We start from the raw sequence: 56,568 nt of genomic DNA on the forward strand, positions 1-56,568 counted from the left end.
GGTGACCGCGACGGTGCTGCACTGCCGCTGCTGCAGGCGCAGAAGCTGGTGCTGGAAGATATCGAGTTCGACCTCGCCAGACAGACCTTTGCCACCCGCCAGCTCACGCTGGCACAGCCGCAGCTCGCGGCCACGCGCGACCATCGCGGCGAGCTGATCGAGATGGCGCGGCTGTGGGCGGTCGAATCCGCGCAGCAGGCGCGCGCCGCGCCGCGGCGCACGGCGCCGGCCAGCGCCAATGGCGCTGCCGCGGGCGGCGCCTGGAAGGCCAATATCGGCAAGGTCGTGGTGGAAGGCGGCAGCGCCCGCCTCGCGGACTACCAGCCGGCCGCCGCCAACCGTGGCCGCCCCGTCATTCACCAGTTCCGCAATATCGGCCTGACCACCGGTGCGGTGGCCTGGCCGCTGACGCCGGCAGCGGTGCCGCTCAAGCTGCACGCCGAGTCCGGCCGCAGTGGCGTGATCGGCGTCGATGGCACGGTGTTGCCGGCCTTGCCGGCCAGCCGGCTGCAGCTGGACCTGCGCCAGGTCGACGTGAGCCCGTTGCAGCCTTACCTGGCTGACCGCTTCAACGCCGCGCTGCGCAGCGGTACGCTCACGGTCAAAGGCAGGCTCGATGTCGATGCGCCCACCGGCAAGCCGCTGGCCGCGCATTTCAACGGCAATGTGCAGGCCGGCAATGTGCGCACGGTGGACCGCGTCAGCGGCGACGACTTCCTGCGTTGGCGCTCGCTGGTGGTGTCGGGCATCGACTTTGCGATGGACGACAGCAAGGGCCCGATGCGCGTGAGCCTGGGCAATATCGCGCTGTCCGACTTCTACGCCCGCGTGATCCTGAACGCCAATGGCCGCCTGAACCTGCAGGATGTGATGGCCGCCGGCGTGGGGAAGGGCGAGGCCGCACCATCGACCAGCCTGACCCAGGCCAACCCGGCCTCGGCGCCTGCCGCGCCGCCGGTGCAGGTCGGCGATACGCGCACGGCCCAGGTCGAGCAGAAGCCGGGTGGGCCCAAGCCGCAGATCCGCATTGGCGGGGTCTCGGTCGACAAGGGCAACATCAATTTCTCGGACTTCTTCGTCAAGCCCAACTACACCGCCAACCTGACCGGCATGAAGGGCTCGGTGTCCAGGGTGTCGTCGGGCGATCCCACGCCGGCCGACCTGGTGCTGGACGGCCGCATTGACGACGACGCGCCGGTCAATATCAGCGGCAAGCTCAATCCGCTGGGCGAGCAGCTGTTCCTCGATATTGCCGCCAAGGCCTCGGGCGTCGAGCTGACGCGGCTCACCCCCTATGCCGCCAAGTACGCCGGCTATCCCATCACCAAGGGCAAGCTGACCGTCGACGTAGCCTACAAGATCGAGAACGGCAAGCTCGATGCGCGCAACCACCTGTTCCTCGACCAGCTGACCTTCGGCGAGCGTGTCGACAGCCCCGACGCGACCAAGCTGCCGGTGCTGCTGGCGGTGTCGCTGCTCAAGGACCGCAATGGCGTGATCGACGTGAACCTGCCGGTGTCGGGCTCGCTGTCGGACCCGGAGTTCAGCATCGGCGGCGTGATCGTGCGTGTGATCGTCAACCTGCTGAGCAAGGCGATCACCTCGCCGTTCTCGCTGATTGCCTCGGCCTTCGGCGGCAGCGGCGAGGAACTGGGCTATGTCGAGTTCGCGCCCGGCACCGCCACGCTGACACCGGCGGCGAAGGACAAGATCGCCAAGCTGGGCCAGGCGCTCAATGACCGGCCCTCGCTGCGGCTGGAAATCAGCGGCCGTATCGATCCCGTCACCGATGAAGCCGGCGCGCGCCGCGCGTGGCTGGATGCGCGCGTGGCCGAGCAGAAGCGCCGCGACCAGCGCGACAACGCACAGGCGGGTGCCGACGCCAGCGAAGCCGAAGCCGGCGCGCAGGGCGCCGAGGTCAAGGTCAGCAAGGCCGAGTACCCCAAGTACCTGGAGCAGGTCTACCAGCGCACCTCGATGAAGAAGCCGCGCAACTTCGTCGGCTTTGCCAAGAGCTTGCCGCCCGAGGAGATGGAAAGACTGCTGATGGCCAACGCCACCGTTACTGAGTCCGACCTGAAGCGCCTTGCCGAACAGCGCGCGCTGGCGGTCAAGCAGTCGCTCGAGCGCGACGGCAAGGTGCCCGAAAGCCGGCTGTTCCTGACCGCGCCAAGGCTCAGCGCCGAGGGCATCAAGGACAAGGGCACGCCCAACCGCGTGGACTTTTCCATCCGCGGCTAGTCCGGGTGGCGGCGCCGCACCGCGCGGCGCCGCCGCAGGCCCTGCGCCGAAAACCGGTATGATGCGGCCCGGACAATCCGTTCCATCGCCGAATCAGGAGTGAGTTTTGCAGCAGGACCAAATCGAAGCGACCGTCGCCTTCAAGACCTGGGTATGCGTAATCTGCGGCTGGGTCTATGACGAAGAGCAGGGCTGGCCGGAAGACGGCATTGCCCCCGGCACGCGCTGGGAGGATATCCCCGATGACTGGCGTTGCCCGGAATGCGACGTCGGCAAGGGCGAATTCGCCATGATCGAGCTGTAACGCCGCAGGCACTTCCAGTTTTGGCCCCGGTCGCGGCCCGCCCAAAAGCGGGGCGCCAGCGTGGCCGCAGCTAGCCGGCAAGGCCGGCATCCATGCCGTTGAAAAAGGCGCGGGCATTGGCGGCAAGCGTGTCAAGGCGGCGTTCATTGAGCACTTCCGGTGCTGCGTGGCGCGCTATTCGCTGCCGGAGCGGTTGGAGGTGAACGCGCCGCTGGCGGCGCTGCGCGCGCCGGTGTGAAGCAGCGTGAAGCGGCGTAAAGCAGCGCCAGGGCACGGCTTCAGTGGTGGTGCCCGCCGTGCTTGGGCAGCGCGTGTCGGCCCAGCCCCGCGCGCTGGCGCTGTGCCGCGCAGCGCCGGTAGCGCATCCGGTAGGGATGGCTGCAACGCCATAATGCGCGCAACACGGTAAGGCACAGCAGCGCCGCCATGAGGGCGGCAAGCAGGCCGATCGACATGGCGGCCCCTCCTCTCACTGCGCGTGCAGCAGACTCCGGCGGAGTCAGATCAGCAGCGGTAATGCCTCCAGCACCAGCACCGCGACCAGTGCGCCGATCAGCGCGCCCATGGTGCGGCAACTGATGCGCAGGAACCTGGCGGTCACCGGGATCGAGCCCATGGCGATCACGCCTACCAGGGCCATCGGAATCAGGAATACAAGATCATGCGCGGTGAAGTGCATGGCGGTCTCCTGTCTCTCTTTTGTGGTTCCAGTATAGGCAGTGTGTGCCGGATGCACGGTACGCGCATCGGGATTGTCCCCGATGCGGCGCTTGCGGCTTGCCCGGCAGGTATCGCGGGCCGCACTTGCGAATTGACGATCGTTGCGCCACGTACGCATTCCGAGCCTTTTTCGGCGGCCCGCCTTCGAAGCGGGAAACACGTGTCCTATGCTGAGCAGAGACGCGGGGCGTGTTTCCCCTTTCGTGCGATGCCCCGCCGACGAGAGACGGAGGTGGGTTATGGAACTTCACATGCAATCGCACCACTACGTGCGGCGACTGCCGGACTGGACCGCGGCAGCGGTGTCGGGGCTGGCGGCGGGCGCGTTGCTGCTGGTGCTGGAACTGTTCTGGTCATCGATGGTGTCGGGCGTGAACCCCTGGGTGGCCACGCGCATGATCGCGGCGATCGTGATGGGGCCCGAGGTGCTGCAGACCTCGCTGTTCAGCGTCGGCACCGTGGCCGCGGCACTGGTGATCCACTTCGTGCTGGGTGCCGTGCTGGGCATGATCCTGGCCGCGATCCTGGCGCCGTTTACGCTCGATTCCAGCCTGGGCATGGCCATGCTGGCGGGCGCGGTGTTCGGGGTGGTGGTCTATGTCTTCAACTTCTATGTGATGACGCGGGCGTTCCCGTGGTTTGTCGAGGTGCGCGGCTGGCATACCTTCATTGGCCACCTGATCTTCGGCATCGCGGCGGCGGCATCCTACTGGAAGCTGGAAAGCAAGGACGTGTCGCACTGACCCGGCGCTGGCCCGCACACGGCCCGGCACATGGCTCTGCGGCGGCGGGAACCAGGGGTTCCCGCCGCCGCTTTTTTCCGTGCGCCGCGCACTTGTGCAGCGCGACACCGATGTGCCGGCGTGTCGCCTTGCAGTGACCTGACGGCATGCACTAGTCTTATCTCTACCTGCGTGACTTGCGCATCCCTCGCCGCGTGCGAGGAGGAGGGTGGATATGGCGATGGCCATCGCACTCGTCGTCATGGTTGCCGCTTCGGTGCTCTTCCATTTCCTGAGCCCGTGGTGGGCGACGCCGCTGGCGTCCAACTGGAAACAGATGGACGACACGCTGACCATTACCCTCGTCATCACCGGCATTTTCTTCATCGGCATCAACCTGTTCGTCGGCTACATCGTCTGGCGCTTCCGCCATGACGCACCGCATCCCGGCGGCGGCACCGGTCACCGCGCGTCCTATCATCCTGAGAACAGCAGGCTGGAACTGTGGCTGATCGGCGGCACCACGCTGGGCGTGATCCTGCTGCTGGCGCCGGGCCTGTTCGTCTACGCCGATTACGTGCGCCCGCCGCGCGAGGCGATGGTGATGGAAGTGGTCGGGCAGCAATGGTCATGGGCCTTCCGCTTTCCCGGCAAGAGCGGGCAGCTGGGCGCTTCCGACGCGCGCTTCGTCACCGGCGTGAATCCGCTCGGGCTGGACCCGGACGACCCGCGCGGGCTCGATAACATCGTCATCGTCGGCCCGGAAGTGCACCTGCCGCTGAACAAGCCGGTCAAGGTGCTGCTGCGCTCCAAGGACGTGCTGCATGACTTCTACGTGCCGCCGTTCCGCGCGCGCATGAACATGGTGCCGGGCATGGTGACGTCGTTCTGGTTCACGCCCACGCAGGCGGGACGCTTCGACATCCTGTGCGCGCAGCTGTGCGGCGTGGGGCACTACAACATGCGCGGCACGGTGGTGGTGGAAGAGCCGGCCGCCTACGAGGCGTGGCTGGCGAAGCAGCAGACCTTTGCCATGACGCTGGCGAAAGCCGCGGCGCCGCCCGCGGCCATGGCCGCCGCCGCGCCTGGCGCGGCCGGTGCTGCCGGCACCATCGAGAAAGGCCGCGCGCTGGCGCAGAGCAAGGGCTGCGTGGGCTGCCACAGCATCGACGGCAACCCCGGCGTGGGCCCGACCTGGAAGGGCCTGTACGGCAAGACCGAGACCTTTGCCGACGGCAGCAGCGCCAAGGTGGACGATGCCTTCCTGCACAAGGAGATCGCCGAGCCGCAGGCGCGGCTGGTGAAGGGCTTTGGCCCGGTGATGCCGAAGCTGCCGATGAGCGAGGACGAGATCGCCGCACTGACCGCCTATATCAAGTCCGCCGGCAGCGGCGCGGCGGAGGCGGGCACGGTGGCGCCGGTCGCCCCCGCGGACATGCCCGCGGGTCCCGCCGCCGCGACCAGCGCCGCCACCACGGCAGCGGCGGGCTCGGCCGCACCCGCGGCTACGCCGGGGGCCGCGTCCGGCACCTATACGACATCGACGGCCGTCGCCGTGCCGCCGTCGGCGGCGCCCGCGCCGCCGCGCAAGTGAGGAGACCTGCATGGCTTACGCCGACGATGCTGCCCATCACGCGCCGCAGAGCTTCTGGACCCGCTATGTCTGGAGCCAGGACCACAAGGTCATCGCCGTGCAATACACCATCGTGGCGATCGTGGTGGGCCTGGTGGGCGTGGCGCTGTCCAACCTGATGCGGATGCAGCTGGGCTTCCCGGGCCGGTTCGAGTTCATCGACGCCAACCGCTACTACCAGTTCGTCACCATGCACGGCATGATCATGGTGATCTACCTGCTGACCGCGCTGTTCCTGGGCGGCTTTGGCAACTACCTGATCCCGTTGATGGTCGGCGCGCGCGACATGGTGTTCCCGTTCCTCAACATGCTCAGCTTCTGGGTCTACCTGCTCTCGGTGATCGTGCTGCTGACCAGTTTCTTCGTGCCGGGCGGGCCCACCGGCGCGGGCTGGACGCTGTATCCGCCGCAGGCCATCCTGCCCGGCACCCCGGGCCATGACTGGGGCATCATCCTGATGCTGGTATCGCTGGCGATCTTTATCGTCGCCGCCACCATGGGCGGCCTCAACTACGTCACCACCGTGCTGCAGGCGCGCACCGAGGGCATGACGCTGCTGCGCATGCCGCTGTCGGTGTGGGGCATCTTCATGGCCACCATCCTGGCGCTGCTGGCGTTCCCGGCGCTGTTCGTGTCCGCGGTGATGATGCTGCTGGACAAGACGCTCGGCACCAGCTTCTTCATGCCGGCGATGGTATCGATGGGGCAGCAGTTGCAGTACAAGGGCGGCAGCCCGCTGCTGTTCCAGCACCTGTTCTGGTTCTTCGGCCACCCCGAGGTGTACATCGTCGCGCTGCCGGCCTTTGGCATCGTCTCTGACCTGGTCAGCGTGCATTCGCGCAAGAGCATCTTCGGCTACCGCACCATGGTCTGGGCGATCCTGGCGATCGGCGTGCTGTCGGTGGTGGTGTGGGCGCACCACATGTTCGTCAGCGGCATGAACCCGTACTTCGGCTTCTTCTTCGCCACCACTACGCTGATCATTGCGATCCCGACCGCGATCAAGGTCTACAACTGGGTCATCACGCTGTGGCGCGGCGATATCCATTTCACCGTGCCGATGCTGTTCGCCATCGCCTTCATCAGCACCTTCGTCATCGGCGGGCTGACCGGGCTGTTCCTGGGCAATGTCAGCGTCGACATCCCGCTGTCGAACACTTACTTCGTGGTGGCGCACTTCCACATGGTGATGGGCGTGTCGCCGATCCTGGTGGTGTTTGGCGGCCTCTACCACTGGTACCCGAAGGTCACGGGCAGGATGCTGGACGACACCATGGGGCGCATCCATTTCTGGGTCACCTTCGTCGGCACCTATGCGATCTTCTTCCCGATGCACTACCTGGGCGTGCTGGGCATGCCGCGGCGCTACTACGCCTACGAGAACTACGCCTTTATCCCGGAGTCGGCGCATGTGATGAACATGTATATCTCGGTGGCCGCCTTCATCGTCGCCACGGCGCAGTTGCTCTTTGTCTTCAACCTGGTCTGGAGCCTGCGGCACGGACGCAAGGCCGACGCCAATCCGTGGCGTGCGGCGTCGCTGGAATGGCAGACGCCGCAGACGCCGCCCGCGCACGGCAACTGGGGCCCGCACCTGCCGGTGGTGTACCGCTGGGCCTATGCCTACAGCGTGCCGGGCGCGCCCGAAGACTTCATCGCGCAGAACGCGCCACCCGAGGCCGGCGGGACGGACGGGTCCGAGCCTGAACCGCATGAAAGCCGAGGAGCCGTCGCATGAATGCCGAGGCGCTGTACAAGGTCAGCCGCGACGATTTCGGCGGCAATCCGTCCGGCGAGAACGCCGCCAACCACCGGCCGCGCGGGCGCGCGCCCGCCAGCCTGGGGCTGTGGGTGTTCATGGGCGTGGTGAGTTCGCTGTTCGCGCTGTTCCTGACGGCCTATGCGCTGCGCATGGACAGCCCGGACTGGCACCGCATCGCGCTGCCGTGGCAGGTGTGGTTGTCGACCGCGCTGCTGGCGGCAGGCAGCGTGTCGATGGCGGTGGCGTCGCACGCCGCGCGACGTGGCGAGATGGCCACGGCCCGGCGCGCGCTGCGCCTTGGCGGCCTGGGCGCGGCCGGCTTCGTCGCCTCGCAGCTGTGGGCCTGGCAGGCGCTGGGCGCGATGCAGGTGATGCCGGCCGGCAACCCGGCGGGCAGCTTCTTCTACCTGCTCACGGCGATGCATGGCCTGCACGTGCTGGGTGGGCTGGCCGGCTGGGGCGTTGCCATGTCGGCACGCGGCAGCGGCGCCACCGCGGTGCTGCGCATGCAGCTGTGCGCGCGCTACTGGCATTTCCTGCTGGCGGTATGGGTGGTGCTGCTGGCGGCGCTGGGGTGGCTCACGCCCGAGCTGGTGCGTTACATCTGCGGCACGGCCTAGCGGCGGCGGCAAGGAGGAGGACCGGCATGTCCACGCAACTGTCTTCACCATCGGCCAACCCCGCGGTGGCGCCCGCGCCCCCGGTGGGCGGCGTGCGCGGCCTGCTGGCCGACTGGTCGTCGGACCAGCAGGCCTTCAAGGTGTCGTGGGGCAAGGCGATGATGTGGATCTTCCTGCTATCCGACACCTTCGTCTTCAGCTGCTTCCTGACTGGCTACATGACCGTGCGCATGTCGACCACGGTGCCGTGGCCGAACCCGAGCGAGGTGTTCGCGCTGCATGTGGGCGGCGCCGACATTCCGCTGCTGCTGATCGCCATCATGACCTTCGTGCTGATCACCAGCAGCGGCACCATGGCGATGGCGGTCAACTTTGCCTACCGCCGCGCGCGCCGCGAATGCGCGACGCTGATGTTGGTTACCGCGCTGTTCGGGGTGCTGTTCGTCGGCATGCAGGCTTTTGAATGGACAAAGCTGATCGTCGACGAGGGCGTGCGTCCGTGGAGCAACCCGATGGGCGCGGCGCAGTTCGGCTCGACCTTCTTCATGATCACCGGCTTCCACGGCCTGCACGTGTCGTGCGGCGTGGTCTACCTGGTGATCGTGGCCACGCGCGTGCTGCGCGGGCGCTACGAGGCGACCGGCAACTACCAGATCGTCGAGATCGCCGGCCTGTACTGGCACTTCGTTGACCTGGTGTGGGTCTTCATCTTTGCGCTGTTCTATCTCTGGTGAGGGCGGCCATGGCATCGAATCCGGCATCTCCCGCAACCCCTGCCACGCCCGCGCACGGCACGCCCCAGGGCATGCCGCATGGCTCCGACGCCGGGCCCGCGGCGCACCACGGCCAGCAGCACCCCATCGGGCTGTACCTGAAGATCTGGGCGCTGCTGTTCGTGCTGTCGACGCTGTCGTACCTGGTCGACTATTTCCATTTCACCGGCTATCTGCGCTGGACCCTGATCCTGCTGTTCATGGCGATGAAGGCGGGACTGATCGTCGCGGTGTTCATGCACATGGCGTGGGAGCGCATGGCGCTGATCTGCGCCATCCTGATCCCGCCGATGTGCCTGCTGGTGCTGGTCTGGCTGATGGCGGAAGAAGCGAATCATACGTTCCTGACGCGCGGCATCTTCTTCCGCTGACGGGGAGGCGCCGCCGGTCCCGGGAGGGGGCCGGCGGCACGCCGCCTTGCCGTGCCCGCGCGCGGGGCGCTCAGGCCTGGGTGATGAACTTGGTCACCAGGTAGCCGTCGAAGGTCTCCTGGCCACCTTCGCTGCCGATGCCCGAGTCCTTGATGCCGCCGAACGGGGTCTCGGCCAGCGCCATGCCGAAGTGGTTGATGTTGACCATGCCGGCTTCGAGGCCGTTGGACACTTCGGTCGCGGTCTTCAGCGAGTTGGTGAACACATACGACGCCAGCCCGAAGGGCAGGCTGTTGGCGCGGCGCAGCACCTCGGCGGTGTCCTTGAAGCGCGTCACCGGGGCCACCGGGCCGAACGGCTCGTCGGTCATCAGGCGCGCGTCGTCGGGCAGGTCGGTGACCACCGTGGGCGCGAAGAAGTAGCCCTTGTCGCCCAGGCGCGAGCCGCCCGCCACCACCTTGCCGCCGCGCTGGCTGGCATCGTCGAGGAACTGCTCCATCGACAGCACGCGGCGCTCGTGTGCCAGCGGGCCCATCTGGGTGCCGTCATCCAGGCCGTTGCCGACCTTGATCGAGCCGATCACCTCGGTAAAGCGCGCCAGGAAGCGGTCATAGGCCTTCTCCTGGACGTAGAAGCGCGTCGGCGACACGCACACCTGGCCGGCATTGCGCAGCTTGAAGCGCGCCAGCATCTCGGCGGCAGGGTCGATGTCGGCATCGTCGAACACCAGCACCGGCGAATGGCCGCCCAGCTCCATGGTCACGCGCTTCATGTGCGCGCCGGCCAGCGCCGCCAGCTGCTTGCCCACCGGCACCGAGCCGGTGAACGAGATCTTGCGCACGATCGGCGATTCGATCAGGTAGGTCGAGACCTCGGCGGGCACGCCCCAGACGATATTGAGCACGCCCGGCGGCAGGCCGGCATCGTGGAACAGCTGCGCCAGCGCCACCACCGCGCTGGGCGAGTCCTCCGGTCCCTTCAGGATCAGCGTGCAGCCCGCGCCCACCGCGGCGACGATCTTGCGGATGGCCTGGTTGAAGGGGAAGTTCCACGGGGTGAAGGCGGCGCAGACGCCGATCGGCTCGCGGACTACCAGCTGGCGCACATTGGGCTGGCGCGGCGGGATCACGCGGCCGTAGATGCGGCGGCATTCCTCGGCGTGCCAGTCGGCGTGCTCGGCGCAGACCATGATCTCGCCGACCGCTTCGGCCAGCGGCTTGCCCTGGTCCAGCGTGATATTGCGGCCGATGTCCCGGGCGCGCTCGCGCGCCAGCTCGCCCACGCGGCGCAGGATCTTGCCGCGCTCCAGCGGCGAGGTCTTCTTCCAGGTTTCAAAGGCGCGCTGCGCGGCGGCCAGCGCGCGATCCAGGTCGGCGCGCGTGGCGTGCGGCAGCTGGCCCAGCACTTCCTGCGTGGCCGGGTTGATGACCTCCTGCTCGCGCCGGTCGCCTCCCTTGATGAATTCCCCGTCGATATAGAGGGCGAGATCCTGGTACATGCGTTTCTCCTGGTGGGCGGTGAAACCGCAAGCTTAACCCGCCCGCCGCGATCATGCACCGCACCGGGTGCGTGCCCCCCAAGAAAAGTGCGGGGTCGGGCGCGCCGGCCCGCCGGCCGCGCCGTACCGTTAGTCCGTTAGCCCCGTGTCAGGCGGGATCGCGCGTGCGTGCCATGGCGGCGGTTCCGGCCACGGCGCCGGTGCGCGTGGCTTCCACCACCAGGATCACCAGCAGCGTGATCAGGCTCAGCCCGAACACCGCATAGCCGATGCTGTCGCCCTCGATCGCGAACAGGCTGGGCGCGTAGGCCGGGCTGGTGCAGATCATGGTGCCGGCCGACATGCCGGTGTAGTGCATGCCGCAGACCGCCACCCCCATCACCACGGCGGCCGCCAGCTGCTTGCCGCCGGTCTTCACCGTGATGGCGAGCCACAGCGCCACCACCGACACCACCACGGCAATCACCACCGACAGCCCGATGATGGCGAGGTCCCAGTCGAAGCGGGTGTTGGAGCGGATCGCCGCCATGCCGGTGTAGTGCATCGCCACCACGCCCAGCCCGGTCAGCACGCCGCCCTGCACCACGTTGCCGGTGCGGCTGCCGCGCGGGCGCGACGCCAGCGCCAGTCCGGCCCCCGCCAGCACCATCACCACCAGCAGCGAGGCCAGCGTGGTGAACAGGCCGAACTCGCGGTGGGTCGGGGTCTGGTAGGCCACCATGCCGATGAAATGCATGGACCAGACCGCGCCGCCGCCCAGCGCCACGCTGGCGCACAGCAGCCGGTCGACGTCCAGGCGCCCATCGGGCTGGCGCACCCGGCGCGACCAGCGCAGGCCGACGTAGGCGCCGCATACCGAAATCAGGAACGACAGGCCTACCATCGGCCAGTCATAGGCAAACGGCACCAGGGCGCCGGCAACAGGCTCGAAACCGACAAACATGACCCCACCTCCTTGTTTTGACTGCGACGGAAGGCGCTCGCGCATGCCGGATCGATCCGGTAAGACCCGGGTAACCCCTCCGGCAGCCGGCCCGGGACGCGGTGGTCCCCTGCGGAGTATGGGGTCGCCCGCGATTGCCCGGAAATAACTCAATCAGGTAAAAAAGCGGGGCCCGGCGCAGTCCGGCGTGCTTGAAGGGCCCTGCGGGCAGGCATAGACTGGGCGGATTTCCGCCGCGCGACGCCCCATGAAGCCCGATGCCAGACTGACCACCGGCCCGATCGGCCGGACCTTGCTGCTGTTCTCGCTGCCGGTGCTCGGCAGCAACATCCTGCAGTCCCTGAACGCCTCGATCAATTCGGTCTGGGTCGGGCGCTTCCTGGGCGAGGCCGCGCTGACCGCCACCTCCAACGCCAACATCATCCTGTTCTTCCTGCTCGGGGTGGTGTTCGGCATCAGCATGGCCAACACCATCATGATCGGCCAAGCCGTCGGCGCGCGCGACATGGACGAGGCGCGCCGGGTGGTTGGCACCAGCACCACTTTCTTTGTCGCGCTGTCGGTGCTGGCCTCAGCGCTCGGCTACCTCTACACCCCCGACATCCTCGCAGCGATGCGGACCCCGCCGGATGCCGCACCGCTGGCGGTGGCCTACCTGCGCATCATCTTCCTGGCGCTGCCGTTCATGTACTTCTACAACTTCGTGATGATGACGCTGCGCGGCGCCGGCGATTCGCGCACGCCGTTCTGGTTCATGTTGTTGTCCGTGGTGCTGGACGTGGTGCTCAACCCGATCCTGATCTTCGGCGTGGGCCCGATTCCGGCCATGGGCATCGCGGGCTCGGCACTGGCCACGCTGATCGCCCAGCTGACGAGCCTGGTGGCGATGATGGCGCTGCTGTACCGGCGCCGGCATTTCCTGCTGCTGCATCGCGGCCAGCTGGCGCTGCTGGTGCCAGACCCGGCGATCCTGCGCGCGCTGGTGGTCAAGGGGCTGCCGATGGGCCTGCAGATGGTGGTGATCTCGTCGTCCGCCATTGTGATGATGGCGCTGGTCAACGCCTATGGCTCGCAGACCACCGCCGCCTATGGCGTGGCCTCGCAGCTGTGGACCTATGTGCAGATGCCCGCGCTGGCAGTCGGCGCGAGCGTGTCATCGATGGTGGCGCAGAACGTCGGTGCCGGGCTGTGGCAGCGCGTGTCGCGCATCACGCGCATGGGGCTGCTGTTCAACATGGCCATGACCGGCGCGCTGGTCGCGCTGATCTACCTGTTCAACCGCCATTCGCTAGGCCTGTTCCTGGGCACCGACGGCGTGGCCATCGGCATTGCCCAGCATATCAACGTGGTGGTGCTGTGGTCGTTCATCCTGTTCGGCTTCACCATCGTCATCTTCGGCACGGTGCGCGCCACCGGCGCGGTGATGGCGCCGCTGGTGATCCTGTTCCTGTCGATGTGGGTGATCCGGTTGCCGTTCGCGTGGGCGCTGGGTCCGCGCATCGGCGCCGACGCGATCTGGTGGAGCTTTCCGCTCGGCTCGGTGGTGTCGCTGGCCCTGGCGCTCGGCTACTACCGCTTCGGCAACTGGCGCCGCAGCCGGATCCTGCCGACCGCGCCGCACCCGGCCGAAGCCGTGGGGCAGGCGCCCGATACCAGCATGGGCACGCCCTGCGAAGACGCCGGCGAGGTGGTCGACACGGCCAGCACCGCACGCGCAACGGCCGAAGCCGCGCGTTGATGGCATGGCAAGTCCCGCATTGAAAGCCTTCCGAAAGATCGATGTGTCATCGTGTCACCGCTGGCACTCCCTCCCAGCGCACGCGTGGCCTGCCGGCACGGCAGGGGTGCGCGTTTTCGCGGCCGCGCCTTGCTTTGACGCAAGCGCGCGCGCCGTCTTGTTCGTCTGACCGTTCCTGTCGTCCTTCCCTTCTGTTCATTGCCGCTTAAATACATCATGTTGTGATGTATTCCGTCGCGCATCGCGGCTGGATTTGCCTTGTTTTAAGGGGTCATTGGTAAATACCCCTAAAACAGGACAACTGAAAGGCACCTGAAAGATCACGTCTCTAAGGTTCGGGTCAACCGTCGGGAGAGCATGCCATCTTGCATGCGTGGCGCGCCTGAGCCAGTGCGCCCCGGCACGGCATTTCGTGAACTTTGAGGAGAATCGTTTTGCGCATACGCAGCCAAAAGGACTTTGCCTCCGGCCTGATGTTCATTCTGGTCGGTCTGGGCTTTTCCTGGGTCGCTCGCGGCTATTCCATGGGAACAGCCGCCAAGATGGGACCCGGTTATTTCCCATTCCTGCTGGGCCTGGTGCTCGCCGTGCTGGGCGCGGTGGTGCTGCTGACCTCGATGTCGCCGAAAGGCGAGCAAGACCATCTGGCGCGCTGGGACCTGAAGACGTTGCTGTGGATCCTGGGCTCGGTGGTGCTGTTCGGCCTGCTGCTCAAGCCGCTGGGCATGGTGCTGTCGGTGTTCGTGCTGGTGCTGGTGTCGTCGATGGCCAGCCATGAGTTCAGCTGGAAGGGGGCGCTGCTCAACGCGGTGGTGCTGGTGCTGATCAGCCTGGGCGCGTTCGTGTACGGCATCAACCTGCAGATGCCGGTGTGGCCGGCCTTCATCACCGGTTAAGGAACCCCGACATGGAATTGTTTGATCACCTTGCGCTGGGCTTTTCCACGGCCCTGTCGCTGCAGAACCTGGCCTACGCTTTCCTCGGCTGCGTGCTGGGCACGCTGATCGGCGTGCTGCCGGGCCTGGGGCCGCTGGCCACCATCGCCATGCTGCTGCCGATCACCTACACGCTGCCGCCGGTGGCCGCGCTGATCATGCTGGCCGGCATCTACTACGGTGCGCAGTACGGCGGCTCGACCACCGCCATCCTGGTGAACCTGCCGGGCGAATCGTCGTCGGTGGTGACCACCATCGACGGCTACCAGATGGCGCGGCGCGGCCGGGCAGGGGTGGCGCTGGCCACCGCGGGCCTGGGCTCGTTCTTCGCCGGCTGCGTGGCCACGCTGATCCTGGCCGCATTTGCCACGCCGCTGTCCGAAATTGCCTTCAAGTTCGGCCCCGCCGAGTATTTCTCGCTGATGGTGCTGGGCCTGATCGGCGCGGTGGTGCTGGCCTCCGGCTCGCTGCCCAAGGCGATCGCGATGATCGTGCTGGGCCTGCTGCTGGGCCTGATCGGCACCGACGTGAACTCCGGCGCCGCGCGCTTCTCGTTCGACGTGCCTGAGCTGACCGACGGCATCGACTTCGTGGCGCTGGCGATGGGCATGTTCGGCTTTGCCGAGATCATTGCCAACCTGGAGCAGAAGGAAGCCCGCGAGACCTTCACCAACAAGGTCACCAACCTGTTCCCGACCCGGGAAGACTTCAAGCGCATGATCCCGGCCGTGCTGCGCGGCACCGCGCTGGGTTCGGCGCTGGGGATCCTGCCGGGCGGCGGCGCGGCCCTGGCGTCGTTCGCGGCGTACTCGCTCGAGAAGAAGACGTCGAAGTACGCGCATGAATTCGGCAAGGGCGCGATCGAAGGCGTGGCGGGTCCGGAATCGGCCAACAACGCCGCGGCGCAGACCTCGTTCATCCCGCTGCTGACGCTGGGCATTCCGCCCAATGCGGTGATGGCGCTGATGGTGGGGGCGATGACCATCCACAACATCCAGCCGGGCCCGCAGGTGATGACCAGCAACCCGTCGCTGTTCTGGGGCCTGATCGCCTCGATGTGGATTGGCAACCTGATGCTGATCATCCTGAACCTGCCCATGATCGGCATCTGGGTGAAGCTGCTGACCGTGCCGTACCGCTTCCTGTACCCGGCGATCCTGGTGTTCTGCGGCATCGGCGTGTACTCGGTCAACAACCAGACCTTCGACGTGTTCATGGCCGCCGGCTTTGGCGTGATCGGCTATCTGTTCCTGAAGCTGAAGTGCGAACCCGCGCCGCTGCTGCTTGGCTTCGTGCTCGGGCCGATGATGGAAGAGAACTTCCGCCGCACGCTGCTGCTGTCGCGCGGTGACTTCACCGTGTTCGTGACGCGCCCGCTGTCGGTCGGCCTGCTGATCGCGGCCGCCGCGCTGGTGGCCGTGGTGGCCCTGCCGTCAATCAAGGCCAAGCGCGAGGAAGCGTTCCAGGAAGAATAGCGCCCGCGCGCCCCGGAAAGGCGCCGGCGGTGTGCAACCGGCCGGCGCAGGCAATGCAAGCATTCGGGGTGCCTTCGTGCACCCCGTTTTCATTTGCGGGCTGAGCGCCGCGCGTTCGCTCGCAATACCACCAGAGAGTGCCCGACTGCGGCAGCAGTCATGGGCTGCGCATGATGATCAGGATTCCCGCACCATCGGGTGCGCCGACAGCGCCCATGAAACCGCCTACCCTTGACCGGTTTTTCTCACGCATCTATGTGCTCAAGCTGGTCCAGTCCAGCCCGTCAACCGTGCTCAGCCTGGTGGACCGGCTGCGCGAGCGCGGCATCGACAAGAACATCCGCACCCTGCGGCCGATCCTGCGCAGCCTGATGATGGCCCGGGCCATCACCGCGGAGCTGGTCGAAGGCAGCGGCCGCGTGTATTGCATCACCGCGCAGGGGCGGGCGGAACTGGAGGCGTATATCTCGCACCTGGCCGTGCTGAAGGCAGAGCTTGAACCTGCCGGCGAATCGCCGGCGCGGCCTGCCGCCGAGCCTTGAAACAAAAAGAGGCCGGTCCTTCCGGACCGGCCCCTCGCATGTTGCCCGCCTGCCGCAGGCAACCGCGACAGCGGTTATTGCGTCACCAGTTCCAGACCGGCTTGCGATTCGTCGTCGCCACGCGCCACCAGCACCTTGATCTTGTTCGGCGTCAGGCCGCCGATGCCATCCACCGGGATCGTGGTGATCAGCCAGTCGGCGTTGTTGGCCAGCGTCAGCGCGCCCGAATCAAAGATGACGGTCTTGGTGCCGGCCGTGGTGATGCGCAGGCGATAGGTGGTGTTGCCGTCCAGGTCGATCGAATCCTGGCCCGATGCCGGCGATGCCTGCTTGTAGCCCACCGCGGCAAAGGTCGGCGACACGGAGTTCAGGTCGACGGCCGGCAGGGTGAGGTAGACGTCGATGTTCTGCGCATTGAACGACGCGTTCAGCGAGCGCACGCGGGCCTTGTTCGACAGCAGGCCCTTGCCGTACGGATCATCGATGGTCACCGTTTCTGCCGCGGTCGCACCGGGCAGCGCCACCACGGTGTACTTGTGGCCGGTGGCGGCGACCAGGCTGGCGCGGCCCAGTTCTGTCTGCGTGCCCGCCACGTTGAACGAGATCAGCTGGTTACCGGTTTCAACGTTGAAGTAGGTCGAGACGAACTTGTAGGGCTTGTTCAGGAAGCTGGTGCGCGCGCCGTTCTGTAGCACGTCGACATTGGGGCCGCCGGTAATGGCGTGGATCGCGCGGATCGAGGGCTTGCTCAGGCCGATGCGGTCATCGATGCCGTCATCGCCGCCGCCGCACGCTGTCAGCACGGCGGTCGCGGCGAGCGCGAGGCCGAGGAGAAGGGTCTTGGATCGAAGCATGGGTCACCTCTTGCTGTTGGAGTCAGAGACGAGCTGGCCCATGCCGGCGCGGATCGCGGCGGCCGCGTGGCCAGTTGCTATCTGGTATGCAGGCGCGGGATCACGCTTGCCGTGATGCAACGATAGGTTTGAAGCGGTAGGCCAGACAGGCGCGACGCTCCGAATTCAGTGTCGGACGATTCCGACAGGAAGTGATGCATGCGCGCGGCGCCAGGCGGCGCGCCTTGGCAGCACAAGCGCGGCGGCGCGACGGGCCGCGGCCGCAGGCCGCCATGCCGCCTGCGCAGATGTGTAACTGCTTGTTGCCGCCATGGTCGTGCGATGGTTGCGGGCAGCCGCGCCGGCGTGCGGACGCGGCTCAGCCCGGCGACATCATGACCAGGTTGCGGCCATTGCGCTTGGCCTGGTAGAGGCCCGCATCGGCCGCTTCGACCAGCTGGCTGGGCTGCGCGCCGGGCTGGGGCACCAGCACCGCACCGCCGATGCTGACGGTCACGCAGTCCAGGGTAGGCGAGCCGCTGTGGGCAATGGCCAGGCCCTGCACCGCGCGCCGCACCTTTTCGGCCAGCAGCCGCACGCCGCCGGGCGAGGTGGCCGGCAGCACCATGGCGAACTCTTCACCGCCGAAGCGTGCGGGCAGGTCAGCGGCGCGCACGCAACTGTCGCGGATCACCGCGGCCACGCGGCGCAGCACCTCGTCGCCGGCGACGTGGCCGTAGGTGTCGTTGTAGGCCTTGAACGCGTCGACATCGATCATCAGCAGCGCCAGCTGGGTCTGCTCGCGCAGTGCGCGGCGCCATTCCGCGCCGAGGTATTCATCGAAATAACGCCGGTTGGACAAGCCGGTCAGGCCGTCCGAGTTGGTCAGGCGCTGCAGTTCCAGGTTGGTTTCCAGTAGTTGCTGCTGGCTTTGCCGCAGCGCGCGATAGGCTTCGTCGCGCTGCAGCTGGTTCACGTAGGAGCGCGAGTGATAGCGGATGCGCGCAATCAGCTCGATGCTGTCCGGCAGCTTGACCAGGTAGTCGTTGGCGCCGGCGGCAAACGCCGCGCCCTTGGTCGCGGCTTCCTCCTTGGTCGACAGCACGATGATCGGGATATCGCGCGTGGCGGGGTTGTCGCGATAGCGCTGCACCAGCGTCAGGCCGTCCACGCCCGGCATCACCAGGTCTTGCAGGATCACGGTGGGCTTGGTGCGCTGCGCCACGGCCACCGCTTCGTCCGGCTGCGCGCAGTAATGGAAGTCGATATCCGGCTCAGTGGCCAGCGCGCGGCGCACCGCTTCGCCGACCATGGCCTGGTCGTCCACCAGCAGCACCATGGCCAGGTATTCCTGCTTGTCGGCGGCGGGCGCCGCTGCGGGCTCGGCGGATGGGTTAGAGGATTCGGGTTGCATATTCAATTCCGGTTCTCGCGGTCCCGGCGCGGCCGGGGCCCGTTGCGTGCATTCAGGTGGTCGGCGCGGGCCACGGCAGTGCCGCGGGGCCGCATGCCTGCACCAGCCGCGGCGCGATGCGCGTCAGCGGCAGGATCTCGGCGGCGGCGCCGAGCGCGGCGGCGGCCTTGGGCATGCCGTACACGGCGCTGGTGGCGCGGTCCTGGGCGATGGTCAGGAAGCCGCGGTCGCGCATCGCCTTCAGGCCGAGCGCGCCGTCGCGGCCCATGCCGGTGAGCAGCACGCCGATCACGTCGCCGCGCCAGTGTTCCACCACGCTTTCGAAGAACACATCGATGGAGGGGCGATAAAGGTAGTCGCAGGGTTGTTCGGTGTAGGCCAGCCGGCTCGGGCCGGACAGGCGCAGATGGTCGTTGGTGCCGGCCAGCAGCACCGTGCCGGCCTGCGGCGCCTCGCCGGCGCGCGCAATGCGCACCGGCAGCGCGCACTGTCCGTCGAGCCAGTCGGCCATGCCGGCGGCAAAGGCCTCGTCGACATGCTGCACGGTGACCACCGCGGCGCTGAAGTCCGCCGGCAGCGCGCCCAGCAGCATGGCCAGCGCGGCCGGGCCGCCGGCCGAGGCGCCGATCGCCACCAGCCGCGGCGCGCTGCCGGCGCGCGGCGCCACCGCCAGCGCGTGCTGCGGCGCCACCCGCCCCGCCAGCAGGCGCGCGATATTGCGCAGCTTGCGCAGCAGCGGGCCGGCGGCAAGCTGCGCGTCGGCTTCGGCCAGGGTCGGGGTGTCGACCGCATCGATGGCGCCATGGCCCATGGCGTCGAACACCTGCGAGGCATTGCGGCCCAGGTCCATGGTCACCACCACGATGGCGCAAGGCGTGGCGGCCATGATCCGGCGCGTGGCCTCGACCCCGTCCATGACCGGCATCAGCAGGTCCATCAGGATCAGGTCGGGGGTCTGGCGCGCGGCCATCTGCACCGCCTGGGCGCCGTCGCCGGCAATCCATGCGATCTCGAACGCCCGATCCAGCGCCAGCGCGCGGCGCAGCGCGGCGACCGCGAGCGCTGAATCATTGACGATGCCGATTTTCATGGACGTGCCTCGCCGATCAGGTCCTGGACCGCGTCGAGCAACGCGGCGTCGTGGAAACTGCCCTTGGCCAGATAATAGTCCGCGCCGGCCTCCAGGCCGCGCTGGCGGTCCTGTTCGCGGTCCTTGTACGACACCACCATCACCGGCAGCTGGCGCAGCGCGGCGTCCTGGCGGATCCGGCGCACCAGCTCGATGCCGTCCATGCGCGGCATGTCGATGTCGGTGATGACCAGGTCGAAAGGCTCGGCGCGCAGCACGTTCCAGCCGTCCATGCCGTCGACCGCCACCGTCACGTCATAGCCGCGACCGGCCAGCAGCTTGCGCTGCAGCTCGCGCACGGTGAGCGAGTCATCCACCACCAGCACGCGCCGCGCGCGTTCCTGCAGGCTGGCCGCTTCGGCCTGGCGCACGCCTTCGATGCGGCCTTCGGAAACCAGCTTCTCGACCGAGCGAATCATGTCCTCGACATCGAAGATCAGCACCGGCGTGCCGTCGTCGGTCAGGCTGCCGGCGGCAATGTCGCGGACCTTGCCCAGTGCCGCGGGCAGCGGCTGCACCACTAGCAGGCGTTCGCCCAGCATGCGGTCGACCGCAATCGCATAAGTCCGCTCGCCCTCGCCGATGATCACCACCGGGACCTGCGCGCGCGCCGGCACGGCATCGGCGCCGGCCCGCTGCAGCACCTGCGCCGCGCTGACCAATCCGATGGCGCGGCCCTCGTGGCGGAAATGCTGGTGGCCTTCGGTCTGCTCGATTTCGCTGCGTGCCACCGAGGTCGCGCGCAGCACGCGGCCGAGCGGGAAGGCATAGGCTTCGCCGGCCACGTCCACCAGCAGCGTGCGCACCACCGACAGCGTCAGCGGCAGCTCGAGGCTGAAGTGCAGGCCCTGGCCCGGCTGCTGCGTCAGGCGCAGGGTGCCGCGCACTCGTCGCACCATCTCCTGCACCGCGTCCAGGCCGACGCCACGACCGGAGACTTCTGAGACGGTGTCGCGCATGCTGAAGCCGGGCAGCAGCAGGAAGTCGAGCAGTTCCGCCTGCGACAGTCGCGCCGCCGTGTCTTCGGAGGCGAGCCGCCGCCGCACGATGGCGCGCCGCAGCGCTTCCAGGTCGACCCCGGCGCCGTCGTCGGAAATCTCGATCTGCAGCCGGCCCGCGTTGTGGCGCGCGTGCAGCATCACGCGGCCCTGCGCCGGCTTGCCCTGGGCCTGGCGCACCGCCGGCGCCTCGATGCCATGGTCCACGGCATTGCGCAGCAGGTGCGCCAGGGGTGCGTCCAGCGCCTCGAGGATGTCGCGGTCCACCTGCGTGCCGGCGCCGGACAGCTCCAGGTGCACTGGCTTGCCCAGCGAGCGGCCCAGGTCGCGCACCATGCGCGCGTAGCCGGCCAGGCCGTCGGAGAGCGGGCGCATGCGCGAGGCCAGCGCGCTGTCATAGAGCCGGCGCGCCAGCCGCGTGGCGCGATGATCGTACTGCTCGAACTCGTCGAGCCGCGCCGCCAGTTGCTGGTGGCCATCGTCGAGCAGCTGGCGCAGTTCGGCCAGGGCCGCCTGCGCCGCCGCTGACGCATGCGCGCCGCCGCCATCCTGTGTCTCGCGCAGGGCCTGCTGCAGCGTGTCGGCCGCGGACAGCGCGCGCGCCTGCTGGCGCCGCGCCTTTTGCAGCGCTTTGCCGAAGGGCCGCAGCCAGTGCGATTCGACCATGGCCTCGCCCGACAGTGCCAGCATCTGGTCCAGCGCATCCGCATTGATGCGCAGCATGCGCTCGTGGCCGTCTGCGCTGTGCGCGGCCATCGGTGCCGGCGGCGCGGTGTCGGGCTCGAGCGTCGGCGCAGGGGCGGGGGTGCGGACCGGGGCCGCTGCGGGGGCGGGCGCGTCGGCAGCGGCGGGCTGCGCCGGCGCGCCGCCGCCGTCGAGCGAACCCAGCCGCTGCACCACCGCGTCGATCTCGGCGCGGCCAGCCTGCTCGGACCAGTCCGGGTCGCCTCCGGGCGGATGGCCGATGCGCAGCAGCAGGTCGGTGCCCTGCAGCAGCGCATCGATATGCGCGGCAGCCAGCGGCATGCCGCCCTGGGCGGCGACCAGGCAGTCTTCCATGGCATGCGCCAGCCGCACGCCGCCGTCGAGCCCGACGATGCGGGCCGCGCCCTTGAGCGAGTGCGCCGCGCGCATGCACGCCTCGAGCTGCTCGGGTGCGCCCGGGTTGCGCTCCAGCGCCAGCAGGCCGGCGTTGAGGATCTCGGCCTGGGCGTCCGCCTCGAGCGCAAACAGTTCCAGCAGCGAGGCGTCGCGCAATTGTTCCGGGTTCATGCCAGGCTCCGTGCCAGCGCCTGGCGGACTTGCGCGGCGTCGAGCAGGCCGACGCTGCGGCCCTGGTCGAGAAAGAGCGCCTGGGTATAGCGGGCCGAGCCGCGCGCCAGCGTGGCGGGCAGCGGCAGCAGCGCGGCGCGCCGCACCCGCACGATGCCGGCGATCTCGGCCACCGGCAGGGCGATCGCGGCGCGCCCTTGTCCAAGGATCAGGAAGCGGCTGCCGGCAGCGTTGAGCTCGGCGCGGGCTGCGCCGGTGTCGAACACGTGCGCCAGCGACAGGCAGGCCAGCAGGTTGCCGCGCACCGCGGCCAGCCCCAGTACGGCGGCATCGCGCCGGTGCGGCAGCGAATGGACCGGGCCCGGCGCGGTGACTTCGCCCAGCGCGGCGGTCGGCAGCGCCAGCCATTCATCGCCGATGCGGAACACCAGGCAAGCCAGCGCGGTGCCGCCGTCGTTGCGGTCGTCGCCGGCGTGGCCGTCATTGCCATCGCTGCCGCCGGCATCGGGCCAGTCCTGCAGATCCTGCTCCAGCTCCCGGGCGTCCAGGAGCCGGGCAGCGGCCTGCGCGTAGGTTGGGCAGTTGCGGCAGTGGGCGTGCTCGGCCAGCGCCGGGCAACTGCCGTCGCCGCGCACGCCGATGCGCCGCCAGCAGTCATCCACGCCGTCGGCGCGCACCACGGCGGCAAGGGAATGGGCGCGGGTCTCAGCCATGGTGCTTGCGGTTGTGGCGCTGCGCGCGCTGGCGCAAGCGCGTGGCGCCATCGTGGTCGCCTTCGGTGTCGAGCAACGCGGCCAGGTGATACAGGCTTTCCTGGTGCGATGGGTCCAGGTAGAGCGCCTTGCGGTAGGCCGCGTGCGCCTGGGCGACGCGGCCGGCGGCGTCGTGCAGCACGCCGAGCATGCCATAGGCATCGGCGATGGCGGCACCACCGGTATCCGGCGCGGGACGGTCAAGCAGCGCCAGGCACGCGGCCGTGGCGGCGTCCAGTTCGCCGCGGTCGGCCATCGCCGCGATCGCGGCCAGCTCCGATGCGCGCGCATCCGAAGCTGATGGTGCGGCCGGCGCGGAGGGCCGCGGCGCCGGCGGACGCATGGACGCGGGCGGCCGCGGCAGGCGCGGCGGCGCGGCCATGCGGGGTGGCTGGGTGGCGTGGACCGGCGGGTGGGAGGAGGGGCGCGCACGCGGCGCCGCGGCGGTGGGCTTGCGAAAGGCAAAGGTCAGCGGGATGCCGACCGGCTCCAGCCCCTGCGCGCTCAGCACGCTGGCCTCCGCCGGCCCGACGAAGAGCAGGCCGTCGGGCATGGTCAGGCGCACCAGGGTCTGCACCGCCTGTCGCTGCCCGGCGGCGTCGAAGTAGATCAGCAGGTTGCGGCAGAATACAAAGTCATAAGGCGCTTCGCCGGCGAGCAGGCCGGGCTCGATCAGGTTGCCCTGCAGCAGCCGCACCTGCGCGCGCACCCGCGCGTCCAGCGCGTAGCCGGTGGGCGTGGCGGTGAAATAGCGGTCGCGGAAGTCCAGCGGCGCGCTGCGGAAGGCATTGGCGCTGTATTGCCCCTGGCGCGCACGGGCCAGCGCACGCGCGCTGATGTCCACCGCGTCGATATAGAAGCGCCCCGGCGGCACGCCGGCATCGAGCAGTGCCATGGCGATCGAATACGGCTCTTCGCCAGTGGAGCAGGGCAGGCTCAGCAGCCGCAGCGTGCGCCTGCCGTCGGCAAAGGCGCGTTCGGCGGCAAAGCGGCCCAGCGCCAGCAAGGCTTCGCGGTGCCGGAAGAACCAGGTCTCGGGCACCACCACGGCCTCGATCAGCGCCTGGAATTCGTCGGCCGTGCCTTGCAGCAGTTGCCAGTACGCCTCGGTATCGGGCGCGTGCCGCGCCTGCTGGCGTTCGCGCACGGCGCGCGCCACCGCGCCGCTGCCGATGGCGCCGGCGTCCAGGCCGATGCGGGCCTTGAGCAAGGCTTCGATATGCGCGGCGGTGCTCACGAGACGGCCTCCCTGGCGGCATCGGCGAACAGCATGGCATGGACCTCGTCCGGCAGCAGGGCGCCGACCCTGACCCATTGCACCAGCCCGCGCGCGTCCTGCCGCACCGGGCCGAGATAGCGCGGGCTGGCGCCGGACACGCCGGCGTCGAGAAACGATTCCGCCGGGCAGCGCAGCGTCTGCGTGGCCGCTTCCAGGCGCAGGCCGAGCAGCCGCACGGGTTCGCCTTCAGCGCGGCGGTAATGGACCAGCACCGTGCGCGTGCTGGTGCGCAACGCGGCGGGCACGCCGGTGGCCAGCGCGGGCAGGTCGAGCACCGGCACCGGCTGGCCGCGCCGCTCCATCAGTCCCGCCACCCAGGCCGGCGCGCCGGGAATCTGCTTCAGCCGCGTCAGCGGCAGCACTTCCGCAATCTCGGCGGCATCGAGCGCGTAGTGGTCGGCACCCAGGCGGAACAGCAGGAAGAGTTTCATGGCGGCGGCGCGCGACGGCCCGGTGCGGGAACCGGCAGCCTAGACCTTGAAGCGCGACACGCCGCTGCGCAGGTCGTTGGCGACCAGCGTCAGTTCGTCGATCGCCTGGCTCGACTGGCGCAGCGATTCGACGGTCTGCTGCGCGGCCTCGGACAGCTGCATCAGCGCCTGGTTGATCTGCTCGGCGCCGCCGGCCTGGGCCTGCATGCCTTCATTGACCATCAGCACGCGCGGCGCGAGCGATTGCACCTGGGCGATGATCTGCGACAGCTGGTCGCCCACCTGCGTCACCTCGGACATGCCACGGCGCACTTCCTCGGAGAACTTGTCCATGCCCATCACGCCGGCCGACACCGCCGACTGGATCTCGCGCACCATCTGCTCGATGTCATAGGTGGCTACCGCGGTCTGGTCGGCCAGGCGGCGGATCTCGGTGGCCACCACGGCGAAGCCGCGGCCGTACTCGCCGGCCTTCTCGGCTTCGATCGCGGCGTTCAGCGACAGCAGGTTGGTCTGGTCGGCGACCTTGGCGATGGTGGTCACCACCTGGTTGATATTGCCGGCCTTTTCGTTGAGTGTGGCCAGCTTGGCGTTGACCGAACCGGCGGCATCCATCACATGCTGCATGGTGCCTTCCATGCGCGACAGGCCGCCCTGCCCGGTGCCGGCCAGCGCCGCGGCCTGCTCGGCGGCGCTGGAGACTTCGTGGATGGTGCGCACCAGGTCGCGCGCGGTGGCCGAGATCTCGCGCGATGTTGCGCCGATCTGCGTGGTGGTGGCGGCGGTTTCGGTGGCGGTGGCCTGCTGCTGGCGCGCCGTGGCGGCGATCTCGTTGACCGAGGTGGTGACCTGGATCGCGGTGCGCTGGGCCTGGCCCACCAGCGAAGTCAGCTCGCCGGTCATCTGGTTGAAGCCTTCTTCCACTTCCTGGAACTCGTCCTTGCGGCGCAGCGCCATGCGCAGGCGCAGGTCGCCGCCGCGGATGCCGGCCAGCAGGCCGACGATCGACTGCATCGGCACCGTGATCGCGCGCAGCAGCAGGTAGCCGCATACCAGCGCCACCACCAGCGCCACGATCAGCGCCGCTTCGATGCCAAGCTTGGCGGCATTGACGGCATCGTCGATGCCCTGCGCGGCGCGGGAGTTGACCGCGCTGTTGTCGTCCACCAGGTGCTGGGTCGCCTTGCGTGCCTCGATCCAGCGGTCATGCGCCTCGCCGCGCAGCGCTGCCGAGGCGGCGGCGGTGCTCCAGTCGCCCTGGCGTGACAGGACCTGGGCCGCCTGTTCGTAACGCGCGCGCACGTCGCGATAGGCCTTGAAGGCGGCCCGGTCTTCGTCGCGCGTGATGGTGCCCTCGTATTGCTGCTCGAGCTTGTCCAGGCGGCTGGCAGCCTCCTGGCCTTGCTGCTGGAAGCTGCGCCGCTCCGCTTCGTCGGTGGCGTTGATGGTCTGCCATGCCAGCACGTAGCGCTCGCCCCAGACACCGCGGATGCCGGTGCTGTAGTTCAGCCCGGGCAGCGCGTCCTGCAGCATCAGCGTGGTGCCTCGTTCAATCGCGCTCAGGCGGGTGTAGGCGACTACGCCCATCAGCGCCATGACAAGCAGGATCAGCGAAAAGCTTGCCAGGATGCGCGTGCGGATGGTCCATTCATTCACGGTGTTATCCCGGTGATGTTCTTGTTCGGGCGCGGCCGATGCCGGCAAGGCGGGCCGTGTTGGCGGGCCGGGACTGCAGGGGCGGGGCGCCGATGCGCGGTAGGGTACTGTATGCGGCCGCCCGATTCAACGCGCACGCGGATCCAGGCAGGCCCGGCGTTGCGCCGGCGCCTAGGGGTTTTGGCGAGTATGGGAACTGCTTGATTTTTTCCAAGTTTTCGTCACACTTGCTAAATTGCTAGCGGGTAACAATGTCGACAATTACAGATGGGGCAGGGATGGTGGCCAAGTCGGGGGCGAAGTCGGCTGGCGCCTCGCCAGGCTCGGATCTCGATCCGCTGACCGGCGTTGACAATCGCCAGGGCTTTCTGGAACGGCTGGAAGCACGCCTGCATAGCGAGGCCGTGCCGCGCTGCGCATTGCTGCTGATCGGCATTGATGACTTCCGCGCCTTCAACGACATGCACGGCCATGCCGAAGGCGACATCATCCTGCAGCGCGTGGCCCGGCGCCTGCGCGATGCCTCGCCCCGCGACGCCGTCATCGGCCGCATCGGCAGCGACGAATTCGGCGTGCTGCTGCCCTCTATTGCCGATCCCACCCTGGTGCGCCACGTCAGCGCCGCGATCCTGTCGATGCTGTCCTCCCCGCACGAGCATGCCGGGCGCCGCCATCACGTGCTGGCCAGCATCGGCGCCTGCGTGGCGCCCGCGGCCGGCGAACAGGGCTCGGACATGCTGGCGGCGGCCAGCCTGGCGCTGGCGCGGGCCAAGCACGATGGCGGCCGCACCATCCGCTTCTTCAAGCCGCAGATGCGCTCGGACGTGACCACCCGGCTGTCGCTGGTCCAGGCCCTGCACGAAGCCTATGCCCAGCGCCAGTTCGAACTGCTGTACCAGCCTCAGGTCGACCTGCGCGACGGCCGTGTCCATGGCGCCGAGGCGCTGATGCGCTGGCGCCATCCGACCCGCGGGCTGCTGTCGCCCGCCGCCTTTATCGACGCGCTGGCCGGCAGCAGTATCGCCAGCGATGTCGGCATGTGGCTGCTGCAGACCGCCTGTGCCCAGGCGCGTGCCTGGGCGCTGGCGTTTCCGCGGCCGCCGCGCGTGGCCATCAACCTGTTCGCGGCCCAGCTCTCCGAAAGCCGCCTGCTGACCGAGGTGCGCCACGTGCTGCGGGCGCTGGAACTGGCGCCCGACTGTCTCGAGATCGAGATCACCGAGACCATCGCGCTGCAGCAGGGCGACGAGGTCTCGGACCAGCTGCAGGCGCTGCGCCGCGACGGCATTACGCTCACCTGCGATGACTTCGGCACGGGCTATGCCTCGCTCAGCTTCCTGAAGTCGTTTCCGGTGGACCGGCTCAAGATCGACCAGTCCTTTATCCGCAACGTGACCCAGGACCCGGTCGACGCGGCCATCGTGCGCTCGGTGATCAACGTGGGCGCCAGCCTGCACATCGGCGTGGTGGCCGAAGGCGTGGAAACCGCCGAGCAGCGCGATTTCCTGCTGGCCAACGGCTGCCATGAGGCGCAAGGCTACCTGTACGGACGCCCGATGCCCGCCGAGCGCCTGACCGAGATGCTGCGCCAGCAAGCCGGCCGCTGAGCGGCTTCCGGTCGCGGCCGCCCCGCCCGGATGCCGAAGTTGTTTCCACCTTTGACCGCGGGCCAGGCCCCGCCACGGCGGCGCCGGCCGCCGGCCCGCCCGCAGCCTGCCGTGCACACCGGCCGGGCCAGCCGGCCCGGGCCCCTGGCGAAATACGAGCTTACAAACTGTGCCGCGCCGAACGCGCCGCGGCATCCCGCGCCATGTATGGTGACACTAGGGTTGCCGCCGGCGTGGGCCGGCCTGCCCGCCGACCCCCGTGGTTGTCCTGCTCCTGCCCTTCCATGTCCGATCCCTTTCAATTCGCCGGCCAGGCCCGTGCCCGCTCTGGCGGCAGGCTGGCGCTGACCGCGCTGGCGGCTGCAGCCAGCCTCGCAGTGGCGTTTGCTGCACTGGCGCAGGTGCCCGCCGCGCCGGGCGAACCCTATCTCGATGCGCCGGTTGCCGACGCCGCGCTGCAGCAGGCCGATCCTTCCTCGCGCATCGCTACGCTGACCGCGGTCGACGGCAGCCTCAGTTTTGCGCCGGCCGGCTCGGACGACTGGGCCGCCGCCGGGCTGAACCGGCCGGTGACCACTGGCGACCGGCTCTGGCTCGAGCCGGGCGGACGCGCCGAGCTGCACGCCGGCACGGTGGCGCTGCGCATGGGTGGTGCCACGGCCGCCACCATCCTGAACCTGGACGACAGCGCCACGCAGGTCAAGCTGACGCAGGGCACGCTGCAGGTACGCGTGCGGGCGTTGCCGCCGGGCCAGACGGTCGAGGTCGATACCCCGAACCTGGCCTTCGTGCCACGCGAGCCCGGCGACTACCGCCTGGACGTGGCGCCCGACGGCAGCACCACCACCGTGACCTTGCGCCATGGCAGCGCGGTGGTCTACGGCGACAGCCGCACGGTCGAGCTGCAGCGCGGCGACCGCATGCGCTTTGCCGGCACCGACCTGGCCGATGCGGGCGGCGGCGCGGCGCCGGAAGATGCGTTCGACCGCTGGACCGCGGCGCGCGACGCGCGTGAAGACGCGTCGCCGTCGGCGCGCTACGTGCCGCGCGAGATGCCGGGCTACGCCGCGCTGGACGGCTATGGCGACTGGCAGGAAGACCCGGGCTACGGCGCGGTGTGGTTCCCGCGCGTGGTCAGCGCGGGCTGGGCGCCGTACAGCGCCGGCCACTGGGCCTGGATTGCGCCGTGGGGCTGGACCTGGATCGATGACGCGCCGTGGGGCTTCGCGCCATCGCATTATGGCCGCTGGGCCTATGTGGGCTCGCGCTGGGGCTGGGTCCCCGGGCCACGGGTGCGCCCCTGCTACGCCCCGGCGCTGGTGGCCTTTGTCGGCGCCGGCGGCTCCGGCTGGAACGTGCGGGTCGGCAGCGGACCGGGCGTGGCCTGGTATCCGCTGGGGCCGCGCGACGCCTACCGGCCGGTCTATCGGGCCAGCCCGACCTACGTCGCCCGCATCAATCGGGTCACCGTCAACAACTTCGTGATGGGCGACCGCCGGCCGCCCCCGTATGCCAACCGCAACGTGCCCGGCGCCATTACCGGCATGCCCGCGCGCAATTTTGTCGAAGGCCGGCCGGCGCGCGGCCTGCACCGGCCGGAATGGCGCAACCTGCCGGCGGGCGAGGCGCACGGCGCGCCGCCGGTGGCACCGGTCAAGGGCAGCCTGCTGGGCGCGGCGCCGATGCGGCCGCTGCCGCCGCAGGCGCGCCATGGCTTTGAACGCCAGGCCATTGCGGCGCGCGCACCGGGCCGCCCGGCCACGGATGACCTGGCCCGGCGCTTTGCGCGGGAGGGCGGGGTCGTGCCCGGCGCTGGCCCGGCCTGGCGCGGCGGCAATGAACGGCGGCCCGGCCGCGACGCACGGCCGGTGCCCGACGTGCGCATGAGCCAGGCGGCCATCGCGTCGCGTGACCACCCCCAGTCTCAGCCGCGCGGCGGGCGCCCCGATGCCGGTACGGACGGCCGTGCCGAGCGCAACGATGCCAATGTCCGCGGCGAGCCGTGGCGTGGCAATGGCCGCGGCCAGAGCACCCGGCCCGACGAGGCACGCGGCTTTGCCGGACCATCGGGCGTGCCCGGCGACGCCCGGCAGCAGCAACCGGCCATGCAGCGCGAACCGCAGCGCCAGCAGATGGAACAGCAGCGGGCCCTGCGCGAGCAGCAACGGCAACTGGACGAGCAGCGCCAGCAGCGCATGCCGCCGCGCCAGTGGGCTGACGGGCAGGAGCGCCCCGATCCGGCGCGGCAATCGCAAGAGATGCAGCGCCAGCGCTTCGAACAGCAGCGGCAGATGCAGCAGGCCCAGCAGCAGCGGCAGATGGAAGAGTCGCGGCAGCGCCAGCCCGACGCGCAGCGCGAGACCGCCGAGCGCCAGGGGCAAGAGATGCAGCGCCAGCGTCTTGAACAGCAGCGGCAGATGCAGGAAGGCCAGCAGCGCCAGGCGCAGGAACAGCAGCGCCAGCAGGCGATGCAGCACCAGGCCGAACAGCAGCAGCGGCAGATGCAGGAGCAGCAACGCCAGCAGGCGATGCAGCGGCAAGCGGAACAGCAGCAGCGGCAGATGCAGGAGCAACAGCGCGCGATGCACGAACAGCAGCGCGCCATGCAGGAACAGCAGCGCCAGCAGGCAATGCAACGGCAGGCGGAGCAGCAGCGCCAGATGCAGGAGCAACAGCGCGCGATGCACGAACAGCAGCGCGCCATGCAGGAACAGCAACGCCAGCAGGCGATGCAGCGGCAGGCGGAACAGCAGCAGCGCCAGCAGCAACAGCAGCAGCAACAACAGCAACAACAACAGCAGCAGCAACAACAGCAGCAACAACAGCAGCAACAACAGCAGCAACAACGCGCGCAGCATGAGCGCGGCCAGATGGAGGCGCGCCAGGGCCGTGACGGCGATCGCCGCTAGCTGACGCCGGCCCATGCCGGCCGCCGCAACGAAAAACCCCGGCAAGCCTGCCGGCCTGCGGGGGTTGGTGCTGGTGCGGCGCCGGTAACGGCAGCGCCGCGGCGTCGCCTTACTTGGCCAGTTCCGACAGGCGCACCTGCGAGATCTTGCCGTTCTGCACCCAGCCGACCACGGTGTCGGCCATCGAGCCACCCTTGGCGTCGATGCCGTCGACCTCGTTGGGGTTGACTTCCTTGGCCAGGCCCTTGACGGCATCGGGCATCTTCGCGCGGATGGCCGCGGCGTCGCTGGTGGTGCCAGCCAGCTTCATCGCCCCGGCCAGCGCATACACCATGGTGTAGTTCAGCGACATCTCGGTGGTGGCGTCGCGCCCGTCATGCAGCTTCTTGTACTTGGCATTGAACGCCTGCGCCGCCGGGCGGTTGTCGTTGACCAGGGGCAGCACGCCGATCGAGCCTTCCAGCATGCCCAGGCCGTTGGTAACCTTCGCCATCTCGTCCATCTTGGCCTGGTCCATCACGATAAAGCCGCCCTTGAAGCCGAGTTCGCGCGCCTGCTTGACCACCAGCGCGGTCGGCTCCGACGGGCCGCCGACGAACATCACGTCCGGCTTCCCGCTGATCGCGCGCGACACGCCGCTGTAGAAATCGGTTGCCTTGGTGTACGACATCGGGTTGTTCGCCACCACCTTGCCGCCCGCGGCTTCCCATGCCGGCAGGAAGGCCTGCACCCAGGCCTTGGCATAGTCGTGGTCGGCCGGAGCCAGCGCCACGTTCTTGCCATAGCGCTTCATCTGCGCCTTGATAAACGGCTCGATATAGCCGGTATAGGCCGGCGGGATGCGGATGGTCAGCTTGTTGCCGGCGTCGGTGATGCGCGGCACGCTGGAGTAGGCCATCACCAGGAATTTCTCCTGCTCGTTGAAGGCCTGCAGCGCGAAGATGCCGCCCGAATGCGGCACGAACACCGCCGGGGTCTTGTGCTGCTGCACCAGGCGGCGCCCGTTGATGGCGGCCTCGGCGGGCGAGTACTTATCGTCCAGCGCCACCACCTCCAGCTTGACCTTCTTGCCCTTGACCTCCAGGCCCGCGGCATTGATCTCGTCCACCGCCATTTGCACGCCGGACAGCACGTTCTTGCCATACAGCGCGGCGCCGCCGGAGAGCGGGCCGGTATAGCCGATCTTGACCACTTCCTGCGCCAGCGCGGCGCCCGAGGCCAGCATCGCGGCCACGGCGGTGGCGGCCAGCGGGAAGATACGGCGCATGATGTTGTGTTGCATTGTCTTGTCTCCTGAAAGTACTGCGCTTGTTATGTCTGCTATCCGTTGACTACCGCTCGGTTTGCTCCCCTCTCCCGCAAGCGGGAGAGGGAGCACGCAGTCGGTGATTCCGGTGCTACCCCCCGATATACGCCTTGCGAATCCCCTCATCCTTCAACAACGTATCCCGATCGCCTTCCATCACGATCTTCCCGCTCTCGATCACATAGGCGCGATGCGCAATTTCCAGCGCCGCGTAGGCGTTCTGCTCCGCCAGCAGCACCGTGGTGCCCGCGCGGTTGATGCGCTGGATGATCTCGAACATCTGCTTGACCACCAGCGGCGCCAGGCCCAGCGACGGCTCGTCGAGCAGCAGCGCGCGCGGGCGGCTCATCAGCGCGCGCCCCAGCGCCACCATTTGCTGTTGCCCGCCGGACAGCGAGCCGGCCGGGTCGTCCTTCTTCTGCCGCAGGATCGGGAACAGTTCATAGACCTCTTCCAGCGTCTTGCGGATACCGGCGCCGTCGCGCCGGTGCACATAGGCGCCGAGCACCAGGTTCTTCTCCACACTCATCGCCGGGAACAGCTTGCGGCCCTCCGGGCAATGCACCAGCCCGGCCTGTACGATCTGCGACGGCTTCATGCCCGACAGCTCGCGCCCGTCGAAGCGCATGCTGCCGCCGCTGATGCGGTGGATTGCGCTCATCGCCAGGAAGATCGAGCTCTTGCCGGCGCCGTTGGCGCCAAGCAGCACCACCAGCTCGCCGGCACCGGCGTGCAGCGTGATGTTGTCGAGGGCGCGGAAGCTGCCGTACGACAGCGAGACGCGTTCAAGCTGCAACATGGTCGGCTCCCAGGTAGGCCTCGATGACATGCGGATCCTGCTGGATCTGCGCGGGCGTGCCTTCGGCAATCTTCTCGCCGTAGTTCAGCACCATGATCTTGTCGGCCAGCCGCATGATCATGTCCATCTTGTGTTCGATCAGGCAGACGGTCTTGCCATGGCGCACCATCTTGCGGATCAGCTCGGCCAGGCCCACGGTTTCTTCGGGGTTGACGCCGCCGGCGGGCTCGTCGAGCAGCAGCAGTTCCGGGTCGGTCGCCAGCGCCAGCGCAAAGGCGACGCGCTTGCGCGCCTCCTGCGTGATGTCGGCGGCGACCTCGTGCGCCAGGTGCGACAGGCCGACGAAGTCCAGCGCGGCCTCGGCCTTGTCGCGGCACAGCCGTTCTTCCTCGCGCAGGCGCCGGGTATTGAACAGCACGTCGCCCAGGCCGGAGCGCGTGCGCAGGCGATGGCCGACGATCAGGTTGTCGAGCACCGTGGCGCGGTCGAACAGCGCCGTGGCCTGGAACGTGCGGGCCACGCCGAGGCGCGCGATCTGGTCGGCCCGCAGGCCGGCCACGTCCTGTCCCTTGAACAGGATCTGGCCGGAGCTGGGCGCATGGGTGCCCGCCACCAGGTTGAAGAAGGTGGTCTTGCCGGCGCCGTTGGGGCCGATGATGGCGTTGATGTGGCCTTGTTCGAAGGTGACCGAGACATCGTGCACCGCGGTCAGGCCGCCGAATTTCTTGGTCAGGTGGCGGATCTCAAGCATGGTCGGCTCCGGCGCGGGTGGTCGGGACAGCAGCGGTGTTGCTGCTGCCGGCGGCAGCGGGCTGGGCTTGCTTGCCGCGGCGTGCGGCGGCGGCCTTGCGCGCCTGCTTCTTCAGGTACGAGCCGACGATGCCGTCGGGCACGAAGATGATCAGCAGGATCAGCACCGGGCCGAACACCAGCATGCGGTAGTCCTGCATGAACTGCAGCGACTGCGTGATCCACGGCACCAGCACCGCGCCCAGCAGCGGCCCGAAGATGGTGCCGATGCCGCCCACCAGCATCGACATCACCATGTCGAACGTCAGGTCGGTGCGGGCGATATCCGGGCCCAGGAAGCGCACCTGCCCCGCGTACAGCGCCCCGGCAAAACCGGCGTAGCCCACCGACAGCACGAACGACAGCACCTTGGTGCGCATCAGGTTGAGGCCCAGCGCCTCGGCCAGCGCGTCGCTGTTGCGCACCGCCATGAAGCTGCGGCCCAGCAGCGAGGTGACGATGCGGTGCATCAGGAAGACGCCGACGGCCAGGAAGGCCAGCACCAGGTAATACTGCGCCTGCACGCTGTCAAAGCTGAGCGGCCCGATCGCCGCCGGCACCGGGATGCCGATCAGCCCCACCGTGCCGTGCGTCAGGCTTTCCCACTTCTCGATCAGCAGGTAGATGATGTAGCCCACGCACATGGTGAAGATCGAGAAGTAATGGCCCTTCAGGCGCAGCGACACCACGCCGACCACATAGCCCAGCACCATGCAGATCACCCCGGCCAGCACGAACGCCGCCCAGAATGGCACCTGGTGGTCTACCGTCAGGATGCCCAGCGTGTAGGCGCCGATGGCCATGAAGCCGCCATGCGCCAGGTTAAGCTGTCCGGTGTAGCCGGTGATCAGGTTCAGCCCCAGCGTGGCGATGGCATAGATGAAGGCCAGCGTCATCACGGTCAGGTAGTAGCTGTTGGGCGTCACCAGCGGGAAGGCGATGGCCACGGCCAGCAGCAGCATCCAGCCGGTCTTTCCTTGCAGTGCTTTCATGTTGTGCTCCTCAGGCTGCCTTGCCGGCAAACAGGCCCTGCGGCCGGATCGACAGGATCACCACCAGCAGCACGAAGGCGATGATGTCCTTGTAGTCGGTGGAAACGTAGAAGCCGCCGAAGCTCTCGGCCATGCCGATGATCAGCCCGCCGACGATGGCCCCGGGGATGCTGCCCATGCCGCCGAGGATGATGATGACGAAGGCCTTGGTGATCACCAGGTTGCCCATGCTCGGGTAGACCAGGTTGATCGGCGCGTACAGCGTCGCGGCGATCGCGGCCAGCGCGCCGGAAATGGCAAATACCAGCAGCGTCACGCGCGTGGCGTCGATGCCGACCAGCGCCGCGCCTTCGCGGTTCTGCGCCATCGCCATGATGGTGGCGCCGGTCATGGTGCGCGTCAGGAACAGGTGCAGCAGCACCATCAGCGCAAAGGCCGCGCCGATGATCAGCAGGCGCTGCAGCGGCGCGGTCAGGCCGAACACCTCGACGATCTGGCCATAGGGCGTGGGCATGCGGTGGAAATCCGCGCCCCACAGCGCCTGCGCGCCGGCTTCCAGGAACAGCAAGATGCCGATGGCGGCGATCATGTCGTGCAGCTCGGGCGCATTGCGCAGCGGATGGAACACCAGCCGGTCGGCCAGCATGGACAGCACCGCCACCACCAGCGCCGCGCCCAGCATCGCCAGCCAGTAGTTCACGCCCAGCGCGGTCATCAGGTAGTACGAGACGTAGGCGCCGGCCATGTAGAAGGCGCCGTGCGCGAAATTGGGCACGTGCAGGATGCCGTAGACCAGCGTCAGGCCAAGCGCGACCAGGCTGTACACGCCGCCCAGCGTCAGGCCGTTCAGGAACTGTTGAAGGAACAATGCCACGGGGGTACCTCGTACGGTTCGGGAAACCAGTCACGCAGCGGCGCGTGCCGTGCGTGTGCCATCGCGCGGCGCCAGGCGCGGCCGCGCAAGAGAAATCAAGCGGGTGGAATCAGGCGGGCGGTAGCGCCCGCGTTCGTGCCGGCGGGCGTGCCGGGTGGTGTGCCGCCGGATGGTGTGCCGAGGTAGGTGCCCCGGCGCGCCGGCGCGCATTCCCGTGCGGGCCGTGGCGATGGCGGTGCGCGATGCTGTGCTGCGGATGCTGCATGGCGGTGTCTCCTGTGCGATGCGGCACGATGGCCGCTCGGCAAGCCGGGCGGTATTGGCGCCCGGTGACGCCGTGTCGGGAAGTATTCCCGCACGGTCGTTCGTTTTCACCGACTTTTGCATAGGCCCGCCGGCACCGTCAAGGAAAGCGGCCCGGTATTCCGCAGCGCGAAATAGCAGCGACGCCCCTGAGGGTAAGTCCCGACCGGGCTGTCCCGGAATCATGGCGCTGCGACATGGTGCTCATGCCGCGCCTGCATGGTCCGGACCAGCTTGAAAAAGCCGCCGGCGCTTTCTATGGTGCCTTCATCAGCCCAGGCACTGTCGCGGCAATCCACTCTGCAGCCTGCTTATCAGACGGGGGAAGCCGATGAAGATTGCGCAGATTGCACCACTCGCCGAACGCTGTCCGCCCTGCCTGTACGGGGGGACCGAGCGCATCGTCTCTTACCTGACGGAAGAACTGGTGCGGCAAGGCCATGAGGTCACGCTGTTCGCCAGCGGTGATTCGGTCACGCGCGCCGAACTGGTGCCGTGTTGCGACATGGCGCTGCGCCTGGATGCGCGCGTCGGCGAGCATCTGCCCTACTACGTCACGATGCTGGATCGCGTGATGGAGTGCGCCGGGCGTTTCGATGTCCTGCATTTCCATATCGACATGCTGCATTTCCCGCTGCTGCGGCGCATGCCGGTGCGGGCGGTGACCACCTTGCACGGACGCCTGGACCTGCCGGAGCTGCAGCCTTTCTATGCGCACTTCCCCGATTTTCCGCTGGTGTCGGTGTCCGCCGCGCAGCGCGCGCCGATGCCGCCGGTGAACTGGGTGGGCACCGTGCACCACGGCATTCCCGGGGCGCTGCTGGACTATTGCGCTAATCCCGCCGGCGACTACCTGGCCTTTCTCGGCCGCATCTCGCCGGAGAAGCGCCCGGACCATGCCATCGAGGTCGCCGTGCGCGCGGGCATGCCGCTGAAGATCGCGGCCAAGGTCGACCGCGTCGATCGCGCTTATTGGCAGGATGTGATCCGCCCGCTGGTAGCGGCGCACCCCAACGTCGAATACATCGGTGAAATCGACGAGTCGGCCAAGTCCGCCTTCCTTGGCAATGCGCGCGCGCTGCTGTTTCCCATTGCCTGGCCGGAGCCGTTCGGCCTGGTGATGATCGAGGCCATGGCCTGCGGCACGCCGGTGATTGCGTTCGCCTGTGGCTCGGTGCCGGAAGTGATCGAGCCGGGCATCAGCGGCTATATCGTGGACGGCATTGATGAAGCGGTGGCCGCCGTCGCCAGCGTCGCCAGCCTGCCGCGCGCCGGCGTGCGCGCGGCGTTCGACGCGCGCTTTTCCGTCGAGCGGATGGCGCGTGACTACGTGCGCATCTACCAGGGCTTGTCGAATCCCGGCGACGCGGGCGCGGCACATGGCGAGGCCGGTGAACTGGCGCTCGCGTAACCCGACACGACCACAGCTGGAGAAAACCCCTCATGCCTGCGGAATCCACGGAACATCCCAACCGCTCGGTGGCGGTCGCCGGCGCCGGCGACGTCGCGCAGTTCTATATCCCGGCGGCCGCGTCGCTGCAGGAACGGCGTCCGCGCACGCTCAAGCATGGCGACACCTTTGCGCTGTTCGACCATAACGGCGATGCCATCGGCGCGCCGGGCAGCCCGGAGGGGCTGTTCCATTTCGATACCCGCCATCTGTCCTTCCTGCGGCTCACGGTGGAAGGGCAGCGCCCGATGCTGCTGTCGTCGACGCTGCGCGATGACAATGCCGCGCTGACCTGCGACCTGACCAATCCGGACCTGTTCGACCAGGAAGGCGCACTGTGGCTGGAGCACGACCTGATCCACCTGCGCAGGTCGCGGTTCCTGTGGAACGGCGCCTGCTATGAACGGCTGAGCGTGCGCAACTTCGACGACCGTCCGCGGCGCGTGTGCATCGACATCGCCTTCGACGCGGACTTTGCCGACCTGTTCGAAGTGCGCGGCACGCAGCGGCTGCGGCGCGGGACCCTGCACGCACCGCAGGTCGACGGCGCCGCGGTCACGCTGAGTTACACCGGCCTGGACCAGGCGCGGCGCGAAACCTGCATTTCGTTCGATCCGGTGCCGCAGGCGCTGAGCGGCAGCCGCGCCAGCTTCACGCTGCTGCTCAAGCCGTCATGCGCGCAATTGCTGCGCATGGAGATCCGCTGCAAGTCGGTGGACCGCGAAGAGGAGGAGACCCAGTCCTTCCTCGGCGCGCTGCTGCAGTCCAGGCGCGAGCTGCGGCGCTCGTCCGGGCGCGCGGCGTCGATCACCACTTCCAACGAACTGTTCAACGAAGTCGCGCGGCGCAGCATCTCCGACCTGTACATGCTGCTGACCAACACCGTGCACGGGCCTTACCCGTATGCCGGCATCCCATGGTTCAGCACGGTGTTCGGCCGGGATGCGCTGATCACCGCGTTGCAGACGCTATGGCTCGATCCCGAGATCGCCCGCGGCGTGCTGCAGTACCTAGCCGCGATGCAAGCCGAAACGGTCGACCCGCACGCCGATGCCGAGCCCGGCAAGATCCTGCATGAGATGCGCCATGGCGAAATGGCCCGCCTGGGCGAGGTGCCGTTCGCGCTCTATTACGGCAGCGTCGATGCCACGCCGCTGTTCGTGCTTCTGGCCGGCGCCTACCTGCGGCGTACCGGGGATGTCGACACCATCCGCGCGCTGTGGCCGAACCTTCAAGCCGCGCTGGACTGGATCAGCGATTACGGCGACCGCGACGGCGACCTGTTCGTCGAATACGGCCGGCTGTCGCCAGAGGGCCTGATCAACCAGGGCTGGAAGGACAGCCGCGATTCGGTGTTCCATGAGGACGGGCGGCTTGCCGCCGGCCCGATCGCGCTGGCCGAAGTCCAGGCCTATACCTACGGCGCCTGGCAGGCCGCCGCGCAGATACGCGCCGCGCTCGACGACAGCGAGGGCGCGGCCATCTATGCCGCCAGGGCGGAAGTGCTGCGCGACGCCTTCGATGCGCATTTCTATGATCCGGCGCTGGGAACCTACGTGCTGGCGCTGGATGGCAACAAGCAGCCGTGCCGCGTCCGCGCTTCCAACGCGGGCCATACGCTGTTTACCGGCATCGCGTTGCCGGAGCGCGCGCCGTCCGTAGTGGGCACGCTGATGCAGGGCACTTCCTTCTGTGGCTGGGGCATCCGTACCGTCGCCGCCGATGCGGCGCGTTTCAACCCGATGAGTTACCACAACGGCTCGGTATGGCCGCACGACAATGCCCTGATCGCGGCGGGCATGGCGCGCTACGGCTACCACCCCGAGGCGAACCGCATCTTCGAGGGGCTGTTCGCGGCATCCAGCTATATCGACCTGCGCCGCCTGCCCGAGCTGTTCTGCGGCTTCGCGCGCCAGCGCAGCCAGGGCCCGACTTTCTATCCGGTGGCGTGCGCGCCGCAGGCGTGGGCCGCGGCGGCGCCGCTGCTGATGCTGCAGGCCTGCCTGGGGCTGGACTTCGACACGCAGGAGCCAGCGATCACGTTCGAGAACCCGTCGCTGCCGCCTTTCCTGGATGAAGTGGTGTTCCGCAACCTCGGCGTTGGCGGCGGCAGCGCCGACGTGGCGGTGCGCCGCTCCGGCGAGCGCGTGGTGGTCGACGTGCTGGAGCGGCGCGGGCCGGTGCGCGTGCTCACGCGCAACTAGGCGCGGCGCCCGGCCGCGCGCGGCGCGCTAGGCGATGTCTGCCGGCAGCGCGCGCAGGCTGGCGACCAATGCCGCCACCATATCGTCCTCCACCGGCTGGCGCCGCCACATCACGCCCACCGGCGGCAGGTCCCAGCTCAGCATATGCGGCAGCGCCATCGCCCCCTTGGACTCGGCCAGTTCGCCCGCGACCGCGCGGGGCACGATGGTGGTCGCGCCCGGATGCTTGCGCATCAGCGTGGCCATGGTCTTGATCGAATAGGTCTCGACGATGGGCGTGGGCTGGGCCACGCCCGCCACCGCGAAGATGGTGTTGATGGTGCGCCGGATCGGCGTGTTGGGCGGCGGCAGGATCCAGTCGCGCTGGGCCAGTTGGTGCCAGTCGAGTGCGCCGCGCGCCAGCCGCGCCGCGGCCGCGGTGGGCACGACCAGCGCCGGTTCTTCGCGATACAGCGGCTGCTGCACCAGGTCCGCGCCCGGCGCATAGAAGGTGCGTGCGATGACGCAGTCCAGCTCATGCTCGCGCAATGCGCTGACCAGTTCGTCGGTGGTGCCCTCACGCACCAGCACCGACACCCGCGGGGCCTGCGACAGGCCGAAGGTGCAGGCCGTATCGAGCACGCCGCGGCTGATGTAGGGAATCACGCCAAGGCGCAGCCGGCCCGAGAGCCCCGCTTCGATCGCCGCCAGCTCGCGCCCCAGCGCATCGGCATCGGCCAGGGTCAGCCTGGCGTGCGCCAGCACCGCGCGGCCGGTGGGGGTGGGCTCCAGTCCGCGCCGGGTGCGGGTAAACAGCGGCACCATGAAGATGTCTTCGATCTCGCGCAGGGTCTTGGTGACGGCGGGCTGCGACAAGTTGAGCTCGGCTGCCACGCGCGACACCGAGCGCTGCCGCGCCAGCGCCAGCAGCAGCGGCAGGTGCCGCAGGCGCAGCCGCGATACCAGGTTGTGCACCACTTTGTCGGGGGCGATGGACATGGGGCTTGCCGCCATGCAGCGGTCTAGTCGTATTACCAAATGGTAATACCACAATAACCAATCAGACGCTGCTGGTTATCCGCTAATCCTATACTGGCCGGCATCACTGGAGCATCAAACATGTTCACCACCCGTCCCGAGATCGTTGGCACCTTTGGCGTTGCGGCCTCCACCCACTGGCTGGCGACGCAGACCGCCATGGGCGTGCTGGAGCGCGGCGGCAACGCCTTCGACGCCGCGGCCGCCGCGGGCTTTGTGCTGCAGGTGGTCGAGCCGCACCTGAACGGCCCCGGCGGCGAAGTGCCGATCCTGTACTGGAGCGAGCGCGAGCGCGCCATGCGCTCGGTGTGCGGGCAGGGCCCGGCGCCGGCACTGGCCGATCCCGCCGCGCTGCGCGCCATGGGCCTGGACCTGATGCCCGGCATCGGCCTGCTGCCGGCCGCCGTGCCCGGCGCCTTCGGCGCATGGCTGACGATGCTGCGCGAGCATGGCACCTGGCCGCTCGCCGACGTGCTGGCGCCGGCGATCGGCTATGCCCGTGATGGTTTTCCGCTGGTGCCGCGCATCGTGCGCGCGATCCTGGCGGTACAGGCGCTGTTCCGCGACGAATGGCACAGCTCGGCGCAGACCTGGCTGCCGGACGGCAAGGTGCCGCGCCCCGGCAGCCTGCATACGCTGCCGGGGCTGGCGGCCACCTATACCCGCATCGTCGAGGAGGCCCAGCGCCGCAGCGATACCCGCACCGGCCAGATCGATGCCGCGCTGGACTGCTGGTACCGCGGCTTCGTCGCGCAGGAGATCGACGCGTTCTGCCGCCAGACGCCCGTGCGCGACACCACCGGCGACCAGCACACCGGCCTGCTGCGCCTTGACGACATGGCAAGCTGGGCGCCCGAGATCGAGACCCCGGTGACTCTGGACTTCGGCCGCTATACCGTGGCCAAGTGCGGCATCTGGAGCCAGGGGCCGGTGTTCCTGCAGCAGCTGGGCATGCTGCGCCATGCCGGCCTGGAACAGCACGCGCCCGAGTCGCCCGAGTTCGTGCACCGCATTGCCGAGGCCGCCAAGCTGGCCATGGCCGACCGGCTGGCGTGGTATGGCGACCCGCATTTTGCGCAGAGCCCGCTGGCGGGGCTGCTGGACGATGGCTACCTGGCGGCGCGCGCCCGGCGTATCGGCGCGCGCGCGGCGTTGTCCCTGGACCCCGGCACGGTCAACGGCATGGCACCGCGCCTGCCCGACCTGGCCGCGGCCGCGCGCACGCTGGAGCGCGCCGACGTGCGCTTCGGCGTGGGTGAGCCGACCTTTGCCGAGCTGCCGCCGGTGTCCGAATGGGCCGAGCAGGAGATCTTTGTCGGCGATACCTGCCATATCGACGTCATCGACCGCCACGGCAACATGGTCGCGGCCACGCCTTCGGGCGGGTGGCTGTCGTCGAGCCCGACCATCCCGGCGCTCGGCTTTGCCCTCAACACGCGCCTGCAGATGACGTGGCTGGAGCCGGGGCTGCCCAATACCCTCGCGCCCGGCAAGCGGCCCTGCACCACGCTGTCGCCGTCGCTGGCGCTGCGTGACGGTGAACCCTACATGGTGTTCGGCACGCCCGGGGGCGACCAGCAGGACCAGTGGTCGCTGGCGTTCTTCCTGCGCCATGCCGTGCATGGCATGAACCTGCAGGAGGCCATCGACGCGCCGGCCTGGCATGTCGACCACTTCCCGGCATCGTTCTGGCCGCGCCAGACTGTGCTCAACCGCATCAGCATCGAATCGCGCTTCCCGGAAGGCACGCTCACGGCGCTGCGCGAGCGCGGCCATGACGTGCGCGTGGGCGAGCCGTGGTCCGAGGGCCGCATGTCGGCCTGCGCGCGCGAGTTCGATGCGCGCGGCCGGCTGGTGCTGCGCGCCGGCGCCAATCCGCGCGGCATGCAGGGCTATGCGGCGGGGCGCTGACGATCGGCGGGACCGTACGCAGCAGAGAAGCAGATATGGCGGGGCGCATCGTGCGCCCGCCACCGAAAACGGAGGAGAAACACCATGCGATGGATGACCAAGACCCTGCTGGGCGGCATGGCCGCGCTGGCCATGTGCCTGAGCGGCGCCGCAAGCGCGGCCGACACTTGGCCGCAGAAGCCGATCACGCTGATCGTGCCGTGGGCCGCCGGCGGCTCGACCGATATCCTGGCGCGCGTGCTGTCTGAACACCTGACCCGCTCGCTGGGCCAACCGGTGATCGTCGACAACAAGCCCGGGGCCTCGGGCAATATCGGCTCGGCCATGGTGGCGCGCGCGCGGCCCGACGGCTACACGCTGCTGGTCGGTTCGATGAGCACCCACGCGATGAACCCGGCGCTGATGCCGAACATGCCGTTCCGCGGCGTGGAGGACTTCACGCCGCTGGGCCTGCTGGCCTACGTGACCAACACGATGGTAGTGCACCCGTCGGTGCCGGCGCACAACGTCAAGGAACTGATCGCCTACGCCAAGGCCAACCCGGGCAAGCTGGCGTACGCCAGTGCCGGCCCCGGCTCGACCAACCACCTGAGCGCGGTGCTGTTCGAGAAGATGGCCGGCGTGCAGATGTTGCACGTGCCGTACAAGGGGGGCGCGCCCGCCGTGGTCGACACCGTGGCCGGCCAGACCCAGCTGCTGTTCTCGGCCGGCACGCAGACGCTGCCGCATGTGAAGGGTGGCAAGCTGCGCCTGCTTGCCGTCACCGAGAGCAAGCGCTCGCCGTTGCTGCCCAATGTGCCGACCGTGGCCGAGACCGTGCCCGGCTATGAGCTGGCGGTGTGGTACGGCGCCTTTGGCCCCAAGGGCATGCCAGCGGACCTGGCCGCGCGCCTGAACCGCGAGATCAACGCGGTGATGTCGCTGCCCGAGGTCAAGTCCAAGATGAACGCCATCGGCGTCGAGACCGCGACCTCAACGCCGCAGCAGTTCGGCGCCATCCTGCAGCGCGATGCTGACCGCTACGGCAAGCTGATCCGCGAACTCGGCATCAAAGGGGAATGACGTGAGCCACCTGCGCACGGCCGTGCTGGTGCCCACGGCCAACGACCTGTGCGACCAGCTGCAGCAGGCCCGCGACCCCGCTGCCGCGTTCGCGGCGATCGGCGCCGCCACCCTGCAGGCGATGGGGCCCGGCCTGCTGACCATCAACGCCTGGCACGCCGGCCCAGCACAAATCGAACGCCTGTGGTCTTCCGATCCTTCGGCGTACCCGGTCGGCGGACGCAAGTCAAAGGGCGACAGCGCGTGGCGGCGCCAGTTGCTCGAGCGCGGCGAAGTCTTTGTCGGCGAGGGCGATGCCGCGCTGGCGGCGGTGTTCGACGACGTGCAGCAGATTCGCGCGCTCGGCTGCACCGCGGTGGTCAATGTGCCGCTGTGCCACCAGGGAAGGGTGATCGGCACCTTCAACTACCTGGCGGATCGCACCGCATGGTCAGCCGCGGAACTGGCGGCACTGCGCATGCTGGCGGCATTGGCCGCCAGCGTCGTGCGGGATTGGCGGGCGGCGAGAGGCTGAGGGCGGCATCGGGGGACCGGCCCGGGACGCGTTCTGATCCGGTCGAGTTCGACACCGGATCGCTTCCGCGTGCTGCTCCAACGGCGCCGCCACGCCCCTGTCACGACGGACTACGGCTGTCGGGCAGTTGGCTGGCGAAACCCGAACAGCCCATGCCAGAACGTCTCGAACGCGCTGGCGGGCGCGGCCGTGCCTCCGGCCTCCGATGGCGGTACGGCGTCGGCCTGGTCGACCGCGTTGCGCGACTCGTGCAGGGCCCAGACGCTGTCGGCAATTCGTCCGGCGAGGTCCGTTTCGCAGTCCCTGCCCAGCAGCACGCCGAACAGGACGTCGCGGCCGTGCCCGTCCTCGGCAAAGCGCATGGCGATGGCAACCATCTGCTCGTAGTGCTCCTGCGCGACGCGCCTGGCCTCCTCCTGTGCCTGGCGCTGCTGCGCTTCCTCGGCCGCGCGCTCGGCATCCCAGCGGCGCATCTCGCGTTCGAAAACGTCGTCGTAGACCTGGCGCTGCGCGGGATCGGACAGGATCGAATAGGCATCGCGAATCTGCTGGAAGGCCGCGTGGGCCTCGGCTTCACGACCAGGATTGCGGTCCGGATGCCACTTCATGGCTGCGCGCCGATAGGCGCGCTTGATCTCTTCAACGGTGGCATCGGACTGTACGCCAAGCGTCGCGTAGAGCGTGGTCATAGGAGCAGTGGGGCGGCGGATGGAGGGGTTCATGCTAGCACGCCACTGGGGACGGCTTCGGCGTGACCCGCGGGGGGAACGGGAGGACAATGGGCGACCGTGTTTCATTCATGTATTGGCACAGGTCCGGCAATGCGTCATCCCGATGCTATGCCTGGCGGCTGGCCGGAGGGCATGTCAATGGATCGCCGAAGCTTTCTTGCCGCAGGTGCCGGACTGGGTCCGATCGTGGTTGCCGGATCGCTCATTGCCGCCACGACCTCGCTGGCGCAGACCCCGGATCGCCAACCGGAGGCCCGCAGGTCCAACGCTCAACCAGGCGCAGGGCGCAGGGCGCGTGTGTTCATCACAGGTTCGGCCGACGGACTGGGCCATGCCGCGGCCGGGACGCTGCTCGCCGAGGGCCATGAGGTCATCGTCCATGTCCGCTCGCAGGCCCGGCTGCCGGCCGTGGCGGCGCTGGTCGACCAGGGCGCCATCGCCACCATCGGCGACCTGTCCGACGTCGGGCAAATCCGCGATCTCGCGCGCCAGGTCAACGCGATCGGCGGCATGGATGCCGTCATCCACAACGCCGGGGTTATCTCCGGTGCACAACTGCTGGTCGTCAACGTGGTGGCGCCGTATTTGCTGACGGCCCTGATCCGGCGCCCCCGGCGCCTGATCTACCTGAGCAGCAGCATGCACACCGGCGGACGCGCCAGCCTTGCCGGGATGGATTGGACCGGCCGCAGCGCCACGGGCGGCTATGCGGACAGCAAGCTGTTCCTCACTACCCTCGCCGCGGCGGTTGCGCGGCGGTGGCCCGACGTGTACAGCAATGCCGTCGATCCCGGATGGGTACCCACCAAGATGGGCGGGCCGGACGCACCGGATGACCTTCGGCTGGGACACCTGACGCAGGCGTGGCTCGCCACCAGCGAAGACCCCGAGGCGCTGACCAGTGGCGGCTACTGGTACCACCAGCAGCGCCGCAAACCGCATCCGGCGGTGCACGACACCGGCTTCCAGCAGCGGCTGCTGGCCGAACTGGCACGCGCCACCGGCACCGGGCTGCCGTGAGGCATCGCTCTCCAGGCAACCCTTATACCGCTGCGCTGCACACGTCGGGCTGCGGATAGCGCAGGGCCTCGATCACAAGCGCCAGAGCCGGAGGGAGCTGACGGCGGTTGGCGTAGTAGAGATGGTAGCCAGGAAACACGGGCCACCAGTCCTCAAGCATTGGCACCAGCCGGCCTGCCTGGATGTGCGGCGCCACCAGGTCGAATGGCACATAGGCGAAGCCGACACCGTCCAGCGCGGCCTGGAGCATCAGGAAGGTGTTGTTGAACACGGCCTGGCCATCGACGCGCACGTTCAGGGCCTGGCCATGCCTTTCGAAATCCCATGCATACAGGCCGCCATGGGTCGGCAGGCGAAGATTGATGCAACGGTGCCGGGTCAGGTCGTGCGGCGTATCGGGGGGCTGCCTGCCGGCCAGGTAGCCGGGCGAGGCCGCCACGGCCATGCGCAGGTCCGGGGCGATGCGCACGGCGATCATGTCCTTGTCGACCCGGTTGCCACTGCGCACGCCCGCGTCGAACCGATTCGCCGCGATGTCGGTCAGGCCATAGTCGACGCTGAACTCGATGCGGATGTCGGGATATTGCTGCAGCAGCGGCAGCAGCCGGGGCCAGAGCACCGTCGCGATCGCGTGGTCGTGAGCCGTGATCCGCACCGTGCCCGCCGGCTTGTCCCGCATCGCACTGAGCGAAGCCAGTTCCAGTTCGATCTCATCCAGCCGTGGTGCCAGGGCGTCAAGCAGCCTGGCGCCGGCTTCGGTGGTGCTGACGCTGCGTGTGGTGCGCGTGAGCAGACGTACGCCGAGACGCGCTTCGAGGCCCAGCATCGCATGACTCAAGGCCGAGCGCGAAAGCCCCAGTTGCGCGGCGGCGCGGGTAAAGCTCCGCTCGCGCGCAACCGCTACGAAGGCCTGCAGGTCGTTCAGGTTTTCCTTTGGCATTGGTGAATCCAGTGCACAAGCGTATGCCGATTTTACCGTCTTCCCGGCAAATGGATTGGCCGATAAAGTTCTCTCGGCCGGCATCCCGGCAATCCCAGAAGGGCACCATGCGCGGCCCCCACCTGAATCCATCAAGGAGGCTCATGCATCCTCTCAAGCAAATCGCCTTGTGCGCCGCCGCCATGCCCGGCGCAGTCGCGTGCGCTGCAGACCCGCAGGTTGCGGCGGCCGGAGCGGCCGCCCAGCAAATTACACGCGCCGGCAGCCAGCCCTCGGTGGCAGGCCCTGCCGCCTACTTCACCGGGCAAGCGCGGATCGATCCGGTGTGGCCGGCCGACCAGGACATCAACGCCTCGGGCGGCCTCGTGACCTTCGAGCCGGGCGCGCGCTCGGCCTGGCACACCCACCCGGCCGGGCAGCGGCTGGTGGTGGTCGCAGGGGTGGGGCGCACGCAGCAATGGGGCAAGCCGGTGCAGGAAATACGGCCCGGCGACGTCGTATGGTGCCCGCCCGGCGTCAAGCATTGGCACGGCGCGGCACCCGCAACCGCGATGACCCACCTGGCCGTCACCGGCACCGTGGACGGACAGAATGTCGCATGGATGGAAAAGGTATCCGATGAGCAATACAACGCCCGCTAAGCGCCGGACCACGCCGCGCCAGGCCGGGTTGATCGCCGTGGCGCTGGGCTGTGGACTGCTCTCCGCCATCAGCCAGGCTGCCCCGGCAGCGCAGGAGTCCCAAGGCATGACCCGCACACCAGGCAGCGCACCGAGCCCCTCTGAAACCCTTGCCGCGCGCCAGCAAGTTATCGTCCCGATTGCGGCGTTCGGCGCTGCGGGCGATATCGACAAACTGAACGGCGCCTTGCATCAAGGGCTCGACGCCGGCCTGACCGTCAATGAAACCAAGGAGATCCTGGTGCAGCTCTACGCTTACGCCGGCTTTCCGCGCAGCCTCAATGCACTGGCCGAGTTGATGAAGGTGGTCGAGGCACGCAGCCAGCGCGGCATCCAGGACGTGGCAGGCGCCATGCCCAGCCGCGCCGCGCCCAAGGGCGACGCGTTGCTGGCGGCCGGCACGGCAACCCAGACCCGGTTGTCCGGGGCGCCGGTCAAGGGCGCGCTATTCGACTTCGCACCGGCCATCGATGAATATCTGAAGACCCACTTGTTCGGCGATATCTTCGAGCGCGACAACCTGGACTGGCAAAGCCGCGAACTGGCCACGGTGGGCATGCTCGCGGCGCTGCCCGGCGCCGAGCCGCAGTTGCAGGCCCATATGCGCATCAGCCTGAATGTCGGCCTCACGGTCAGTCAGCTGCGCCAGCTTGTGCAGGTACTCGCCGATCGCGTCGACGCCGCCAGTGCGAGCCGGGCGCGCGAGGCTTTGTCGCGGCATCTGGCGACGCAGCCCGGAGCGAAGTGACGCGCTCGGTGGTCGGGTGGGCCATTGCCCACGGCGATACGCGTTTGCCGGATCCGGGTTTGCAGCGGCGCATTTCGGCATGCCTTGCGCTTCTCCTTTAGCGGCAAAACTCCGTAACCCGCGGATTCGGCGCTATAAGCGCCGCTTGTGGCTCACATGCTTTCCCTACATAGCGGCCCCGGCAGGCGCCTTTGCTGCTATCTAATAGGGTCTTCCCGTCCGCCTGCCGATGAAACGCACCACCACCATTCCCACGCCGCCGCCCGATGCCGCGCACATCCTGGTGCCGGCCGCCGCGCCGGCGGGCAATGGCTGCGCCGACGACCGCAACTTTGTCACGGCGCTGGCGCGCGGCATGGAGCTGTTGCGCGCGTTCGGGCCGCAGGACGATTACCTGGGCAACGCCGAGCTGTCGCGGCGCACGGGCATTCCGCGCCCCACGGTGTCGCGGCTGACCTATACGCTGGCCACGCTTGGCTATCTGACCTATATCGAGGCGACCGAGAAGTACCGGCTGGGGCAGGGCGCGATGGTGCTGGGGCACCGCTATGTCGGCGGCGCTGGCATCCGCGAGATTGCTCAGCCGCTGATGCAGTCGCTGGCGTTCGCGACGGATTGCACGGTTGCGCTGGCCATGCCGGACCGCCACGCCATGGTCTACCTGGAAAGCTGCCAGCCGCGCGGCGCGCTGGTGATCCGGCTGGCGCCGGGCGCACGCCTGCCGATGGCGACTTCGGCGATCGGGCGCGCGTGGCTGGCCGGCCTGGATGCCGATCACCGCGAGGCTGCGCTGGCGGAGCTGGCGCGCCACTACGGCGCGCGCTGGCCGGCGGTGCGCGCAGGCGTGGAGCGCGCGCTGCGCGACCATGCGCAGCGCGGCTTCTGCGTGGCGCATGCTGAATGGGACCGCACCGTCAGTGGCGCCGCGGCGCCGCTGCGGCTGGCGGGCAGCAGCGAGGTGCTGGCGCTGAATATCGGCGGCGCGGCGGTGCGGCTGTCGCCGGAAATCCTGGAAGCCAACCTGGGCCCGCGCGTGCGCGAGCTGGCGCAGACCCTGCAGGCACGGCTATGGCAGCCCGGCGGCGCGCGCGCGACCGCGCGCTTTGCCTCCGCGCAGCCTGAGCCCGACCCCGGTGCGGGGAACCCCGCCTGACATGCCTGGCCGCTGACGCCGGCATCCCAATTCAACGAGGAGACAACCCATGGAAGTACGCAACAAGACCGTCGTGGTGACCGGCGCGGCCACCGGCATCGGCCGCGCGCTGGCATTGGCCTTTGCGCAGGCCGGCGCACGCGGCGTGGCCGTGGCTGACCTGAATGCTGCCGGCGCCGCCGCGGTGGCCGCCGAGGTCCAGGCCGCCGCGCCCGAATGCCAGGTGTTTGCCCAGCCGGTCGACGTGGCCGACGCGGCCGCCGTGCAGGGGCTGGCCGACCTGGCCACGCAGCGCTTCGGCCAGGTCGACATCTTCTGTTCCAACGCCGGCATTATCCTGCGCAAGGGCCTGGACGCCAGTGCCGGCGACTGGCAGCGCATCTGGGAAATCAACGTGATGGCGCACATCCATGCGGCGCGCGCGGTGCTGCCGCAGATGCTGGAGCGCGGCGACGGCTATTTCGTCAACACGGTATCGGCTGCGGGTTTACTGTCGCAGATCGGCTCGGCACCCTATGCGGTGACCAAGCACGCCGCCATTGGCTTTGCCGAGTGGCTGTCGATCACCTACGGTGACCGCGGCATCAAGGTCAGCTGCATCTGTCCGCAGGGCGTGCAGACCAACATGCTGTTCGGCGAGAACGGCGAGCGCAAGGGCTTCCTGCAGGAAGGCTCGGTCACCGCCGAGCAGGTCGCGGCCGTGACGCTGGAAGGCGTGGCCGACGAGCGCTTCCTGATCTTGCCGCACCCCGAAGTGCTTGAGTACTATCGCCGCAAGGGCCAGGACTATGACCGCTGGCTGCGCGGCATGCGCCGCCTGCACGACAAGGTGATGCAGGAGTTCGGCGGCATCGCGGTCTGAAGCCGCGGGCCGTCTGGCAGGTTCCGGCGGCGGCATTGCCGCCGCCTTCACAATGCGCGCGGCCACGCAGCCGCGCGCAACCGGAGGAGCATCCCATGCGTTTCGGTACCGTTGCCGCGGCTGCAGTGCTTGCCGCATCCATGCTGTCGAGCCCGCCCGCCGCGCAGGCACAGGGCTTTCCCGCCAAGCCCATCCGCATCGTGGTGGGCTTTCCTACCGGGGGCGCGCCCGACACGCTGGCGCGCATCGTCTCGGAGAAGATCTCGCCCGCCTGGGGCCAGCCCGTGGTGGTCGACAACAAGCCGGGCGCAGGCGGCAATATCGGCGCCGAGGCGGTGGCCCACGCGCCGGCCGACGGTTATACGCTGGCGCTCGGCACCGTCGGCACGCATTCGATCAACGGCGCGCTCTACAGCAAGATGCCGTATGACATGGTCAAGGACTTCGCGCCGGTGATCCTGATCGCCTCGACGCCCAACGTGCTGGTGGTCAATCCCGGCGTGCCGGCGAAGAACGTGGCGGAGCTGATCGCACTGGCCAAGGCCAAGCCGGGCGGCCTGACCTTCGGCACGCCGGGCATCGGCACCTCGCCGCATGTGGCGGGGGAAATGTTCAATGCCATGGCGGGTGTCAAGATCACGCATGTGCCGTACAAGGGCCGCGCCATGGCCATCCCCGACCTGCTCGGCGGCCACATCACCATGATGTTCGACAACCTGCCCTCGGCCCTGCCGGTGGTGCGCGAGGGCAAGCTGCGCGCGCTGGGCATCACCAGCGCCAAGCGCTCGGCGTCGGCGCCGGATATCCCGACGCTGGCCGAGCAGGGCCTGCCGGGCTTCGAGGCGGATTCGTGGTTCGCCGTGTTCGCGCCGGCGAATACGCCGAAAGAGGTGGTCGGCAAGCTGAACGCCGAACTCAATCGCATCTTCACGCTGCCCGATGTGCAGGCGAAGCTGAAGACACTGGGACTCGATCCGGTGCTGGGCACGCCGGAAAAGCTGGCCGCGTACCAGCGGCAGGAAATCGCCAAATGGGCGAGGGTGGTGAAGGAGTCGGGGGCGAAGGCGGAGTAGTTGCAGCGCTGGCGCGACGTGTTCGCGTGCCGGCTGTTTGCTCCCTCTCCCGCTTGCGGGAGAGGGAACACGCACGCGGCATCAGATAGTCAACAGTTCCGCTGGCCCTCGCCTGCACGCCGTGTGATCAGGCATCCGGCTCCACCGCCCCCTGCACCGCCGTTTCCCCACCGGCATCGCGCAACCGGCTCAGGCTGATCATCGCCCCCAGCGCCGCCACGCCCGCCGCCACATACAACGCCATGCGCGCCGCACCGGCCGGAGACAAGCTGAACAGCAGCGCCACCAAGGCCGTGCCGGTGGTCTGCCCCAGCAGCCGCGTGGTGGCCTGCGCGCCGCTGGCGCCGCCGCTGCGTTCCGGCGGGGTGGCGCCGATCATGGCGCGGTTGTTGGGGGACTGGAAGAAGCCGAAGCCGGTGCCGCACATGGCCATGCGCCAGGCGATGTCGAAGCTGCCGGCATCAGGCCCCAGGGTGGCCAGGCCGACCAGACCGCCGCCCAGCATGGCCAGGCCGATGCCGGCCAGCATGCTGGCCGGATAGCGGTCCGACAGGCGGCCCGACACTGCCGCCATCACCGCCACCATCAACGGCCAGGGCGTGATCAGCAGGCCGGTCTCCTGCAGCGAGCGGCCGAGCTGGTATTCGAGATAGAACGGCAGCGCGATGAAGGACAGCATCTGCGTCATGAACGAGCAGAACGACGTGCCCACCGCCAGCGTAAAGGCGCGGCTGGCGAACAGGTCCACCGGCACCAGCGGCGCGGCGCGCCCGCGCTGGCGCCGCACCAGCAGCCAGCCGAGCCCCACCGCGAGCGCCACGCCCGCGATGCCGGCGAGGCGCCAGCCGGCGTGGCCGAGGCTGTCGACGCTAAGAATAAACATGCCGAATACCAGCGCCGACAGCAGCGCGCTGGGGTAGTCGAAACCGCGCGGCTGCGGCGGCGTTGCCGGCAGCGCGGTGCGGCTCAGCGCCAGCGCGGCGATGGCCACCGGCACGTTGACCGCGAACAGCCAGGGCCAGCTTGCCACGGCCAGGATCAGCGCGCCCAGCGACGGTCCCACGGCAATGGTCACGCCCACCACCAGGGCATTGAGGCCGATGCCGCGGCCCAGGCGCGTGGGCGGGTAGATAAAGCGCACCAGCGCCGTGTTGACGCTCATGATGCCGGCGCCGCCGATGCCCTGCAGCACGCGCGCCGCCACCAGCATCGGCAGGTTGACCGCCAGCGCGCACAGCAGCGATCCCACCAGGAACGTGGCAAGCCCCGCGCGGTAGACCCGCTTGTAGCCCAGGATGTCTCCCAGCGACGACAGCGGCAGCAGGCACACGGTCACCGTCAGCTGGTAAGCGTTGACGACCCAGATGGTGCTGGCCGGATCGGCCTGCAGTTCGCGCGAGATCGACGGCAGCGCGATATTGGCAATCGAGCCGTCGAGCACGGCCATGATCAGGCCGAAGAAAACGGTGAGGATCGCCCAGGTGCGCTGGGGCTGGGGAAGGCCTTGTTCTGGCTGCATGGGGGAGACATTGGAGACAATGTCGCGCCCGGAGCGGATCGGATCGGATCGGATCGAATCGTATCGTATCGTATCGTATCGGATCGGCCCTGGCCAGGCAGGCTACGGCGCGGCGTTGCCATTATGGTCGCGCGTGGGGCTGCTCGCAAATCCGCCAATTGTGGTAAGGCGCAGCTGCTAGGGTACGGCCGCGGCACCCGGCGCGTAGCGCTGCAGCCGCCGGTACAGGGCGTTGGCGGCCTCGGTCATGGCCGGGGTCCAGGCAGGTGCCGCTTCGCACAGTGCCTCCAGCGTCCGGCATTCCCTGACCATGGACTGGCGCCGCACGATCATGAAGGCGCCCGCCGCGGCGTGGGCCCAGTGCCGCAGGCCTGGCAAGTCCTGTTGCGCGACGATGCGCGCCAGCCCTGGCAGGTCTTCCCGCAGTTGCTGGCGCAACATGTCTTCGTAGCGGCGGCGCGGGCTGGCCTGCACTGCGGTGGCCGGCGCGCCATGATGCGGGGCTGGGGCGGCCCGGTTGCCGCGGCCGGGCAGTTCGCGGAGGCAGGCTTGCAGGTCCTGCAGCGACGCGGGCTTGGCCAGGTAGCCGGCGAAGCCGCGCAGGCGCCAGTCCTGCTCGGGCTCGCTGCAGGCCACGGCGCTGAAGGCCAGCACCGGCAGGCCCGGATGCTTTGCCTGCACGGCGCGCAGCAATGCGTGGCCATCCAATCCCGGCATATGCAGATCCGTCAGCAGCGCGTCTACGCGCGTGCGCTCCAGCACCGCCAGTGCCTGCCTGCCGTTGCCCGTGACGATGGGGTGGCAGCCGAGCGCCTGCAGTTGCTCGGCGATCAGGGACTGGTTCAGCGGGTTGTCCTCGGCGACAAGGATCGTCAGGGGCGACGCCGCGGGCACAGGCAGCGCAGGCCCCGCGGCGGGCGGCACAGGCATCGGCGCCTCCCGCGGCGCGCCGGTGGCGGCCGCCACCGCGTCGAGCAGCGCGCGATGGCTGAACGCCGAGGTCTCCACCATGCCAGGTCCGCGCTGGCGCGGGCGATGCGGGCCGTCGGCCGTCAGCCACACCACCGCAAGCGGCGCGGCGTGGCGCAGCGCATCCAGCGCCGTCGGCGGAAAGTCTTCGGTGGCGACTACGGCTGCAGGCGCGTCGCGCTGCACGCTGTCCTGCGCCGCTGCCAGGGACGCCACCCCCTCGGTGCGCCAGCCCGCGGTCTTGAGCCACGCTTCGATCGAGGCGCCGGTGCGTTGGTCCTGGGATAGCACCAGCACATGACCGCTGCGCGCCACGCTGGCCGCCGTGGGCGCCTGCCGGTCTGCATCGGCCGGCGGCAGCAGCGGCACCGATACCGTGAACGCGCTGCCCACTTCGGGCACGCTGTCCACCACGATGCTGCCGCCCATCAGTTCGCACAGCCGTGCGCAGATCGACAGTCCCAGGCCGGTGCCGCCATAGCGGCTGGCGGCAGCGGCATCGCCCTGGACGAACGGCTGGAACACGCGCGCCGCCAGCGCCGGCGCCATGCCGATGCCGGAATCGCTGACGCGGCAGACCAGCCGCGGCATGCCCTGGGCATCGGCCCGCAGTTCACCGCTCAGCGTGATGCGGCCGCTGGCGGTGAACTTGAAGGCGTTGTTGAGCAGGTTATTGAAGACCTGCACCAGCCGCGAGCGATCCCCCGCGACTTCCGTGTCCAGCGTTGGCGACAGCTGCAGGCAGAAACGGATCGGGCGGCCCGCCACCATGGGCGCATAGGCCAGCGCCAGGCTTTCCAGGGCCTCGACCGGACGGAACGGCGCATTGACCAGCGTCAGCTGGCCCGCATCGACCTTGGAGAAGTCCAGCACGTCGTTGACGATGCGCCGCAGTGACCCGGCCGCGGTTTCCAACGCGCGCAGCCGCGCCGCGTGCGGCGCCATGCCGCTACTGCGCGCCAGCAGTTCCAGGTTGCCCAGCAGCGCGTTCAAGGGCGTGCGGATCTCATGGCTCATCGCGGCAAAGAAGGTCGAGCGCACGCGCAGCATCGCTTCGGTGGCCTGCTGGGCGGAGCGCAGTTGCCGCTGCAGCGCCTCTTGCGCGGTGCAGTCCTGGACCGCGCAGAACAGCACGGCTTCATCGCGGTAGCGCGCCGGGGCATAGGTGATCTGCAGGAAGCGTGGTGCCTCTTCGGCAAGGCCGGCCGGCTCAGGCGCCGCGATGGTGACACTGGAGACGGATGCGGGCCCGCTGCCGACGCCGCACGGCGGCCCCTCCAGCGCCTCGGCCACCGCCGCGGGCAGGGGGTGGTGCTGCCGCGCTGGCAGCAGCGATGCTGCCAGCGGATTGCACGCCAGCACGCCGTAGTCGCGCTGGCGCACAATGCACAGGCCCACCGGCGTGGCACTGACCAGCACCTGGTTCATCAGCTCGCTTTCCAGCGCACGCCGGGCTTCGGCATGCGAGCGCCGCAGCAGCTGCCGGCTCCAGTAGCGTGCGGCGAGCACGATGGCGCCGGTCAGCAGCAGCATGGCGCCGCCGATCACTGCCAGTTCGGCCGCCAGCGCAGTCCACAGCAGCCGGTATGGCAGGTGGTAGACCAGCACGCCGAAGCCGGCCTGCATCGGCTGCGCCAGCACGACGCCCGAGCGCGTCAGGCGCAGCGCGTGGTGCGGCAGACCGCGCACCCGAGCGGCGATGTCGCGGGCGCTGGCCGCGGTGAAGCTGCCGGCATGCGGCCACACGTCGATCACGCGATCCGCATCATTGAGCAACGCCAGGCCGGCGTCGTCCGGTGGCGGCGGCAGCGCGGCCAGGAACGCCTGCACCGGCACGCAGGCGGCCACCAGCATGGTGGGGTTATCGCCGGCATGGGCGGCGCCGGCCAAGACCATGATCGGGGTGTCATCGACGGGGTCGCGCAGCGGGCCTAGCCAGACCTGCTGGTCGCGCGCCGGCACCGCGTGGCCGGTGCGCTCCAGCAGCGCGCCGGTCAGCTGCGTGCGCAAGCGCGGGATCAGCGTCGGCTCGAGCGCCAGCGGCGCGCGCGCGCCGGCGTCCGGCTGGCGGATCACGATCGCGCTGTCCTCGTCCAGCGAGACCGCGTAGGCGCCATGGTCCAGGTCGAAGGCCTGCTGCGCGGCCACCACGGCCAGCGCGATCTGCCGCAGCCGCGCATACTGCGCCGGCAACCCCGCGCCCCAGCCGTCGCGGGTGGCGCCGGCGGCCAGCAGGTGGTAGTCCTTGCCCACCGCCTCGACATGGGCGCTGGCCGCGCCGGTACGGCGCAAGGCAGCGAGGCCGCTGTCGCGCGACAGGTCGGCGGCGGCGTCCTGCGGGTAGCGGATGCTCAGCGCGGTGCGGCGCAGGAACGACGCTTCGTTATGCAACACCTGTGATACCGTGCTGACGTAGTGCGAGACCAGGCTGCGGCGATAGTGCAGGTGCTGGTCCGCGGCCAGCCCCGCCAGCAGTGTGCCGGCGCACAGCACCAGGGCGATCAGGGCCGCGATGGTGGCCGCGTACAGGTGTTGCTGGCGGCGCGCGTGGTCGGCGAGCGCATCGAAGGTGCTGGCCAGGGTATCGCGGGTGTGGTCGGGCGCTTGCTGCATGGTGCTGGCGCGGTCAGATCAACCCGTTTTCATAGGCGTAGCGGATCAGGCCGGTGTTGGTCTGCACCCCCAGCTTGCGCATGGCCACGGTCTTCTGGCTGGAGATGGTGCTGACCGAGCGGCCCAGCTTGGCGGCGATCTCGGTCAACTGCGCGCCCTGCGCATAGAGGCGGATGACCTCGAGTTCGCGCTGGGTCGGCTCCCGGGCTGGCGCGCCGGCCAGCGCCGCGCGCTGCAGCGCCGCCTGCACCGCGGGCGAACAGAAGCAGCCCCGGCCGAACGCGGCATGGGCGCAGGCGCGCACCACTTCCTCAAGCGGATCTTCCTTGCTGACAAAGCCGCGCACGCCCAGCTTCATGGCGCGGCGGACGATGGCGGCGTTGGAGCGGGCGCTGATCACCACCACCCGCGTGCCGGGATGGCGGCGCGCCAGGCGGCTGAGCAGGTTGAAGCCGTCCAGCGAGGCATCGCCGTGGCCCATG

The 56,568-nt window shown here is 69.0% G+C and carries 48 protein-coding genes (2 of these 48 cut by a window edge); 25 read left to right on the forward strand and 23 right to left on the reverse strand.

Going from position 1 to position 56,568, the window contains the following annotated elements; translation table 11 throughout:
- Both ACOCMH_RS05570 and ACOCMH_RS05575 read left to right on the forward strand, forming a co-directional pair.
- Nucleotides 1-2,241: the 3' portion of a DUF748 domain-containing protein gene (locus ACOCMH_RS05570; protein ID WP_427308165.1), read on the forward strand. The gene continues 1,707 nt to the left of window position 1, outside the view; 2,241 of the gene's 3,948 nt are visible here — the last part of the coding sequence; its start codon lies off the left edge, out of view; it ends in the stop codon at nucleotides 2,239-2,241.
- A 106-nt stretch (nucleotides 2,242-2,347) separates the two neighbouring features.
- Nucleotides 2,348-2,545, forward strand: coding sequence for a rubredoxin (locus ACOCMH_RS05575; RefSeq protein ID WP_171515187.1), 198 nt, complete (start codon nucleotides 2,348-2,350; stop codon nucleotides 2,543-2,545).
- 278 nt (nucleotides 2,546-2,823) lie between these two features.
- On the opposite strand, the gene ACOCMH_RS05580 is transcribed toward ACOCMH_RS05575, so the two are convergent.
- Both ACOCMH_RS05580 and ACOCMH_RS05585 read right to left on the reverse strand, forming a co-directional pair.
- Entirely contained in the window at nucleotides 2,824-3,000 is a 177-nt protein-coding gene (locus ACOCMH_RS05580; protein ID WP_427308166.1) for a hypothetical protein, read from the reverse strand.
- 44 nt (nucleotides 3,001-3,044) lie between these two features.
- Nucleotides 3,045-3,224 (reverse strand): hypothetical protein, encoded by a 180-nt coding sequence (locus ACOCMH_RS05585; RefSeq protein WP_012356585.1) that lies wholly within the window; start codon nucleotides 3,222-3,224, stop codon nucleotides 3,045-3,047.
- A 280-nt stretch (nucleotides 3,225-3,504) separates the two neighbouring features.
- On the opposite strand from ACOCMH_RS05585, the gene ACOCMH_RS05590 reads away from it, so the two are divergent.
- The 6 genes from ACOCMH_RS05590 to ACOCMH_RS05615 all read left to right on the forward strand — a co-directional run bounded on the left by ACOCMH_RS05590 (nucleotide 3,505) and on the right by ACOCMH_RS05615 (nucleotide 9,146).
- The gene (locus ACOCMH_RS05590) at nucleotides 3,505-4,008 is read left to right on the forward strand and encodes a hypothetical protein (RefSeq protein WP_427308167.1); all 504 of its coding nucleotides are present in this window, start codon (nucleotides 3,505-3,507) and stop codon (nucleotides 4,006-4,008) included.
- 214 nt (nucleotides 4,009-4,222) lie between these two features.
- Nucleotides 4,223-5,581, forward strand: a complete 1,359-nt coding sequence (locus ACOCMH_RS05595; RefSeq protein WP_427308168.1) for a cytochrome c oxidase subunit II — start codon at nucleotides 4,223-4,225, stop codon at nucleotides 5,579-5,581.
- A 10-nt stretch (nucleotides 5,582-5,591) separates the two neighbouring features.
- Complete coding sequence (gene ctaD / locus ACOCMH_RS05600; protein WP_427308169.1) at nucleotides 5,592-7,358, forward strand: cytochrome c oxidase subunit I; 1,767 nt, start codon at nucleotides 5,592-5,594, stop codon at nucleotides 7,356-7,358.
- A complete protein-coding gene (locus tag ACOCMH_RS05605) occupies nucleotides 7,355-8,002 on the forward strand; it encodes a cytochrome c oxidase subunit 3 (RefSeq protein WP_427308170.1) in 648 nt (215 codons plus the stop codon). The genes ctaD and ACOCMH_RS05605 overlap by 4 nt, the downstream gene beginning before the upstream one ends.
- 26 nt (nucleotides 8,003-8,028) lie before the next feature.
- Nucleotides 8,029-8,736 carry a heme-copper oxidase subunit III family protein gene (locus ACOCMH_RS05610; RefSeq protein WP_427308171.1) on the forward strand — a complete coding sequence of 236 codons (708 nt, stop codon included), beginning with the start codon at nucleotides 8,029-8,031 and terminating at the stop codon, nucleotides 8,734-8,736.
- 8 nt (nucleotides 8,737-8,744) lie between these two features.
- Nucleotides 8,745-9,146: a cytochrome C oxidase subunit IV family protein gene (locus ACOCMH_RS05615; protein WP_427308172.1), complete on the forward strand. Its 402-nt coding sequence runs from the start codon at nucleotides 8,745-8,747 to the stop codon at nucleotides 9,144-9,146.
- 70 nt (nucleotides 9,147-9,216) lie between these two features.
- Here ACOCMH_RS05615 and ACOCMH_RS05620 read toward each other — a convergent pair whose 3' ends face one another.
- Nucleotides 9,217-10,644, reverse strand: a complete 1,428-nt coding sequence (locus tag ACOCMH_RS05620; RefSeq protein WP_174077329.1) for an NAD-dependent succinate-semialdehyde dehydrogenase — start codon at nucleotides 10,642-10,644, stop codon at nucleotides 9,217-9,219.
- Between the two features lie 148 nt (nucleotides 10,645-10,792).
- Complete coding sequence (locus ACOCMH_RS05625) at nucleotides 10,793-11,587, reverse strand: MHYT domain-containing protein (protein ID WP_427308173.1); 795 nt, start codon at nucleotides 11,585-11,587, stop codon at nucleotides 10,793-10,795.
- Between the two features lie 247 nt (nucleotides 11,588-11,834).
- Between ACOCMH_RS05625 and ACOCMH_RS05630 the strand changes: the two genes are divergently transcribed.
- The 4 genes from ACOCMH_RS05630 to ACOCMH_RS05645 all read left to right on the forward strand — a co-directional run bounded on the left by ACOCMH_RS05630 (nucleotide 11,835) and on the right by ACOCMH_RS05645 (nucleotide 16,277).
- A complete protein-coding gene (locus ACOCMH_RS05630; RefSeq protein WP_427308174.1) occupies nucleotides 11,835-13,325 on the forward strand; it encodes an MATE family efflux transporter in 1,491 nt (496 codons plus the stop codon).
- A gap of 434 nt (nucleotides 13,326-13,759) precedes the next feature.
- A complete protein-coding gene (locus ACOCMH_RS05635) occupies nucleotides 13,760-14,221 on the forward strand; it encodes a tripartite tricarboxylate transporter TctB family protein (protein WP_092310854.1) in 462 nt (153 codons plus the stop codon).
- A gap of 11 nt (nucleotides 14,222-14,232) precedes the next feature.
- On the forward strand, nucleotides 14,233-15,735 hold the full coding sequence (locus tag ACOCMH_RS05640) for a tripartite tricarboxylate transporter permease (RefSeq protein ID WP_171515175.1): 1,503 nt from the start codon (nucleotides 14,233-14,235) through the stop codon (nucleotides 15,733-15,735).
- Between the two features lie 215 nt (nucleotides 15,736-15,950).
- Nucleotides 15,951-16,277 carry a transcriptional regulator gene (locus ACOCMH_RS05645; RefSeq protein ID WP_427308175.1) on the forward strand — a complete coding sequence of 109 codons (327 nt, stop codon included), beginning with the start codon at nucleotides 15,951-15,953 and terminating at the stop codon, nucleotides 16,275-16,277.
- A gap of 74 nt (nucleotides 16,278-16,351) precedes the next feature.
- Here the strand turns inward: ACOCMH_RS05645 and ACOCMH_RS05650 are convergent, their stop codons facing one another.
- The 8 genes from ACOCMH_RS05650 to ACOCMH_RS05685 form a co-directional block, all read right to left on the reverse strand.
- Nucleotides 16,352-17,131 carry a DUF4397 domain-containing protein gene (locus ACOCMH_RS05650; RefSeq protein ID WP_427308176.1) on the reverse strand — a complete coding sequence of 260 codons (780 nt, stop codon included), beginning with the start codon at nucleotides 17,129-17,131 and terminating at the stop codon, nucleotides 16,352-16,354.
- A 358-nt stretch (nucleotides 17,132-17,489) separates the two neighbouring features.
- Nucleotides 17,490-18,524, reverse strand: coding sequence for a diguanylate cyclase (locus ACOCMH_RS05655; protein WP_427308177.1), 1,035 nt, complete (start codon nucleotides 18,522-18,524; stop codon nucleotides 17,490-17,492).
- A gap of 52 nt (nucleotides 18,525-18,576) precedes the next feature.
- The gene (locus ACOCMH_RS05660; protein WP_427308178.1) at nucleotides 18,577-19,614 is read right to left on the reverse strand and encodes a chemotaxis response regulator protein-glutamate methylesterase; all 1,038 of its coding nucleotides are present in this window, start codon (nucleotides 19,612-19,614) and stop codon (nucleotides 18,577-18,579) included.
- Nucleotides 19,611-21,923, reverse strand: a complete 2,313-nt coding sequence (locus ACOCMH_RS05665) for a hybrid sensor histidine kinase/response regulator (RefSeq protein WP_427308179.1) — start codon at nucleotides 21,921-21,923, stop codon at nucleotides 19,611-19,613. Before ACOCMH_RS05665 ends, ACOCMH_RS05660 begins: the two co-directional genes overlap by 4 nt.
- Complete coding sequence (locus ACOCMH_RS05670; protein WP_427308180.1) at nucleotides 21,920-22,636, reverse strand: chemotaxis protein CheW; 717 nt, start codon at nucleotides 22,634-22,636, stop codon at nucleotides 21,920-21,922. Before ACOCMH_RS05670 ends, ACOCMH_RS05665 begins: the two co-directional genes overlap by 4 nt.
- The gene (locus ACOCMH_RS05675; protein ID WP_427308181.1) at nucleotides 22,629-23,912 is read right to left on the reverse strand and encodes a CheR family methyltransferase; all 1,284 of its coding nucleotides are present in this window, start codon (nucleotides 23,910-23,912) and stop codon (nucleotides 22,629-22,631) included. Before ACOCMH_RS05675 ends, ACOCMH_RS05670 begins: the two co-directional genes overlap by 8 nt.
- A complete protein-coding gene (locus ACOCMH_RS05680; protein WP_427308182.1) occupies nucleotides 23,909-24,385 on the reverse strand; it encodes a chemotaxis protein CheW in 477 nt (158 codons plus the stop codon). The genes ACOCMH_RS05675 and ACOCMH_RS05680 overlap by 4 nt, the downstream gene beginning before the upstream one ends.
- Nucleotides 24,386-24,424: 39 nt before the next feature.
- A complete protein-coding gene (locus ACOCMH_RS05685) occupies nucleotides 24,425-26,041 on the reverse strand; it encodes a methyl-accepting chemotaxis protein (RefSeq protein ID WP_427308183.1) in 1,617 nt (538 codons plus the stop codon).
- 278 nt (nucleotides 26,042-26,319) lie between these two features.
- Between ACOCMH_RS05685 and ACOCMH_RS05690 the strand changes: the two genes are divergently transcribed.
- Nucleotides 26,320-27,648, forward strand: coding sequence for a putative bifunctional diguanylate cyclase/phosphodiesterase (locus tag ACOCMH_RS05690; RefSeq protein WP_427308373.1), 1,329 nt, complete (start codon nucleotides 26,320-26,322; stop codon nucleotides 27,646-27,648).
- Between the two features lie 284 nt (nucleotides 27,649-27,932).
- Entirely contained in the window at nucleotides 27,933-30,557 is a 2,625-nt protein-coding gene (locus tag ACOCMH_RS05695; protein ID WP_427308184.1) for a DUF6600 domain-containing protein, read from the forward strand.
- 109 nt (nucleotides 30,558-30,666) lie between these two features.
- On the opposite strand, the gene ACOCMH_RS05700 is transcribed toward ACOCMH_RS05695, so the two are convergent.
- From ACOCMH_RS05700 to ACOCMH_RS05720, 5 genes are all read right to left on the reverse strand, one after another.
- Nucleotides 30,667-31,839 carry an ABC transporter substrate-binding protein gene (locus tag ACOCMH_RS05700; protein WP_427308185.1) on the reverse strand — a complete coding sequence of 391 codons (1,173 nt, stop codon included), beginning with the start codon at nucleotides 31,837-31,839 and terminating at the stop codon, nucleotides 30,667-30,669.
- Between the two features lie 115 nt (nucleotides 31,840-31,954).
- Complete coding sequence (locus ACOCMH_RS05705) at nucleotides 31,955-32,662, reverse strand: ABC transporter ATP-binding protein (RefSeq protein ID WP_427308186.1); 708 nt, start codon at nucleotides 32,660-32,662, stop codon at nucleotides 31,955-31,957.
- Nucleotides 32,649-33,413 (reverse strand): ABC transporter ATP-binding protein, encoded by a 765-nt coding sequence (locus ACOCMH_RS05710; protein WP_427308187.1) that lies wholly within the window; start codon nucleotides 33,411-33,413, stop codon nucleotides 32,649-32,651. The genes ACOCMH_RS05705 and ACOCMH_RS05710 overlap by 14 nt, the downstream gene beginning before the upstream one ends.
- The gene (locus tag ACOCMH_RS05715; RefSeq protein ID WP_427308188.1) at nucleotides 33,406-34,443 is read right to left on the reverse strand and encodes a branched-chain amino acid ABC transporter permease; all 1,038 of its coding nucleotides are present in this window, start codon (nucleotides 34,441-34,443) and stop codon (nucleotides 33,406-33,408) included. The genes ACOCMH_RS05710 and ACOCMH_RS05715 overlap by 8 nt, the downstream gene beginning before the upstream one ends.
- A 10-nt stretch (nucleotides 34,444-34,453) precedes the next feature.
- Nucleotides 34,454-35,317, reverse strand: a complete 864-nt coding sequence (locus ACOCMH_RS05720; RefSeq protein ID WP_115690757.1) for a branched-chain amino acid ABC transporter permease — start codon at nucleotides 35,315-35,317, stop codon at nucleotides 34,454-34,456.
- Nucleotides 35,318-35,951: 634 nt separating this feature from the next.
- On the opposite strand from ACOCMH_RS05720, the gene ACOCMH_RS05725 reads away from it, so the two are divergent.
- Nucleotides 35,952-37,031 (forward strand): glycosyltransferase family 4 protein, encoded by a 1,080-nt coding sequence (locus ACOCMH_RS05725; RefSeq protein ID WP_427308189.1) that lies wholly within the window; start codon nucleotides 35,952-35,954, stop codon nucleotides 37,029-37,031.
- Between the two features lie 32 nt (nucleotides 37,032-37,063).
- Entirely contained in the window at nucleotides 37,064-39,274 is a 2,211-nt protein-coding gene (locus tag ACOCMH_RS05730) for a glycogen debranching N-terminal domain-containing protein (protein WP_427308190.1), read from the forward strand.
- A 27-nt stretch (nucleotides 39,275-39,301) separates the two neighbouring features.
- On the opposite strand, the gene ACOCMH_RS05735 is transcribed toward ACOCMH_RS05730, so the two are convergent.
- Entirely contained in the window at nucleotides 39,302-40,252 is a 951-nt protein-coding gene (locus tag ACOCMH_RS05735; RefSeq protein ID WP_427308191.1) for a LysR family transcriptional regulator, read from the reverse strand.
- A 120-nt stretch (nucleotides 40,253-40,372) separates the two neighbouring features.
- On the opposite strand from ACOCMH_RS05735, the gene ACOCMH_RS05740 reads away from it, so the two are divergent.
- The 3 genes from ACOCMH_RS05740 (at nucleotide 40,373) to ACOCMH_RS05750 (ending at nucleotide 43,778) form a co-directional block, all read left to right on the forward strand.
- The gene (locus ACOCMH_RS05740; RefSeq protein ID WP_427308192.1) at nucleotides 40,373-42,202 is read left to right on the forward strand and encodes a gamma-glutamyltransferase family protein; all 1,830 of its coding nucleotides are present in this window, start codon (nucleotides 40,373-40,375) and stop codon (nucleotides 42,200-42,202) included.
- A 93-nt stretch (nucleotides 42,203-42,295) separates the two neighbouring features.
- Nucleotides 42,296-43,264 (forward strand): Bug family tripartite tricarboxylate transporter substrate binding protein, encoded by a 969-nt coding sequence (locus tag ACOCMH_RS05745; RefSeq protein ID WP_427308375.1) that lies wholly within the window; start codon nucleotides 42,296-42,298, stop codon nucleotides 43,262-43,264.
- Between the two features lies 1 nt (nucleotide 43,265).
- Complete coding sequence (locus ACOCMH_RS05750) at nucleotides 43,266-43,778, forward strand: GAF domain-containing protein (protein WP_427308193.1); 513 nt, start codon at nucleotides 43,266-43,268, stop codon at nucleotides 43,776-43,778.
- A gap of 110 nt (nucleotides 43,779-43,888) precedes the next feature.
- Here ACOCMH_RS05750 and ACOCMH_RS05755 read toward each other — a convergent pair whose 3' ends face one another.
- Nucleotides 43,889-44,467 (reverse strand): J domain-containing protein, encoded by a 579-nt coding sequence (locus ACOCMH_RS05755; RefSeq protein WP_427308376.1) that lies wholly within the window; start codon nucleotides 44,465-44,467, stop codon nucleotides 43,889-43,891.
- Nucleotides 44,468-44,806: 339 nt separating this feature from the next.
- On the opposite strand from ACOCMH_RS05755, the gene ACOCMH_RS05760 reads away from it, so the two are divergent.
- Entirely contained in the window at nucleotides 44,807-45,529 is a 723-nt protein-coding gene (locus ACOCMH_RS05760; RefSeq protein ID WP_427308194.1) for an SDR family NAD(P)-dependent oxidoreductase, read from the forward strand.
- A 22-nt stretch (nucleotides 45,530-45,551) separates the two neighbouring features.
- Here ACOCMH_RS05760 and ACOCMH_RS05765 read toward each other — a convergent pair whose 3' ends face one another.
- Entirely contained in the window at nucleotides 45,552-46,469 is a 918-nt protein-coding gene (locus ACOCMH_RS05765; RefSeq protein ID WP_427308195.1) for a LysR family transcriptional regulator, read from the reverse strand.
- Nucleotides 46,470-46,612: 143 nt separating this feature from the next.
- Between ACOCMH_RS05765 and ACOCMH_RS05770 the strand changes: the two genes are divergently transcribed.
- The 5 genes from ACOCMH_RS05770 to ACOCMH_RS05790 all read left to right on the forward strand — a co-directional run bounded on the left by ACOCMH_RS05770 (nucleotide 46,613) and on the right by ACOCMH_RS05790 (nucleotide 50,985).
- Entirely contained in the window at nucleotides 46,613-47,110 is a 498-nt protein-coding gene (locus tag ACOCMH_RS05770; protein WP_427308196.1) for a (R)-mandelonitrile lyase, read from the forward strand.
- Nucleotides 47,088-47,897: a carboxymuconolactone decarboxylase family protein gene (locus tag ACOCMH_RS05775; protein ID WP_427308197.1), complete on the forward strand. Its 810-nt coding sequence runs from the start codon at nucleotides 47,088-47,090 to the stop codon at nucleotides 47,895-47,897. Before ACOCMH_RS05770 ends, ACOCMH_RS05775 begins: the two co-directional genes overlap by 23 nt.
- 229 nt (nucleotides 47,898-48,126) lie before the next feature.
- Nucleotides 48,127-49,050 carry an IclR family transcriptional regulator gene (locus ACOCMH_RS05780; protein ID WP_427308198.1) on the forward strand — a complete coding sequence of 308 codons (924 nt, stop codon included), beginning with the start codon at nucleotides 48,127-48,129 and terminating at the stop codon, nucleotides 49,048-49,050.
- Between the two features lie 49 nt (nucleotides 49,051-49,099).
- Entirely contained in the window at nucleotides 49,100-49,912 is an 813-nt protein-coding gene (locus ACOCMH_RS05785; RefSeq protein WP_171513871.1) for an SDR family oxidoreductase, read from the forward strand.
- Between the two features lie 95 nt (nucleotides 49,913-50,007).
- Nucleotides 50,008-50,985, forward strand: a complete 978-nt coding sequence (locus ACOCMH_RS05790) for a Bug family tripartite tricarboxylate transporter substrate binding protein (protein ID WP_427308199.1) — start codon at nucleotides 50,008-50,010, stop codon at nucleotides 50,983-50,985.
- A gap of 127 nt (nucleotides 50,986-51,112) precedes the next feature.
- On the opposite strand, the gene ACOCMH_RS05795 is transcribed toward ACOCMH_RS05790, so the two are convergent.
- The 3 genes from ACOCMH_RS05795 to ACOCMH_RS05805 all read right to left on the reverse strand — a co-directional run.
- Nucleotides 51,113-52,504 (reverse strand): MFS transporter, encoded by a 1,392-nt coding sequence (locus tag ACOCMH_RS05795; protein WP_427308200.1) that lies wholly within the window; start codon nucleotides 52,502-52,504, stop codon nucleotides 51,113-51,115.
- A 177-nt stretch (nucleotides 52,505-52,681) separates the two neighbouring features.
- Nucleotides 52,682-56,086, reverse strand: a complete 3,405-nt coding sequence (locus ACOCMH_RS05800) for an ATP-binding protein (protein ID WP_427308201.1) — start codon at nucleotides 56,084-56,086, stop codon at nucleotides 52,682-52,684.
- A 13-nt stretch (nucleotides 56,087-56,099) separates the two neighbouring features.
- A protein-coding gene (locus ACOCMH_RS05805; protein ID WP_427308202.1) for a response regulator crosses the window boundary here: on the reverse strand, nucleotides 56,100-56,568 show its 3' portion. The gene runs 179 nt beyond the window's last position; the window shows 469 of its 648 coding nt (coding positions 180-648); its start codon lies off the right edge, out of view; it ends in the stop codon at nucleotides 56,100-56,102.

It is taken from the genome of Cupriavidus sp. H39 (assembly GCF_050271075.1).
GTDB lineage: Bacteria > Pseudomonadota > Gammaproteobacteria > Burkholderiales > Burkholderiaceae > Cupriavidus > Cupriavidus necator_B.

Excerpts from the sequence above, each read along its gene's own strand:
- ACOCMH_RS05710 (WP_427308187.1), bottom strand. The coding sequence starts at position 33,413 with ATGCTTGAGATCCGCCACCTGACCAAGAAATTCGGCGGCCTGACCGCG.
- ACOCMH_RS05660 (WP_427308178.1), bottom strand. The coding sequence starts at position 19,614 with ATGAAAATCGGCATCGTCAATGATTCAGCGCTCGCGGTCGCCGCGCTG.
- ctaD (WP_427308169.1), top strand. The coding sequence starts at position 5,592 with ATGGCTTACGCCGACGATGCTGCCCATCACGCGCCGCAGAGCTTCTGG.
- ACOCMH_RS05645 (WP_427308175.1), top strand. The coding sequence starts at position 15,951 with ATGAAACCGCCTACCCTTGACCGGTTTTTCTCACGCATCTATGTGCTC.
- ACOCMH_RS05715 (WP_427308188.1), bottom strand. The coding sequence starts at position 34,443 with ATGAAAGCACTGCAAGGAAAGACCGGCTGGATGCTGCTGCTGGCCGTG.
- ACOCMH_RS05665 (WP_427308179.1), bottom strand. The coding sequence starts at position 21,923 with ATGAACCCGGAACAATTGCGCGACGCCTCGCTGCTGGAACTGTTTGCG.
- ACOCMH_RS05755 (WP_427308376.1), bottom strand. The coding sequence starts at position 44,467 with ATGACCACGCTCTACGCGACGCTTGGCGTACAGTCCGATGCCACCGTT.
- ACOCMH_RS05700 (WP_427308185.1), bottom strand. The coding sequence starts at position 31,839 with ATGCAACACAACATCATGCGCCGTATCTTCCCGCTGGCCGCCACCGCC.
- ACOCMH_RS05670 (WP_427308180.1), bottom strand. The coding sequence starts at position 22,636 with ATGGCTGAGACCCGCGCCCATTCCCTTGCCGCCGTGGTGCGCGCCGAC.
- ACOCMH_RS05615 (WP_427308172.1), top strand. The coding sequence starts at position 8,745 with ATGGCATCGAATCCGGCATCTCCCGCAACCCCTGCCACGCCCGCGCAC.
- ACOCMH_RS05605 (WP_427308170.1), top strand. The coding sequence starts at position 7,355 with ATGAATGCCGAGGCGCTGTACAAGGTCAGCCGCGACGATTTCGGCGGC.
- ACOCMH_RS05640 (WP_171515175.1), top strand. The coding sequence starts at position 14,233 with ATGGAATTGTTTGATCACCTTGCGCTGGGCTTTTCCACGGCCCTGTCG.
- ACOCMH_RS05625 (WP_427308173.1), bottom strand. The coding sequence starts at position 11,587 with ATGTTTGTCGGTTTCGAGCCTGTTGCCGGCGCCCTGGTGCCGTTTGCC.
- ACOCMH_RS05655 (WP_427308177.1), bottom strand. The coding sequence starts at position 18,524 with ATGCAACCCGAATCCTCTAACCCATCCGCCGAGCCCGCAGCGGCGCCC.
- ACOCMH_RS05735 (WP_427308191.1), bottom strand. The coding sequence starts at position 40,252 with ATGTCCATCGCCCCCGACAAAGTGGTGCACAACCTGGTATCGCGGCTG.
- ACOCMH_RS05770 (WP_427308196.1), top strand. The coding sequence starts at position 46,613 with ATGCATCCTCTCAAGCAAATCGCCTTGTGCGCCGCCGCCATGCCCGGC.
- ACOCMH_RS05730 (WP_427308190.1), top strand. The coding sequence starts at position 37,064 with ATGCCTGCGGAATCCACGGAACATCCCAACCGCTCGGTGGCGGTCGCC.
- ACOCMH_RS05695 (WP_427308184.1), top strand. The coding sequence starts at position 27,933 with ATGTCCGATCCCTTTCAATTCGCCGGCCAGGCCCGTGCCCGCTCTGGC.
- ACOCMH_RS05620 (WP_174077329.1), bottom strand. The coding sequence starts at position 10,644 with ATGTACCAGGATCTCGCCCTCTATATCGACGGGGAATTCATCAAGGGA.
- ACOCMH_RS05795 (WP_427308200.1), bottom strand. The coding sequence starts at position 52,504 with ATGCAGCCAGAACAAGGCCTTCCCCAGCCCCAGCGCACCTGGGCGATC.
- ACOCMH_RS05590 (WP_427308167.1), top strand. The coding sequence starts at position 3,505 with ATGGAACTTCACATGCAATCGCACCACTACGTGCGGCGACTGCCGGAC.
- ACOCMH_RS05800 (WP_427308201.1), bottom strand. The coding sequence starts at position 56,086 with ATGCAGCAAGCGCCCGACCACACCCGCGATACCCTGGCCAGCACCTTC.
- ACOCMH_RS05780 (WP_427308198.1), top strand. The coding sequence starts at position 48,127 with ATGAAACGCACCACCACCATTCCCACGCCGCCGCCCGATGCCGCGCAC.
- ACOCMH_RS05705 (WP_427308186.1), bottom strand. The coding sequence starts at position 32,662 with ATGTTGCAGCTTGAACGCGTCTCGCTGTCGTACGGCAGCTTCCGCGCC.
- ACOCMH_RS05785 (WP_171513871.1), top strand. The coding sequence starts at position 49,100 with ATGGAAGTACGCAACAAGACCGTCGTGGTGACCGGCGCGGCCACCGGC.
- ACOCMH_RS05580 (WP_427308166.1), bottom strand. The coding sequence starts at position 3,000 with ATGTCGATCGGCCTGCTTGCCGCCCTCATGGCGGCGCTGCTGTGCCTT.
- ACOCMH_RS05650 (WP_427308176.1), bottom strand. The coding sequence starts at position 17,131 with ATGCTTCGATCCAAGACCCTTCTCCTCGGCCTCGCGCTCGCCGCGACC.
- ACOCMH_RS05740 (WP_427308192.1), top strand. The coding sequence starts at position 40,373 with ATGTTCACCACCCGTCCCGAGATCGTTGGCACCTTTGGCGTTGCGGCC.
- ACOCMH_RS05765 (WP_427308195.1), bottom strand. The coding sequence starts at position 46,469 with ATGCCAAAGGAAAACCTGAACGACCTGCAGGCCTTCGTAGCGGTTGCG.
- ACOCMH_RS05775 (WP_427308197.1), top strand. The coding sequence starts at position 47,088 with ATGAGCAATACAACGCCCGCTAAGCGCCGGACCACGCCGCGCCAGGCC.
- ACOCMH_RS05610 (WP_427308171.1), top strand. The coding sequence starts at position 8,029 with ATGTCCACGCAACTGTCTTCACCATCGGCCAACCCCGCGGTGGCGCCC.
- ACOCMH_RS05680 (WP_427308182.1), bottom strand. The coding sequence starts at position 24,385 with ATGAAACTCTTCCTGCTGTTCCGCCTGGGTGCCGACCACTACGCGCTC.
- ACOCMH_RS05630 (WP_427308174.1), top strand. The coding sequence starts at position 11,835 with ATGAAGCCCGATGCCAGACTGACCACCGGCCCGATCGGCCGGACCTTG.
- ACOCMH_RS05790 (WP_427308199.1), top strand. The coding sequence starts at position 50,008 with ATGCGTTTCGGTACCGTTGCCGCGGCTGCAGTGCTTGCCGCATCCATG.
- ACOCMH_RS05725 (WP_427308189.1), top strand. The coding sequence starts at position 35,952 with ATGAAGATTGCGCAGATTGCACCACTCGCCGAACGCTGTCCGCCCTGC.
- ACOCMH_RS05585 (WP_012356585.1), bottom strand. The coding sequence starts at position 3,224 with ATGCACTTCACCGCGCATGATCTTGTATTCCTGATTCCGATGGCCCTG.
- ACOCMH_RS05745 (WP_427308375.1), top strand. The coding sequence starts at position 42,296 with ATGACCAAGACCCTGCTGGGCGGCATGGCCGCGCTGGCCATGTGCCTG.
- ACOCMH_RS05595 (WP_427308168.1), top strand. The coding sequence starts at position 4,223 with ATGGCGATGGCCATCGCACTCGTCGTCATGGTTGCCGCTTCGGTGCTC.
- ACOCMH_RS05690 (WP_427308373.1), top strand. The coding sequence starts at position 26,320 with ATGGTGGCCAAGTCGGGGGCGAAGTCGGCTGGCGCCTCGCCAGGCTCG.